Below are 56923 nucleotides of genomic sequence, written 5' to 3'. Positions count from 1 at the left end.
CGCCACGACGGCATCGGTATCGCGTACATCCAGCTGTAGCGCCAGCACTTCGCAGCTGTCGGCCAGTTCGGTAGCCAGTGTTTCCAGTCGTTCCTCGCGACGGCCGCTGATAACCAGACGCCAGCCATCCTCGGCAAAACGGCGCGCACAGGCCAAACCAAAGCCCGAGGTGGCGCCGGTGATGAAAACGGTCTTGGTCATGATGGGTATCCTTGAGGTGTTGACGTTCAGGCAGCCGAGGCATGCTGTGAACAGATTTTTCGTGCCTCGAGCTGATCCGCGATAATCAGGTGAATTGCAGCCGGGTCATGCAGGCGCTTGATAGCCTCAAACAGTAGGGCAGCCTCGGGATAGGTGTTGCGCAGGTAAGCCAGCCATTGCTTGAGGGGGTTGGCTGCATGGCGTTGTTCATAGCTCGCCAGGTTGACCTCGAAAAAACGCTGCAACAAGGGCACGATATCGAGCCACTCCAGCGCCTGCAAGGACTCTCCCGCCACCGCAGCCTTTACCAGGCGCGGCAGATCGGGACGGGAAAGCGCGCCCCTGCCCAGCATGAGGTCGCGGCATCGGCTGGCCTGCTGGCAGTTAAGCGCATCTTGCGGACGCCAGATTTCGCCATTGGCAATAAGGGGGATGGACGTCACTTCGCGGGCTCGTGCGATCTCGTCCCACCACGCTGGAGGGCGGTAGCCATCGTCGCGGGTGCGGGCATGGATGGCGAGTTCGGTGGCGCCGGCCTCGGTGATCGCGACGACATTGTCCAGAAACCGTGAGCGGTCTTCAAAGCCCAGTCGAATCTTGACGGTCACCGGGACAGTGGCGGGCACCGCCTTGCGCACCTGGCTGACAATGTTGCTCACCCGTTGCGGTTCCCGGAGAATGATGGCGCCCCCATCCGAACGGTTAACGGTTTTGGCGGGACAGCCGAAATTGAGATCGATACCGGGTGCGCCAAGTTCGGCACAACGGGCGGCGTTGGCTGCCATTGGAGCGGCTTTGCCACCGAGCAGCTGCACATACACGGGGGTGCCGGCCACGGTCCTGCCGCCGCTGGTGAGCTCCGGACATAACCGGTAAAACACCCGCGGGGGCAATACCTGTTCACCGACCCGCACGAATTCGGTAACACAGCGGTCGATGCCCCCGAGATCGGTGAGCAGCGCGCGCATGGTATGGTCAATTACGCCTTGCATCGGCGCCAGTAGTAGTCGCAAGATCAGCCCCTCATGTTGGGCCCCAGTATACCTGCTACGCTTTAGCGTTGCTGCAATGAAACCGGGGCGGGGCGGCATTACGCAAATTGGCGCCGGCCACCCTTCTTGATTTATCATAGCGACAGGGTTTTTTAGACTGAGGCGTTATATAGCGTGGCGGAACAGGCCGATATTTTCATGCAGGGCGTTGAGCTGATGGTGTTTGGCATCGGCTCGGTGGCGGTATTTCTGTCCCTGCTGGTTGTTGTCACCAGCCTGACGTCGCGGCTGATGACGCGATATTTCCCGGAGGCCGAGCCGTTACCGGTAATGCCTCGCGCGCAGCGCCCCGCCCCTGTTGCCGGCGCTGAAGATGCACAGCTAACGGCCGTTATCGCCGCAGCGATCCACCGCCATCGGGCCGGCAAGCACTGAGCGGGCCGGGCTAATGAGCTACTTATGAGGTTGTCCTCCCATGCACGATAACAAACGCCCCCTGGGTATCACCGATGTCGTTCTTCGCGACGCGCACCAGTCCCTGCTGGCCACTCGCATGCGGCTGGATGACATGCTGCCCATTGCCGCAGAACTCGACAAGGTCGGTTTCTGGTCCCTGGAGTCCTGGGGAGGTGCCACGTTCGATGCCTGTATCCGCTACCTGGGCGAAGACCCGTGGGTGCGTATCCGTGAACTCAAGCAGGCCATGCCCCGGACCCCGCAGCAGATGCTCTTGAGGGGGCAGAATATTCTCGGTTATCGCCATTATGCCGATGACGTCGTGCGCAAGTTCGTTGAACGTGCGGCTCACAACGGCGTTGATGTATTCAGGGTATTTGATGCCATGAATGATATGCGCAATATTGAAGTGGCGCTGCAGGCGGTAAAGGCCGTGGGCAAGCACGCCCAGGGTACCATCTCTTACACCTTAAGCCCGGTACACAGCATTGATACCTGGATTGACCAGGGTAAGCGCATAGAGGATATGGGTGCGGACTCCATTGCCATCAAGGATATGGCGGGCCTGTTGCGACCTTATGAGGGCTTTGAACTGGTAAAACGGCTGAAAGCAAGTTGCGCCATTCCCATCCATATGCAGTGCCACGCCACGACCGGCCTGTCCACCGCGACCATTCTCAAGTGTGTCGAAGCCGGTATCGATAACGTGGATACTTCCATTTCCTCGATGTCCATGACCTATGGTCACTCTCCCACCGAGTCCGTGGTGGCCATACTTGCGGGTACCGAGCGCGACACCGGCCTGGATATCGAACAGCTGGCCTCGATAGCCGCCTATTTCCGCGAAGTGCGAAAAAAGTACCAGCATTTCGAAGGCTCCCTGCGCGGAGTGGATGCCCGTATCCTGGTTGCCCAGGTGCCCGGCGGTATGCTGACCAATATGGAGAGCCAGCTGCGGGAACAGGGTGCCGCCGATAAAATGGATGCCGTGCTGGAGGAAATACCACGGGTCCGCGAAGACCTGGGGTTTATTCCCCTGGTAACGCCTACCTCACAGATTGTGGGTACCCAGGCCGTTATCAATGTGCTTACCGGAGAGCGCTATCAATCCATTTCACGTGAGACCGCGGGTGTACTCAAGGGCGAGTACGGCGCCACCCCGGCACCGGTGAACAAGGCATTGCAGGAACGGGTACTCGAGGGTGCAGAAGTGATTACCTGTCGACCTGCGGATTTGCTGGAACCGGAGATGGATGCGCTGACCTCGGAACTGCATAGCCTGGCGGAGGAAAAGGGCATTGCGCTGGCCAGTGGCGATAACGAAGTGGACGATGTGCTGACCTACGCGCTGTTTCCACAGATTGGGCTGAGGTTTCTCGAACACCGCGGCGACCCCGACGCTTTTGAGCCGGTGCCAACAGCGGCCGCTGATGTCGAGGCCGCGCCGGAAAGCTCGCCAGCGGTTGCCGCTGCAACAACCGAAGCCGCTGTGTACACGGTGAAGGTGAACGGTCAGGCCTACGTGGTGGAAGTGGCTGAAGGTGGCGATATAAGCTCGGTGGCGGCGTCATCGCCGCAACCGCAGCAACTGCCGCAGACCCAGGCCGAGGCGCAGGGCCAGCCGCTGCCCGCGCCCCTGGCGGGCAATATCTTCAAGGTGACAGTGGCACCCGGCGATACCGTGAGTGCCGGCGATATCATCGTCATACTCGAGGCGATGAAGATGGAAACCGAGGTGCGCGCGCCGCGGGATGGCAGGGTCGCGAGTGTTGAAGTCAAGGTCGGCGACACCGTAGTCGTGGGCGACACACTGATTACCCTGGATTAACCCCAATGGATAACCTGTTACGGCTGTGGCACTCCACCGGCCTTGCCCAGTTCGAGCCCGGCCAGGCGTTCATGATCCTGGTGGGCATCGCGCTATTGTTCCTTGCGATTCGCAAGGGATTTGAGCCGCTGCTGCTGGTGCCGATAGGTTTTGGCGGCATCATGGCCAATATCCCCGGTGCCGGGCTGGCCTATTCGGCGGCGGAAAACGCCATTTATGGCGGTGATCCGCAGGTGCTGGCACAAATGGCAACGGCCCTCGGCGCCAATGCCCTGGAGAGTGGCAAGGCACTGCTGGCGGCGCTTTCCCAGGCGGGTGCCGCAGAGCACCTGACGGCAACCCGCGTCGCGGAAGCGGCCGGCTATGCCGACGGCATGCTGCATAGCTTTTATGTGGTGGCTATCGCCAGCGGGGTTGCGCCGCTGGTTATCTTTATGGGCGTCGGAGCAATGACCGATTTCGGGCCCCTGCTGGCGAATCCGAAAACGCTGTTTCTGGGTGCGGCCGCCCAGTTTGGCATCTTTGCCACGGTGCTTGGCGCCGTGGGCCTCACCGCCCTGGGAGTGATGGATTTCAGCCTGGCGGATGCCGCGGCGATCGGCATTATCGGTGGTGCCGACGGGCCTACCGCCATTTACGTATCCAGTGTCCTGGCACCTGACCTGCTCGGTCCCATCGCCGTGGCGGCGTATTCATACATGGCGCTGGTGCCGTTGATCCAGCCGCCAATCATGCGCGCCCTGACCACTGAAGCCGAGCGCAGGATAGTAATGACCCAGCTGCGGGTGGTCTCGCGCCGTGAAAAAATCGTATTCCCGCTGGTACTGTTGATCCTGGTGGCACTGTTGCTGCCGGCAGCTGCGCCGTTACTGGGTATGTTCTGTTTCGGTAACCTGATGAAAGAATGTGGCGTGGTGGGGCGCCTGACCGATACCGCCCAGAATGCGCTGATTAACATCACTACGATTTTCCTGGGGCTGTCGGTAGGCTCCAAACTGGTGGCGGACAAGTTCCTTGATATCAACACTCTGGGCATTCTTGCCCTGGGCATTGTGGCTTTTGCGATTGGCACCGCGTCCGGGGTGTTGATTGCCAAGTTGATGAACCGCTTTGGCAGCACCCCCCTGAACCCGCTGATAGGTTCCGCGGGCGTCTCGGCAGTGCCGATGGCAGCGCGGGTCAGTAACAAGCTCGGCCTGGAAGCAGACCCCCATAATTACCTGTTGATGCATGCCATGGGGCCCAATGTGGCGGGTGTCGTTGGCTCTGCGGTAGCGGCCGGGGTAATGATCAGTCTGGTCGGCGGCTGAAACCCGTCGCCGCAAGATTGGTGCCTGGGCGATTAATTTTGTACACTGGCGTCCTTCGATTCTGTTGAGAAAGAGACTGCATGAACCCCAATTACCTTGATTTTGAACAGCCCATCGCCGAGCTTGAGGTCAAGATCGAAGAGCTGCAGTTGGTGGGGTCCGATGCCGACATCAATATCAGTGAAGAGATTCGTACCCTGCGTGAAAAGAGCGCCAGGCTCACGGAAAAGATCTTTACCAATCTCAGCGCCTGGGACACGGTCAAGGTCGCCCGTCACCCCCAGCGTCCCTACACCCTGGATTATCTGCCACGGGTATTTACTGATTTTGATGAGCTGCACGGTGACCGCCACTTCGGAGACGATCACGCCATTGTAGGCGGTATCGCCCGTTTGCGTGGTCGCCCGGTGATGGTTATCGGCCAGGAAAAGGGGCGCGCGGTCCGGGACAAGGTCATGCGTAATTTCGGGATGCCCAAACCCGAAGGCTATCGCAAGGCCCTGCGCCTAATGCAGATGGCCGAACGCTTCAAGATGCCGGTTATCACCCTGATCGATACCCCCGGGGCGTATCCAGGCATCGATTCCGAGGAACGTGGGATCAGTGAGGCCATCGCCCAGAACCTTGCTGCCATGTCGCGGCTGGCGACACCCGTTGTCTGCGTGGTTATCGGTGAAGGTAGTTCCGGCGGTGCGCTGGGTATCGGTGTTGGCGATCACCTGGTGATGTTGCAGTACGCGACCTATTTCGTGATTTCACCGGAAGGGTGCGCCAATATCATCTGGAAAAGTACGGCCAATGCACCCGATGCCGCCGCAGCCATGGGGGTGACCTCATCGGTGTTGCAGGAGTTGGGTATTATCGATGCCACCATCCCGGAGCCCATGGGTGGCGCTCATCGTGATGTCGACCTGATGGCGGAGCGTATCCAGGCGCATCTCGTCGGCCAGCTGGAACGGCTGGAGCAGATTCCGCTGGAGGAAATGCTTGAACAGCGCTACCAGCGCCTGATGTCCTACGGCAACTGACTCCGTTGCCACCGCCGGGTGGTTGATGCATGAATACTGCTGATGCCCTGGAACTTTCGTCCCTGGCGCCTGCACTGAAGGTTCTGGAGCCGGCGCGACGCTGGTTGCTGGCCTTTAGTGGCGGGCTTGATTCCACAGTCCTGTTGCACCTTCTGAACCGTTATTGCCTTTCCTGTCCGCAACCTCCCGAGCTTGTCGCTGTGCATGTTAACCATGGCTTGCAGGCGCAGGCCCAGGCCTGGGAGCTGCATTGCCGGCAGGTTTGTGCCGGGCTCGAGGTGCCTCTTGTGGTGCGTCGGGTAGAGGTGGCCTGTGCCGGAAAAGGTGTTGAGGCAGCGGCTCGCGATGCGCGCTACCACGCGCTTGCCGAGTTGCTGGAGCCAGGGGATGCAGTGTTTTTCGCCCATCACCAGGACGATCAGCTGGAAACCATTCTGCTGCGTCTTTTGCGCGGCGCCGGCCTCCGCGGCCTGCAGGGTATGCCGTCGAGGCGCCCGTTCGGCAGTCAGGTATTGCACCGGCCCCTGCTGGCTTTTCCCCGCCATGCCCTCGCAGAGTACGCCCGCAGGCATCGATTGGCCTGGGTGGAAGATCCTTCCAATACCGACATCTCCCACGACCGCAATTTCCTGCGGCACGAGATTGTTCCCTTATTGGAGCAGCGCTGGCCGGCGGTCCGCGAGACCGCTACCCGCTCCGCACGCCAGTTGGCGGCTTCGGCAAATGTTCTACAGCAGTTACTGCCGGCGCCCGTAGCGGTCACCAGTATCTTCGGAGATCCCGGCATGGCATTACCCGATCTGCTGGATATGCCGCTCGATATGCGAGTGCTGGTGCTGCGGGACTGGTTGGCCGGGCAGCATCTGCCGATGCCCGCCCAGGCTCCAATGCTCGAATTTCTGCGCCAGCTCGCTGCCGGGGGTAGTCCGGTACTTGATTGTGGTGGCTATCGGCTGCAGCGTTTTGGCGATGGCGTATACCGGCTGCCCGTAATGGAGCCGGGACCATGGAATCATTCCCTGGACCCTGCCGTGAGGCTGGCGCCAGGCGATGTACTGTCCTTGCCGGGGGTGGGGGAGCTTTCCCTGCAGGCGGCCGGCTCCGGCCCTGGTATCCTGCTTGAACCGGGTGAGCACCTTACCCTGGGCTGGCGTCGCGGCGGCGAGCGCTGTCGGCCACTGGGGCGCAACGGCAGCCAGCGCCTGAAGAAGCTGCTGCAGGAGGCCGCCGTGCCGCCCTGGTGGCGCGACAGGGTGCCACTACTGTACCTGGCGGGGGAGCTGGTGGCGGTGGCAGACCTGTGGTTCTGTGTCTCCAGCCGGGTCGTTCCCGGCGGGGACGAGGAAGTCTGGCGACCAGACTGGATACGAAATACTTACACTGCTGCGGATTGAGCTGAACGCCCCTTTCTGCTAATCTGATTTCCCATCTTTTCGCCGGTTTCGCGCTCTCCCGCCAGCACTCCTGTTGTCGTCTTGCGCGTTACCTGAGTGTCCGTAAATACAGCGCATAAAAGGCTTTTCATGACGCGATATGTCTTCGTCACCGGTGGTGTGGTTTCGTCTCTTGGCAAGGGGATTGCGGCTGCATCCCTCGCGGCGGTGCTCGAGGCGCGCGGCATCAAGGTTACCCTGCTCAAACTCGATCCTTATATCAACGTTGACCCGGGTACCATGAGCCCGTTTCAGCACGGCGAAGTGTTCGTAACCGAAGACGGTGCTGAAACCGACCTGGACCTGGGTCATTACGAGCGCTTCACCCGCACCACCATGAAGCGTACCAATAATTTTACCACCGGCCGGGTTTACAACACGGTACTGAAAAAAGAACGCCGCGGCGATTACCTGGGCGGTACCGTACAGGTAATTCCCCACATCACCGATGAAATCAAGCGGCGTATCATCCTCGGTGGCGGTGACGCCGATGTGGCCATTATCGAAATTGGCGGCACCGTGGGCGATATCGAGAGCCTGCCGTTCCTGGAGGCCGCCCGCCAGCTGCGAGTCGAAGTGGGCTCCAGCCGTTCACTGCTGGTGCACCTGACCCTGGTGCCCTACATTGCGACGGCAGGTGAAATCAAGACCAAACCGACCCAGCACTCGGTCAAGGAGCTACGCTCGATTGGCCTGCAACCGGATATTCTGTTGTGCCGGTGCGCGGTGCCTATTGAAGAGAGCGCCTGCAAGAAGATCTCGCTTTTTACCAACGTTGAGGAGCGGGCCGTTATCCCGTTACTGGACGCAGATTCCATCTACCGGATTCCGGGCATGCTTCACGCCTATGGTCTCGACGATTTTGTGGTTGAGCGTTTCAACATGCAGTGTCCAAAAGCCGACCTGTCGGAGTGGGACGATGTGCTGCGCAGGGAGTTCGGCGAGCCTCGCGGTACCGTGCGTATTGCCATGGTAGGCAAGTACATGGATCTGCTGGATGCCTACAAGTCCCTTAACGAAGCACTCAAGCATGCGGGCCTGCAAACCCTCACCAATGTTCAGGTAGATTACATTGACGCCGAGGATATCGAGCGCGACGGTGCCGGAGTGCTGGCACGCGCCGATGCCATTCTGGTACCCGGCGGGTTCGGCGATCGGGGGGTTGAGGGCAAAATCACAGCGGTACGTTACGCCCGGGAAAACAACATCCCCTTCCTCGGGATTTGCCTGGGCATGCACGTGGCGCTCATCGAGTACGCGCGCAATGTATGTGGCCTTGAGGGAGCCGATTCAACCGAGATGGTTCCGGCAACCCCGCATCCGATAGTGGCGCTCATTTCCGAGTGGCAAAACGCGGATGGTTCCACCCAGCTGCGTACCGCGGAATCAGACCTTGGCGGTACCATGCGCCTGGGTGCCCAGACCTGTTACCTTGAGCCTGGCTCGCAGGTGCGCGCCATTTACGGTGCTGACACCGTTCTCGAACGCCACCGGCATCGTTATGAGATCAACAATAATTATGTTGACCAGCTGGTGGCCGCGGGAGTTCGTATCGGCGGCTGGTCCGAGGGTCGGGCTCTGGTGGAAATGATTGAGCTGGCAGAGCATCCGTGGTTCATAGCCTGCCAGTTTCATCCTGAATTTACCTCACGGCCCCGGGGCGGACACCCGCTGTTCACCAGTTACGTCGAGGCCGCGTTAGCGCATGCGCAGGGCTGAATATTTTCCGGCCGCGATTTTACAGCGGTCGATGCCGGAGTAGTCCCTTGACCCAGACTCATGTCACCCTAGGTTCTTTCACCATCGCCAACGAGGCGCCCTTCGTGCTGTTGGGTGGGGTTAACGTGCTGGAAAGCCGGGACTTCGCCGTTGACGTTGCGGCACATTATGTTGAGGTCTGTGGGCGCCTGGGCATTCCCCTGGTCTTCAAGGCCTCTTACGACAAGGCCAACCGTTCCTCCATTCATTCTTTCCGCGGCCCGGGGCTGGAGAAAGGCCTGGCGATACTGGCTGAAATCAGGGATCGCTTCGCAGTGCCGGTTATTACTGATGTGCATACGCCGGAGCAGGCAGCGCCTGCGGCGGACGTGTGCGACATCATCCAGCTGCCCGCATTCCTGGCGCGACAGACGGACCTGGTGGCCGCGATGGCAGCTACCGGTGCCATTATCAATATCAAGAAGCCGCAATTCCTCAGCCCCTCTCAAATGGCCAATGTGGCGGCCAAGTTTCGTGAATGCGGCAACGATCGCATTCTCCTGTGCGAGCGCGGCAGCAATTTTGGTTACGATAACCTGGTAGTGGACATGCTGGGTTTCGGGGTGATGAAAAAAACCTGTGACAACGTACCGCTCATCTTTGATGTGACCCACGCCCTGCAGTGCCGGGACCCGCTGGGTGCCGCCTCTGGCGGACGCCGGAGCCAGGTGCTTGAGCTGGCGCGCGCGGGGATGGCCACAGGTCTTGCCGGACTGTTCCTTGAGGCCCATCCGGAACCGGAAAAAGCACTGTGCGATGGCCCGAGTGCGCTTCCGCTGCATCTGCTGGAACCTTTCCTCGCCCAGCTCAAGGCGGTGGATGATCTGGTCAAGAGCTTGCCTGCGCTCGCTATAGAATAATCGTTTGCCTACTGGAGTTTGAACCAATGACCAAAATTGCCAATGTACAAGCCTTTGAAGTGATGGATTCCCGCGGCAATCCGACGGTGATGGCCGAGGTCAGCCTCGCCAGTGGTGAAACTGGCATAGCCTGTGCGCCCTCCGGTGCATCCACCGGCTCGCGCGAGGCGCTGGAATTGCGCGATGGCGATGAGGCCCGCTACCTGGGCAAGGGTGTGCTCACAGCGGTAGGACACGTCAACAGTACAATTCGCAGCCTGCTGCTGGGCCGCGATGTGACCCAGCAACGCGCGCTGGATACCGCCATGATTGAAGCCGACGGGACTGACAACAAGGCCCGGTTTGGCGCCAACGCAATCCTCGCGGTGTCGCTGGCAGCGGCGAAGGCTGCGGCGCAGGTACGCAATATTCCACTGTACCAGCATATCGGCGAGCTCAATGGCAGCAACACCTTCACCATGCCGGTGCCGATGATGAATATTCTCAATGGCGGTGAGCACGCGGATAACAATGTCGATATCCAGGAGTTCATGATCCAGCCGGTGTCGGCGCCGACGTTTGCCGAGGGCCTGCGTGCAGGCGCGGAGATCTTCCACCACCTAAAAAAAGTGCTGTCGGCCCGTGGTTTGAGTACGGCAGTAGGAGACGAAGGCGGTTTTGCACCCGATTTGCCATCCAATGAGGCGGCACTGGAAGTGATCGCCGAGGCAGTTGCCAAGGCTGGTTACCAACTCGGTCGTGATATTACCCTGGCACTTGATTGCGCGGCATCGGAGTTTTATCGCGATGGCGTCTACCGGCTATCCGGGGAAAACAAGAATTTTAGCAGCGCTGAATTTACCGATTACCTGGCGGCGCTGGCGGCGGCGCATCCTATCATTTCTATTGAGGACGGCCTGGACGAGTCGGACTGGGACGGCTGGAAACTGCTCACCGACAAGATCGGGGACCGTATCCAGCTGGTCGGTGACGACCTGTTCGTGACCAATACCAAAATCCTGCAGCAAGGTATTGATCTGGGTGTGGCCAACTCCATCCTGATCAAGTTCAACCAGATCGGCAGCCTGTCGGAAACGCTGGACGCCATTAACATGGCGAGAAAAGCCGGTTATACCGTGGTTATTTCCCATCGTTCGGGGGAAACCGAGGACACCACGATTGCTGACCTTGCGGTGGCAACGTCGGCCGGCCAGATCAAGACCGGCTCGCTGTGCCGATCTGACCGGGTTGCCAAATACAATCGCCTGCTGCGTATCGAGGCAGAACTGGCGGGCCGCGCGCCTTACCGGGGCCTGGTGGAATTTACCGGCCGGGGCTGATATGCGTAGTGTGCTGCTGGTACTGGCTCTAATACTGGTAATGCTGCAGTACCGGCTCTGGTTTGCCGAGGGAAGCCTGGCTGAGATGCACCGGCTGGAAGTGGAAGTGGCGGAACAGGACGAAATCAACCGCGAGCTGCGCGAGCGCAATGGCAGGCTTGAGCGCGAGGTGCTGGACTTGCAAACCGGAAATGAAGGCCTGGAACAGCGAGCCCGGGAGCAGCTTGGCCTGGTGCGCGAGGGAGAGATATTTTACCAGTTTGCGGTGCCGGCAGACCCGGCTGTGCGACGGTCGGATAGCGATAAGGAATGAGTAAACACGTGCAGTGTTGGGGGGTTGTTCCCGCGGCGGGTGTTGGTGTCCGCATGCTGGCAACGCGTCCCAAGCAGTATCTGGAAGTTGCCGGTGCCAGCCTGCTACGGCACAGCTTGCGGGCATTGCTGGCCTGTGACGATATCCGCGGGATAATGGTCGCAGTAAGCCCTGATGATCCCCGGGCCGCTGAGCTGGCGGGTTTGGCCCGTGTACAGACAACGCCGGGTGGGGCGCAACGGGCGGATTCGGTCCTCGCCGCGCTGCACGCATTACAGCCCCTGGCGGCCGATGACGACTGGGTGTTGGTCCACGACGCCGCGCGGCCCTGTATAGACCCCGCCGACATCAGGCGCCTCATGGTGCAGGTAGAGAGCAGCGGTAGCGGCGCGTTGCTGGCAGAACCGGTGGTGGACACAATCAAGCAGGTCGATAGCGCGGGGCGAGTAGAGAAAACGCTTGATCGTCGCCACTTATGGCGCGCGCAAACCCCGCAGATGTTCCGCCTGGGCGAACTCGCCGGCGCCCTTGCCGGCGCACGTCAGGCAGGTGTCGAGGTGACTGATGAAGCTTCCGCCATGGAGTGGGCCGGCTATCCGGTCATGGTAGTTCCAGGTTCTTCCCGCAATCTCAAGGTCACCACGCCCGGCGACCTCGAGGTGGCGGCATTTTATCTCGGCGGCGACGCTGCCATAGTGGCCCCGGAGGCCTGACGCGTGCGAATTGGACAGGGTTATGATGTGCACCGTTTCGGCGATGGCGATGCCATTGTAATCGGTGGAGCGACGATACCCTATAGCCGTGGCTTGCAGGCACATTCTGATGGTGATGTGTTGATTCATGCGCTGTGCGATGCCTTGCTGGGCGCGATTGGTCGCGGTGATATCGGTCGTCATTTCCCAGACAGTGATCCCGCCCTGGCCGGGGTGGATAGCCGGATCCTGTTGCGCGCGGTGGTGGCACAAGTGACTGAACTGGGCTGGATACTGGAAAACATGGATGCGACTATTGTTGCCCAGGCTCCTCGTATGGCACCGCATATCCCGTTGATGGAAGCCAATCTGGCGGCGGATCTGGAAACCGATGTCGGTCGGGTTAACGTCAAGGCAACGACGACCGAACAGCTCGGCTTCACCGGTCGTGGTGAAGGTGTTGCCGCTTATGCGGTGGTCCTTCTGTCACCCGTATCACAGTGAGTAACAACTGGCCCAGAGTATCGCCAGTATTGCCGGCCCGCGGCGTACTGCGCAGCGTACCGGAAGATTTTGTCGTACGCGAGCAGCTGGGCTTTGAGCCCGAGGGAGAGGGCGAACACGTGTTCCTGCACCTGCAGAAACGCGGTCTCAATACCCAGGACCTGCTGCAACGGGTGTCCGGGGTCAGCGGTATTCATTTGCGTGACATCGGTTATAGCGGCCTCAAGGACCGCAACGCGGTGACCAGCCAGTGGGTCAGTGTGCGTATGGCCGGGAGGGAGGAGCCCGACTGGCAGCGGTTGGCTTCACAGGGCGATATTGACGTGCTCGCCTGTGCCCGCCACACGCGCAAACTCAAGCGTGGAGTGCATCGCAGCAACCATTTTGAGTTGCGCCTGCGCAAGCTGGAGGGTGACCTGGCAGCTCTGGAGCAGAGATTACAATTGCTGCGGCAGCACGGCGTACCCAACTATTTTGGTGAACAGCGCTTCGGTCGCGGCGGTTCCACCCTGGTTCAGGCGCGACAGTGGCAACAGCGGGATGGCGGGGGGCGTAAGCTTTCCCACAACCAGCGCAGCTTGTTGCTGTCGGCTTTGCGCGGGCAATTGTTCAACACCGTACTGGCGCAGCGGGTACGCGAGGGCACCTGGGACCGTATACTGGCAGGGGACGTTTGCATGTTGCAGGGCTCCCGCAGCCTGTTTTCCTGTACGTCCGTGGACGCTGATATCGAGGCCCGCGCAGCGAGTGGCGATATCCACCCCGGTTTGCCCCTGTGGGGGCGGGGCCGGGTATTACAGGCAGAGCCACAGTTGGCGCAACAGGCCATGGCACTGGCTGAAGAAACATCCGTCTGCCGGTTCCTCGAATCGGCTGGCCTGGCACTGGCCTATCGCTCTGCCAGGTTGCTGCCGGATGACTTTAACTGGCAGTTTTGTGATGATGGTAGCCTGCTGATCAGTTTCAGTCTGGCACCGGGTAGTTACGCCACCGCTGTATTGGCAGAATTGATCGAACACAGGGAAGGGTATCAAGCACGTGGTAACGGCAGTGAATAGTGTAAATATCAACGGCATCGGCATGACTTCGCTACGTACCCGCGAACGCCTCGTCGGAAGACTGGTGGAACAGGGTATAACGGATAGCCGGGTGCTCGAGGTTATGCGCACGACTCCCCGCCACCTGTTTCTTGATGAGGCCATGGCGCATCGAGCCTACGAAGACACCTCGTTACCCATCGGTTTTCAGCAGACGCTGTCGCGCCCCTATATTGTCGCCCGTATGACCGAATTACTGCTGGCGGCCGGGCCCTTAAGCCGGGTGCTGGAAGTGGGTTCCGGTTCCGGGTACCAGACCGCGATACTGGCCCAATTGGTAGATCAGGTGTGGAGTGTCGAACGCATCAGGCCGCTACTGACCAAGGCGCGCCAGCGTCTTCGCCAGCTGCGTCTGCGCAATGTAGACCTGCGTCACGCGGACGGCACGATGGGTTGGGAAGGGGCGGGGCCCTTTGACGGCATAATCAGCACTGCGGCACCCGAGCATATTCCTGAGGAACTCTTGCAGCAGCTGGCCCCGGGCGGGCGCCTGGTAATCCCGGTTGGAGGCGACAGCCAGCAGCTGCAAGTGGTTATACGCGGCGACGAGGGCTTCGATGTGCAGGTTATCGAGGCAGTGCATTTTGTGCCGCTGCGCCCTGGTACGGTGAAATAGGATGGTGACCCCGTTTGGTGTCTACCTGCGTGGTATTCTGATGGGTGCAGCAGATATTGTTCCTGGCGTATCCGGCGGGACCATGGCGTTTATTACCGGTATCTATGATCGTCTGCTGGGCAGTATTCGTGCTTTTGATGTCACCTGTCTGCGCCTGCTCTCCAGGGGCCAGGTGAGGGCAGCATGGTTACATGTCGACGGGGCCTTTTTGTTGCTTCTATTACTGGGGATCGCTACCAGTATCCTGTCCCTGGCACGACTGGTGTCCTGGTTACTGAACGCTTACCCGGTGCCTCTGTGGGCCTTTTTCTTCGGTCTTATCCTGGCATCGGCACTGGTTCTCCTGCGCCAGGTGCCACGGTGGACGCCGGCTTTGTGGGCCTGCCTCGTCGCGGGGGCGCTTACCGCCGGTTTTATCGCGCTGTCGCCGGTGGTGGCCATGACACCGGGTTTGCCCGGGTTCTTTATCGCCGGCTTTATCGCAATTTGTGCAATGATTCTGCCTGGTATTTCAGGCAGTTTTATCCTCATCCTGCTGGGTATGTACGGGCCGGTACTAACTGCGCTGAAAAACCTTGAGCTGGAAGTGATACTGGTTTTCGGTTTGGGTGCAGGTCTGGGCTTGATGTGCTTTTCACGATTGTTACACTGGTTGTTGCAACGTTTTCATGCCGCCACCATGGCCCTGCTGACAGGGTTTTTGTTCGGTTCGCTACTGGTGGTCTGGCCCTGGAAACATGCCCTTGACTGGGTGCTGGGACGCGATGGGGAGTTGCGGCCGGCGCAGCAGGTGCCGGTCTGGCCCTGGGAGTTCGCCGCCGATCCCATGCTACAGGTATGCCTGCCGCTGGCGGTGGGCGGTTTTGCCCTTGTCTGGTTCATTGACCGGCTATGGGGCAGTGACTGATATCGTGTACTGCCAGTTCCGTTTTCTGACTCCGGTGGCTTGCCTGGTGGCCTGCCTGCTCATGCTGTTGCTGCAAGGCTGTGCCGGCGGTACCCGTGCCCCTATCGAGGATCGTCACAATAGCAGTTCAACCACGTCCAGTAGCTACACCGTGCGTCGTGGTGACACACTCTACGCCATTGCCTTCCGCTTCGGTCAGGATTACCGGGCGCTGGCTATGGCGAATAGCATAGAGCCACCCTATACCATTTATCCCGGTCAGCGCATTCGCGTGGCGGGCGTCGACACCGCCGGCTATACGTTAGTACCGCGTGTCACCAGGCCCGCCACCCGTACCGGATCCGAATCCGCCGCACCGACACCCGCCCCGGTGTCCCCGCCAGCTGTAGCCCAGCCTACCAGACCGCCGCTCAAGTCCGCGCGGGTACCAGCGCCGCCGCCGGTAGCGGTAGCGCCGGCAATGCCGGCCAGGCCCGCAAACGCTGCCCTGACGCCAGTATCAGCCTGGCGCTGGCCCTCTCCCGGACCGGTTGTCAGGGGATATTCCGCAACTGTACACAAGGGCATAGATATTGGTGGCCAGCGTGGGGACCCGGTTGTGGCTGTGGCCTCGGGGCAGGTCGTGTATGCGGGTACCGGCATTATCGGATTTGGTGAACTGCTGATTGTTAAGCACGACGATGTGTATCTCAGCGCCTATGGGCATAATGACCGATTGTTGGCGGCGGAAGGTGACAGGGTCACTGCCGGCCAGAAAATTGCGGAAAAAGGTAGCACGGGAACCGATTCGGTAAAGCTTCATTTTGAAATACGTCGCGAGGGAAAGCCTGTGGACCCATTGGGGCTGCTGCCGCGAAAATAAGCTTTTTAACAACCTGTTGTTGGTTTCCACCATACCCGCCTGTTAGGATATTGTGGTAATGACGATCCCCACGGGAGTACATAAGGTCATGTTTGAACGCAACAAGAACAAACCATCGGCTGAGCCGGTGGCGCCAGAACGCACCGCATCCCCGGCGATGCCGGCCCCAGCACCATCCACCCCTGCGACATCGAGGAGTTTTGCCATGATCGGCACCAGTATTTATATCAAGGGTACCGTAACCGGTGAAGAGGATCTCGTTATCCAGGGCAAGGTCGACGGCACCATCGATCTCGGGGATTTTGAAGTCTCGGTAGGTGAATCGGGCAAGGTCACCGCGGATATAACGGCCAGGGTTGTGCGTATTGATGGTGAAGTTGCCGGGGATGTCACCGGTAGCGAAAAGGTGGTAATCGCCAAATCCGGCCGGGTCCGCGGTAATATTATCGCTCCCCGGGTCACTCTCGAGGACGGTGCGATCTTCAAGGGCAGCATCGACATGGATCCGGGTGATACGCGACAGGGACTGGCGCCGGTCAGGACAGAAAAGGCGGGTGCAACTCCGGCCTCCAACCCCGCGAAGAATCCCGAGATGGACCTCAAAAGCGGTTGAAAAGCGTGAGTGAGGGACTTGATGCTGTCCCGCTTCCGGCACTATCGTGAGCTCTGTTACCCAACCATCCCAGCTGCTGTCATCCATATTACAGCCGCTGGACCCGGAAGAACGCGTTACGATACTGGATCTGGGCGCGGCTTTGCCGGAAACCCTGGCGTTTTATTCCGAATTTCGCGTAAAACTGTACTTTGCCGACCTGTTTGTGGATTTGCCGCTGACGGTGGCGGAGGAGGGTCCCGGCTACCGGGAGCAATTTGCCGCTCTGCTACAGCTGCCGGCAGATGTCCGCTTTGATGTTTGCCTGTTCTGGGATCTCTTCAACTTTCTCGACGATGCCGCAATCAGAGCCCTGCTTGAGGTGTTACAACCGCATTTGCATCCGGGCACACGGGTGCATGCTTTTGGTGCCCGTAATCGCAAGCTGCGGGCCGGTGGGGAACGCTATGGTATTTGTGCCAGGGACACCTTGAGTGTCAGGTATCGCACGCAGGCTTTGCCGGGTTATCGGCCCCTGCCGCAGAGCACATTGCAGGATTTAATGACGGATTTCCAGTTTGACCGCAGCGTATTACTGGCGGATGGGCGACTGGAATTACTGATGCACTTCAGGGGGTAAAAGCCATGCGCCGCAGGATTGCGGCACACGGCTAATGGAGCTTGCGGGCTACCGCTTTCGTGACGAATGCGGTAGCCGGATGCCTCACTAGACAGCGACTTCCGTGATCTCCACCGCTGCAATACGCTTGCCTTCCTCGGCACTCTTCTGGAACTCAATAATCTGGTCAAAGTTCATGTAACGGTAAATCTCCGCTGACATGGCGTCCAGGCTACTGGCATAGGAAAGGTATTCCTCGGGTGTTGGCAGTTTGCCCAGCACCGCGCCCACCGCCGCCAGTTCGGCTGAAGTGAGGTACACATTGGCACCATCGCCCAGACGGTTGGGGAAGTTGCGGGTGGAAGTGGACAACACTGTGGAATTGGGTGCAACCCGTGCCTGGTTGCCCATGCACAGAGAGCAGCCGGGCATTTCGGTGCGCGCACCGGCACGACCGAAGATGTTGTAGTAGCCTTCTTCCATCAGCAGGTGCTGGTCCATGCGCGTCGGCGGCGAGATCCACAGGCGGGTCGAGAGTTCACCCTTGTGCTGGTCCAGCAGCTTGCCCGCGGCGCGGAAGTGGCCGATGTTGGTCATGCAGCTGCCGATGAATACTTCGTCGACCTTGTCGCCGGCGACAGAGGATAGCAGGCGGGCATCATCGGGATCATTGGGAGCACAGACGATGGGTTCTTTCACCTCTGCGAGATCGATTTCGATGACCGCCGTGTACTCGGCATCGGCGTCGGCTTTCATCAGGCTCGGGTTGGCCAGCCATTCTTCCATACGTGCAGCCCGGCGCTCGAGAGTACGCGGGTCGCCATAACCCTCTGCTACCATGGAGCGCAACAGCACCACGTTGGAGCGCAGATACTCGGCGATGGTGTCTTCGTCCAGGGCTATTGTACAGCCTGCGGCGGATCGCTCCGCCGAGGCATCGGAAAGCTCAAAGGCCTGCTCAACCGTCAGGTTCTTGAGGCCTTCAATTTCCAGAATGCGTCCGGAGAAAATGTTCTTCTTACCCTTTTTGTCGACGGTGAGCAGGCCTTCCTGAATGGCGTAATAGGGAATGGCGTGAACCAGGTCGCGCAGGGTAATACCGGGCTGCAAATCTCCCTTGAAGCGCACCAGTACGGACTCCGGCATATCCAGCGGCATCACCCCGGTGGCAGCGGCAAAGGCCACCAGGCCGGAGCCGGCGGGAAAAGAAATGCCCATGGGGAAACGGGTGTGACTGTCGCCACCGGTGCCGACGGTATCGGGCAGCAGCATGCGGTTGAGCCAGGAGTGGATGATGCCGTCACCCGGGCGCAGGGAGACGCCGCCACGGGTCATGATAAAGTCGGGCAGGCTGTGTTGGGTGTCAATATCGACTGGCTTGGGATATGCCGCCGTGTGGCAGAAAGATTGCATCACCAGGTCCGTCGAGAAGCCGAGACAGGCGAGGTCCTTGAGTTCATCCCGGGTCATCGGACCGGTGGTATCCTGGGACCCGACAGTCGTCATGCGTGGTTCACAGTAGGTGCCGGGACGGATGCCCTCAACGCCACAGGCCTTGCCGACCATTTTCTGGCCGAGGGTGAAGCCCTTGTCGCTGTGCGCAGGGACTTCGGGCAGGCGGAACAAATCGGGCACGCCGAGCCCCAGCTCCTCGCGAGCGCGGGTGGTCAAGCCGCGGCCGATAATCAGGTTGATGCGACCACCGGCACGTACCTCGTCCAGCAACACGTCTGACTTGAGTGCGAATTCGGACAGCACCGCTCCGGATTCTGACAGGATCTTGCCTTCATAGGGCCTGATTTCAATCACGTCGCCCATGGTGAGGTCATCGACCGGCGCTTCAAATACCAGCGCGCCGGCGTCCTCCATGGTGTTGTAGAAGATCGGGGCGACCTTGTTGCCAATGCAGATCCCGCCGCCTTTCTTGTTGGGTACGCCGGGCATGTCATCGCCAAAGAACCACAGTACGGAGTTCGTGGCGGACTTGCGCGAAGAACCGGTGCCCACCACATCGCCGACAAAGGCAACCGGGAGGCCCTTCGCACGAATGGCTTCAATTTGCGACATGGGGCCGGTAACACCATGTTCTTCCGGTTCCAGGCCGTCGCGGGTCATTTTGTACATGGCCAGGGCGTGTAGTGGCACGTCGGGGCGGGACCAGGCATCGGGAGCGGGCGACAAATCGTCGGTATTGGTTTCTCCGGTTACCTTGAAAACCGTTACCTTGATGGATTCCGGAACCGCGTCGCGAGAGGTGAACCACTCGCCGTTGGCCCAGGATTCAAGCACGCTCTGGGCGTTGGCATTGCCGTTTTTGGCGAACTCCGCAACATCGTGAAAGGCATCGAAAACCAGCAGCGTGTGCTTCAGTTCGGTAGCAGCCAGCGGACCCAGCTCAGCGTCGGGCAGCAGGCCTACCAGGGTCTCAATATTGTAGCCCCCGTGCATTTGCCCAAGCAGTTCTACGGCCGCTTTGCGGTCGATCAGCGGGCTACTGGTTTCACCCTTGGCAACGGCGGACAGAAAACCGGCTTTAACATAGGCGGCTTCATCGACGCCGGGTGGCACCCGGGTGGAAATCAGGTCCAGCAGAAAGTCGTTTTCGCCTGCAGGCGGATTTTTCAACAGATCTACCAGTGCCGCAACCTGTTCGGTATTGAGCGGTTTGGGGGGAATATTCTGGGCGGCTCTGGCGGCGACATGTTCGCGATAGGCTTCTAACACGGTGGAACTCCTTTTACTAAGACTGGCGGCATCTGCACAGACACTGGCTGCACATCCGTTGCAGGGAATAGCGGTGCGCAATTGTACTCCAGTGGATTTTTAAGATAAATAAATCAATCGCTTATACCGTGCATTCACGGTATTGATGGCTTAAAATCCCACGCGTCAGTTCACTATCGCGTTGCTATCTGCCGTTATGCCCGAAGCCATCGTCAAAACGCCCTGCATCGGTGTTTGCTCCACCGGTATCGGTGATGCCGTGTGCCGCGGTTGCAAGCGGTTTGCCCATGAGGTGATTGCCTGGAACAGTTACTCCAATGAGCAAAAACGCGCCGTTGACGGACGCCTCGCCGGGTTTCTCTCCCAGTGCGTGCGCAACAAGTTGTCGGTGGTCGACAGGGCCCTGCTCGAGTGGCAGCTTCAGGTCCAGCAACTGCGGTATAACCCTGCTCACGATGAATATTGCTGGGCCTTCACCCTGCTCAAGGCGGGCGCCGGCCAGATTATCGAGCCCCTTGGTTACGGCCTGGAGATTCATCCGGAGTACCGCGACATTACCCTCCTTGAGCTGCGAGCCATGATTGACGACGAGTATTACACCCTCTCGGATGCACACTACGAACGCTACATGCGAACCGCCGACCTGTTCACCCCGGCGAGCAGCCAGTGAGCGCTGTCGACCTCTCCGCCATAAACGGGTTTCTACCTTGTGTTACTCCACAGGCCTGGGTCGCCTGGGCGCTGGATAACCCGCAACTGTTACTGGTCGACCATGCCAATTGCGAGAAAAAAGCGGCCTCTACCGCTCTCAACCTGATGTACCGGTATGTCGAGCACCCGCGACTGCTGCACAAATTATCGCGGCTGGCACGGGAGGAGCTGCGGCATTTCGAGCAGGTTCTCGGGTTGCTGCAAAAGCGCAATATCGACTATCCCCAGCTGTCTGCTTCGCGCTATGCCGGCGAACTGCGCAAACAGGTGCGGGGTAATGAACCCGGCCGCCTGGTGGATACCCTGTTGGTAGGGGCGTTGATTGAAGCACGTTCCTGTGAGCGTTTTGCAGCCCTCATTCCGGTGCTGGATGATGAGCTGGCAGCCTTCTACGGATCCCTGTTGAAGTCCGAAGCACGTCATTTCCAGGACTACCTGGCACTGGCCTCCGCATTGGCTCCCGAGACGGAAGTGACAGCCCGGCTGGCGGTACTGCGCGCCCGTGAGGCAGAATTGATCTGTGGCCATGACACTGAGTTCCGCTTTCACAGCGGAGTGCCACACACCTAATGTAATTTGTTTGAATTAAGATCTAACTTATTGATTGTATATCAAAATCCAGAAGGTCTATATTGTTCGGTGTGGCCCTGATCATCCATCCCTTGCTATTCCAGTCGCCAAGTACCCAGCGCACACCAGCGGTATGCACATGACGCGCAGGGCGGTGGGTGTGGCCGTGAATCATTTGCCTGACTTCGTGGTCCAGCAACGCCGACTCTACTGCCTCGGGATTGACATCCATAATATCCTCGGCCTTGTTGCTATTGGCCTCGCGGCTCATGGTGCGTAGCTCCCGCGCCAGTGTGCGCCGCTCGTCCAGGGACCGTGCCAGTAACTCAGCCTGCCAGGATGCCGTTCGTGTGGTTTTCCGGAATGCCTGGTATTCCGCGTCCTGGGTACACAGGCTATCGCCATGGGTCAGCAGCGTCGGTGTGCCATACAGGTTGATCACACTGGGGTCGCGCAGCAGCCGCGCACCGACCTCCCTGCAGAAGCGTTTGCCGAGCAGAAAGTCGCGGTTGCCCTGCATCAGGTAAAGGGCCGGTCCGGCTGCGGTGAAGCGCTGCAGCATCTCGGTCACCTCAGCCACCAGCGGTGTGTCGTCGTCGTCACCTATCCACAGCTCGAACAGGTCTCCAAGAATATACAGGGCATCGCAATCGCGGTGCTCGAGCAGGAACCGCCTCAGTGCACGCACGGTGTCGGGTCGTGTCGCCTCGAGGTGGAGATCCGAAATGAAGTAGGTGACGGGCATGGGGCTACCGATACAGGCTACTCTTCAACGATTTCGACAGTTTCAATAATGACCGTGTCTACCGGCACGTCCTGGTGCCCGGCGCGACTGGTAGTAGGCAGTACGCGGATCTTGTTCAGCACTTCCTCGCCCGCGGTGACCTTGCCGAAAACCGCGTAGCCCCAGCCCTGGGGGTTTTTGCCACTGTGATTCAGGAAGTCATTATCCTTGACGTTGATGAAAAACTGGGCGGTGGCCGAATGCGGGTCCTGGGTGCGAGCCATGGCGATGGTGCCAAAGTCGTTGGTCAGGCCATTGTCGGCTTCATTTTCGATGGGCTCGCCAGCAGGCTTCTGCCGCATATCGGTATCAAAACCGCCGCCCTGGAGCATGAAGTTGTTGATGACACGATGAAAAATGGTGCCGTCGTAGTAGCCCGCACGTGCATATTCAAGAAAGTTGGCGACTGTTTTAGGGGCTTTCTCAGCATCGAGGGTAAGTGTGATGTCGCCGAAAGTCGTTTTAATGATAACCATGAGTAATTCCGCCGGATGGATGGTCGTTAAATGAGCGCGTAATGATACGGATTTTTGGTGGCCAGTAAAACATCGTGTGCGCGATATGGTGCCGTGCTGCAGATATCCGCAGGCTTCGGCCTCTAAAGGCTATAAGCAGAAACCATCTGGGGCTATAATGCGCCGTTTTTGGAGTTGAATCTACCCGCGTATGGAAACCAGGCCCGGCAACAACTTTCTCTACTCCCTGATCGCCGACGATCTGGCCAAAGGTCGCGTCCAGCAGGTTGTCACGCGCTTTCCGCCGGAGCCCAATGGCTACCTGCATGTGGGCCACGCCAAATCCATTTGCCTGAATTTCGGCCTGGCGGAGAGCTTTGGCGGCCGTTGCAACCTGCGTTTTGACGATACCAACCCGGAAAAGGAAAGCCAGGAATTCATCGAGTCCATCAAGGAGGATGTGCGTTGGCTGGGATATCAGTGGGCGGGGGAGGCGCGGTTTGCATCCTCCTACTTCGGCCAGTTGTACGAGTGGGCATGTGAGCTGGTGCGTGAAGGTGCCGCCTATGTGTGTGACCTGGACGCGCAACAGGCCAGGGAATACCGCGGCACTCTTACCGAACCGGGCCGTAACAGCCCTTTCCGTGACCGCAGTGTGGCTGAAAACCTCGATTTGCTGGCACGGATGAAAGACGGTGAGTTTGACGAGGGCTCCCGGGTGTTGCGCGCCAAGATCGACATGGCCTCGCCGAATATGAACCTGCGCGATCCCATTCTGTACCGGATCCGCAAGGTGCCGCATCACCAGACCGGTGAGGAGTGGGTTATCTACCCCACCTACGACTTCGCCCACGGCCAGGAAGATGCCATCGAAGGCGTGACCCACTCCATCTGTACCCTGGAATTTGAAGACCACCGGCCACTGTATGACTGGCTGCTGGCGCACCTGCCAGTGCCGGGCCGTCCGCGGCAGTATGAATTTGGCCGTCTCAACCTCAATTACACGGTAACCAGCAAGCGCAAACTGAGGCAGCTTGTGGATGACGCGGTGGTGGAGGGCTGGGATGACCCGCGTATGCCCACCATTGCCGGCATGCGCCGGCGCGGTTTCACACCGGCCTCCATCCGCTGCTTTTGCGACATGATCGGTGTCACCCGCAGCGACGGGGTGGTTGATGTGGCCATGCTCGAGCACGCCATTCGCGACGACCTCAATGAGAATGCGCCCCGCGGCATGTGTGTACTGAACCCACTGCGCCTGGTATTGACCAATGTACCTGCGGACCATCGCGAACAACTGGTTGCGCCGCGCCACCCCAGCCGCGAGGAACTGGGTAACCGCGAGCTGACCTTTACCCGGGAACTGGTGATTGATGCCGATGACTTCCGTGAAGAGGCCAACAAGAAATACAAGCGCCTGGTACTGGGCAAGCGGGTGCGGCTGCGCAATGCCTACGTGATTGAAGCGCACGACGTAGTAAAGGACGCCACCGGCAAGATCATCGAGGTACAGGCTCGTATTATCCCGGATACCGTGGGCGAAGATCCCGCAGACGGCATCAAACCCAAAGGCGTTATCCAGTGGGTATCGGTGGCCACCGGCAAACGCGCGACAGTGCGGCTGTACAATCGCCTGTTCAACCACGAAGCCCCGGACCGCGGCGACAACGCTTTCATGGATTTCCTCAACCCCGAGTCCCTGCAGGTGGTCGAGGATGCCTGGATAGAAGCCGCGCTGGCTGAGGCCGTGCCGGAACAGGGATTCCAGTTCGAGCGTGAGGGCTATTTTGTCGCGGATCGCTACCAGCACACTCCCGAGCGCCCGGTCTTCAATCGCACTATCGGCCTGCGCGACACGTCGGGCGCCTGAGACAAGGTACCAGTATTATGAGCTTGATGATCTACAACACCCTGGGCGGCCGCAAGGACGTGTTCCAGCCACTGGAGCCGAACAAGGTCACGATGTATGTTTGTGGCCCCACGGTGTACAACCTGGCTCACATCGGCAACGCCCGTCCGGTGGTGGTGTTTGATGTCCTCTTTCGTTTGCTCCAGACCCAATACGACACAGTGATCTATGCGCGTAACATCACTGATGTCGATGACAAGATCATCGCCGCCGCGCGGGAGAGCCAGCGCTCCATTGAGGCGGTGACCGAAGAGTTCACCGCCAAATATCGCGAGGATATGGCCCGGCTGAATGCGCTGCCACCAACCCTGGAACCCCACGCAACACATAATATTGCCGCCATGATCGAGCTTACCGAGACACTCATTGCCAAGGGGCACGCTTACGAATCCCAGGGTCATGTGCTGTTTGCGGTAGAGTCGATGCCGGATTACGGCAAGCTCTCCGGTCGTGTGCTGGACGATATGCTGGCGGGAGCCCGGGTGGAGGTGGCTGACTACAAGCGCCATCCCGGCGATTTCGTGTTGTGGAAACCCGCCAAAGCAGAGGAACCTGGTTGGGACAGCCCCTGGGGGCGAGGGCGCCCGGGCTGGCACCTGGAGTGCTCGGCGATGATTCGGGCCCACCTGGGCGAGACCATTGATATCCACGGTGGCGGGCGCGACCTGATCTTTCCCCATCACGAGAACGAGATTGCCCAGAGCCGTTGCGCCCACGGTGGCGACTACGTGCGCTACTGGATGCATAACGCCTATCTGGATATCGACGGCGAGAAGATGTCCAAGTCACTGGGTAACTTCCATACCGTGCGCGACCTGCTGCAGCATTACCGGGGAGAGGTGCTGCGCTTTGCGCTGTTATCCGCACACTACCGCTCACCACTGAACTTCTCGTTTGAATTACTGCAGCAGGCCGAGGCTGCGCTGGGTAGCTTTTATAGTACTTTGCGCGACGTGCAGGACATCGAGCTCGATGTGGAAGTGCAGCTTGAGGACGAGCCGTTTTACCGGGCGCTAAATGATGACCTCAACACGCCGCTGGCGATTGCCGAGCTGCATGCTCTTGCCAAGCAGATGCACAAGGCCGCGGCTGCCGAGAAGCCCATGCTCAAGGCGCGGATGCTCGCCGCCGGCAATTTGCTGGGGATTCTGGCGCAGGACCCCGAGGCCTGGCTGCAGGGCGGTGTCGAGGCTGGGGAATTATCCGCGGAAGAAATCGAGGAGCGTATTAACGCGCGGCAACAGGCCAAACTGAACCGTGACTACGCCGGCGCCGATGCCATTCGCGAGGAATTGCTGGCCAAGGGCGTGGTGCTGGAGGACTCCCGCGACGGCACCAAGTGGCGTCGCGGCTGATCCTGAGCGGCCCCTGAACGCTAGCCCAGGGACTTTTCCGCCGATTCAACACTTTGCATGATGAGCGTGTTGATCGTCATCGGGCCCACACCGCCGGGAACCGGCGTATAGGCGCTGGCCTTGTCAACCAGGGGTGCCAGTTCAATGTCGCCGACGCCACCGGGGTGGTAGCCCGCGTCCACGATCACCGCGCCGGGCTTGACCCAATCCGCCTTGATGAACTCCGGCCGGCCAACAGCACCTACCAGAATGTCGGCCTGTGCGATCAGCTCCGGCAGGTTTTGGGTTCTGGAATGACAGATGGTGACGGTGGCGTTTTTCTGTAACAGCATCATCGCCATCGGCTTGCCGAGAATAGGGCTGCGGCCCACGACGACGGCATGTTTGCCCTCGATCTCTATCCCGTAATGGTCGAGCATGCGCATGATGCCCTGTGGGGTTGCGCAGCCGTAGGCCGGTTCGCCCATGGCCATGCGCCCGAAGCCCAGGCAGGTTACCCCGTCCACATCCTTTTCCAGGGCGATGGCGTCAAAGCAGGCGCGTTCGTCAATCTGCGCGGGTACCGGGTGCTGCAACAGGATGCCGTGGACATCCGGATTGCCGTTAAGCTCGGCGATCCTGGCCAGTAGTTCCGCGGTGGTGGTGCTGGCTGGCATCTCTACCGCCAGAGACTCCATGCCCACGCGGCGGCAGGCGTTCCCCTTCATTTTCACGTAGGTGGCGGAGGCCGGGTCATCTCCCACCAGAATAGTGGCCAGAATAGGCGTTTTGCCGCCGGACGCTACCTTCAGTCGCTCGACCCGTTCCAGCAGTTCCGCTTCGGTTTGTGCTGCCAGGGCCTTGCCGTCCAGAATCAGTGCTGACATTGATGCTATTCCTGTGATCGCCGAATAAGCGCGCATTGTCCCACGCAGTGCGCCGGATTGGGAGAGCCCCGTTCGCTGAAACCTCGCTATAATCACTATTTACCGTTGACGCACCCGCGTCGTCTGAGTAAGATTGCGCTCCTGAAAACGGGTAGCCGCGGCTAGCCGCAGGATTATCGGGGTATAGCGCAGTCTGGTAGCGCGCCTGCTTTGGGAGCAGGATGTCGGGAGTTCGAATCTCTCTACCCCGACCAACTTTCATGCCTGATCCGGCCAGTTGGTGTGCGGAGTTTTCAGACCACTCAGTGGTGGCCGTAGCTCATCAGGTTAGAGCACCGGATTGTGACTCCGGAGGTGGAGGGTTCGAGACCCTTCGGCCACCCCATCCTTGCATATCGTGTGATCAAGTATCTCCCCACTCAGAAATCGATAGTGTCTGCCAGCTGTGGAATAGTGGCGGTCCAGCCGTGATCGGCAAGAAACTGCTGAAAGGTGGCTTTGGTTTCCGCTTCACCATGAATCAGGTACAGGCGTGGCCGTGGCTCGTTGAAGTGGTTTATCCAGTCGAGCAGCTGTGACTGGCTGGCATGCGCTGAAAACCCGCCGAGGGTATGGATGCTGGCAGCCACCGCAATGCTGTCACCGCCGATTTTAAAGGATTCGGCACCATCGACCAGTGACCTGCCCGGCGTACCGATAGCCTGATAACCGACGATGACCACATGCGCATTGCGCCGCCACAGATTATGTTTGAAATGATGGCGGATGCGACCGCCGGTGCACATGCCGCTGCCTGCGATAATGATGGCGCCGGCTTCGATCTTGTTCAATGCCATCGACTCCTCGGTGGAGGACGAGTAGCGTAATATCGGCAGAAAGGTATGCAGGCTGCCGGTTTCCCCCTGGCGCAACGTGTTCGCATCCTCTCTGTTGTAGGCATCCTGATAGCGGTGATAAACCTCGGTCACTGCAATTGCCATCGGGCTGTCGAGATACACGGCCTGCTGCCTGAGTAGTCCTTTCTGGTATAACTGCCCGAGACGAAAGATGATTTCCTGGGTACGGCCCACGGCAAAAGAAGGGATCAGGATATTGCCGCCGTTTTTCGAAGCATCGACGATGATGTCTTCAAACTCCTGCAGGGTTTCGTCCATAGGCCGGTGGTTACGGTTTCCGTAGGTGGATTCCAGCAGCAGGACATCGGCCGCTTTTACTATTTCGGGGTCCCGCAGCAGCGCCGCGTAGCTATTACCGAGGTCGCCGGAAAATACCAGCTTTTTTTCAACACCCGCTTCAGTGACAAACAGCTCAACGATAGACGAACCCAGGATATGACCGGCGTCGCGAAAACACACTTCGACACCGTCGGCGATCTGCCGGCGCTGGCCATAGACAAAACCCTGGCACAGCTCCAGCGCGGCTTCGACATCCTCCAGGGTGTAGAGCGGCTCAATCTCTTGTTTGCCCGCGCGCCGCCTGCGCTTGTTCTCCCATTCCGTATCCCGTTGTTGTAGCGACGCGGCATCCTTCAGCATCACCTCCAGCAGTTCGCTGGTGGCTTCGGTCATATACAGGGGGCCCTGGTAACCGTCTGCGACCAGCTTCGGCAGGCGGCCTGAATGATCCAGATGGGCATGCGACAGAACGACGGCATCAAGTCCCTGGATGTCAAAAGGCAATGGTTCGTCATTGCCTTTCTCCTCCTCACGGCTGCCCTGAAACAGGCCGCAGTCGAGTAGAATCGTTGCGGCCCCGGTCTGCAGCAGGTAGGCTGAACCTGTGACCCCTTCGGTAGCGCCATAAAATGTCAGTGTTGCCATAACATCCTCGTTGCTCTTATTTGCCGTCTATTTGCGCTGCCAGGCTGAAGCGGGGCGCGTGTCCAGGAGGATAAAGCGGCGCTTTTCCTCCAGTGCCCGAACCACTTCCGCAGCGGGCACATAGCGCCCCTCACGCAAGGTGAATGCCGGCTCTTCGCCGTCGGGGTTGAGCAGGTACTCCCCGGCAAAGGCAACCATGGCCGTGTCATCCCGGCCATTGGCGACCGCATAGCGCAGGAAAGCGTCAGAGGCATTTGCCAGCAGGGCGGGATCGCCAAGGGCCGGGCCGGTGTCGCCCTGGCCCTCGGCACCGTGGCAGCTCGCGCACTGTGCCGCATAAATGACGGCGCCCCTCGCGGTATCACCGTGTACTGGCGTATCGGGTAACTTGACAGGCTCTACTCCCTCTACGGCGAGTAGCCAGCGAGTCAGTAACCGCAAGTCGTCGCGATCCAGCGGGCCACCCATTTCATCGCTGTAGCCGTCCATCGCTGTGCCGGCACGGCCATAACCTATGGCAGTGAACAGAAAGCCGGGATAAGCCGTCAACAGCAGCGAGTGGCTGCGCAACGATGGTGCGTGATCGGCACGGTAACCGCTTCGATCCTCGCCGTGACACAGTGAACAGTATTGCTGGTAGAGGGCTTCCGCATGGGCCATCTCTGTGACGTCCAGCTCCAGTGACCAGTCTGGCCTTGCCATACTGAAGGTCGACACCGAGAGCGCCACCAGCATAAACAGGATGTTACGCATACAAATTTCACCTCGGAATCAGAGTTGGGGCAAGGATACCTCAAGATCAAAGATCGCAGTTGAAAAATAAGCAAATCTGGTGGGAGATACCCTGTTCCGCGATCCCTGTCACGAAGGGTAGTCGCCAGTGCTTACTGGTCATTCTTTAACAGCTTAAACAGAAACGGGGGAGACAAGCGGGCGCGGGTCACTTATTCTGATCAGGTGCTGGCTCAAGTAAAACCCGTTCGATCCAATGTCCCGACCAGGAGAGGTTATGCACACATCAACTCGCGAAGGTTCCAACCGGAAATTCTACGCTCTTGATACCAATGTCCTGATCCACGATCCCAACGCCGTTTTCAATTTCGAAGAACATCGGGTGCTGGTGCCTATGGTGGTGCTGGAAGAGCTCGACAAACTGAAGGTCGGAAGCACCGCGCTAGCCGCGGATGCTCGCCAGTCGGTGCGCACCATTGATGCTATTCTAGGCAGCGCCACGCCGCAGCAAATCATGGAAGGCGTTGATATCGAGCGTGCGCACACACAGCAACGCATGGGCACGCTGGGCATCATGATGCCGCGGGAGCCGTCAACCGCTATTCTGCCCCTCCATAGTAACGACAACCGGATCATTAACGATCTGCTGGCCCTGCAGACCCTGCATCTGGATGCCGATGTAGTTCTGGTTACCAAGGATATTAATATGCGCCTCAAGGCGCGGGGCAGCGGTCTGCAGGCGGAGGATTACCACAATGATCAGCTAATCTCCGATATTGACAACCTGACTACCGGGTATCATGCCCTGGTCGGCAGTTTCTGGGATCAGGTTGAAGCCATCGCGCCTCAGGACATCCGGGGAGAACACTACCATACGATGGAAAGAACGGTTCTGGAAACCGTACTGCGTGAACCGTTTTACCCCAATCAGTTCTTTTACGACCAGAAGGAGTTTGTCGGCCGTATTTATCGCGTCGAAGACACGCAGGTTGTCATTGAAATGCTCAATACCGGTGTACTGATGCGTCAAAAAGCCTGGGGTATGGTTCCGCGAGATCTGTTTCAGGCTATGGCCATGTACCTTCTGTTTGACCCGGAAATGGATCTGGTGACCCTGAATGGTGCCGCGGGCAGTGGTAAAACCATGCTGGCTTTAGCCTGTGCGCTGGAGCAAACCTTGGAAAATAAGCAATACCAACGGATCATTGCCACCCGCAGTACGCGTGGGCTCGACGAAGATATCGGCTTTTTACCTGGGACAGAAACCGAGAAAATGCAACCCTGGCTTGGTGCCTTTACTGATAATCTCGAAGCCTTGCACGCCGAGGACTTTGATCCGGGCAGCAGCCAGGAGTTTGTGGGTGCCAAAGTCCCCATTCAGTTCAAGAGCCTCAATTTCGTCCGTGGCCGCAGTTTTCAGCAGAGTTTCATGATTGTCGATGAAGCCCAGAACCTGACTCCGCACCAGATTAAAACCATAGTTACTCGCGCAGGCCAAGGTACCAAAGTCGTGTGTCTGGGTAACCTGGCCCAGATTGATACCCCCTATCTCGGGGCTACCAGCTCGGGGTTGGCCTACATGAGCGAGCGATTCAAAGGTTTCGAGCACGGTGGCTCCATAACCCTGGAAGGCGTTGCGCGAAGCCGGCTCGCAGCCTATGCGGAATCGCACTTGTAATCGTGCGTACCCGCAGGTGGCCTACTCCAGTGCTGCCGACGAGCAGCAATATTACGGTCGACCTCGTGCGGTACAATATGAGCCACTGAAAATACGATTTTCTTTGCGCTAGCCCTATTTAAAATGAGACAGGAAGTAATTGAACGAGTTGTTGAGTGCCTTGCGCGTGTGCTCGGCCTCATCTTTTACTTGTTGCCACTTCTCCTCACCTGCTGTCTGCACATCCTTGAGCCGTTTTTCTCCGTCCCGGCGGAGCTCGGCCAGTTCATGCAGTCGCTTGTCGTATTCCTTACGCGCATCGCCACTGAGTTCCTCGCGCTTTTTGTCCAGGTCATCCATACGTGCATCCAGCTCATCGAGCTGTTCTTTCATGTTGGAGATGAAGTCCTTGCGGGCATTGTCTGTCATGGCGGCATCCTGTGATGGGTGATTGTGAGACTCGGCCGATTCCCCGCGCGTGGGGAATCGGCCCGGTACTCCGTCTAAGTATAGGCCTGGTTAGCCTGTTCGTCTAACTTCGGGCCAAGCCCTGCCGAGCGGGCATCGGGCAAAAATCCGGTTACGGTCTATAGTCATACAGGTGAGTATTCAATACCGGATTGCCAGGAGCGCTGCAAGGACGCAAGAAGTCATGCGGCACCGGACGCAAGCCGGTGGACTTTCGCAAAAGGAGATTTGACATGGTAAACGCATCCGATAATGAGTGGTCCGCCACTGGCCGGTCCTCGTGGGGAGCCATTTTTGCTGGTGTTGTGATTGCAATCGTGGTCAGTCTTGTACTGGGCATGCTTGGGCTGGCCATAGGCATGGCCATTATTGAACCCACCGATAAAGATACGCCGGTCATGGCAATCAGTATCGGCTCCGGAATTTATGCGGCTATCAGCGGGATAATCGCACTGTTTGCCGGTGGTTATGTCACCGGGGCTCTGTCGGCGGACCAGCACAAGCAGGCGCCTGTTTTGCACGGCCTGACTACCTGGGGAGTGGTGACGCTACTCAACTTCGCGCTGATTACAGGCATCACCGGCGGTCTCGTCAGTGGTGCCGGCAAAGTCGTTGCTACGGGGCTGGAGACCATGGCAGGGGCCAGCGGCGCTCTTGCGAGACCGGTTGTGGAGGAGGTCAGCGAACGTCTCCAGGAAGCGGATATGGATCTGGACCTCGCAGAACTGCGGCGGGAAGCTCGTGAGATCCTTCGTCAAATGGATCCGAGTTTGCAGCCCGAACAGCTTGAGGAAGATGTGGAAGAGTTAGCCCAGCGCGCAGAAGAGGCCGTCAGGCAGGTTGCCCGTGATCCGCAGTCCGCCAATGAGGCGGTGCAGGACGTTTTCGATCGGATCCAGGCAAAAATGCAGGACAAAATCAGCGCCACCGACCGTGAGGCCCTGGTGAATATTCTGGTTACCCGTACGGAAATGAGTGAAGCGGAAGCTCAACAGGCGATAAACGAGTGGCAACAGATTTATCAGCAGGCTTATGAGGATGCGCGAACTGAACTGGCCGAAATGCGTGAACAGGCAGAGCAAAGAGCGCGCGAGTATAGTGATGCAGTGGCGGATGCGGTCTCGGCGGCGGCCTGGTGGGCCTTTTTCATGTTGATCCTGGATGCCATTGCCGCGGTCATTGGCGCTCGCTCAGGTGCTCGTCGAATCAGCTAGGAAGATGCTGCGCCCGAACCGCCTCAGTCAGAGAGGTCGCCACTCACGATGGCCTCTCTGGGATCCAGATCCGCCAAGCTTTGCTTGTGCAGCGTGTCGAATGGAAGCCTGTACAAAGTTATCGCTGGCGGTTCGCCAGCGGTTTTGATCAGGCGCAGACTCATGCCTCCATGATGGTGGCCGTAAGGATCTATCCAGTTACCACCTATCCCGGGGTTGTGGTCGGCAACCACTACAAACACTGACCCGTCTTCGTGATATGTTGCGCGGGCCTTGGTAATGTAGCCTTGGCCTTCCTCATAACAGTCCAGGTTTTCCTGCCAGATATTACATAACTGGAATATCCAGTACTCACATGGCGAGGGCTTGAAGTGCAGTACCAGCGCTTCGTCGGGCGCCTTTTCCCAGGTGCCGAATCCGTGATGCCGGTCCGGCACACCACCATTGCTCAGGTAAACCTCACGGCTGAAGCGAATACGATTCGGCCTGCGAGCCAGATTTTCCTGCCACCAGCTGCGCACCAGCTCGGTATAGCCCAGCACCATCTGGCCGGCCTTGGCGAGTCCGGCGCTGACTTCGTCGGCGCTTAACGGGCGCGGAACTGGCTGATCCACACGCACTATGCGCATGCTGGGTGGGACCGTATTGGCTCGGTCGTGATACAAAGTGCGTACCAGCAGACCTACGCAATCGTCAGTAATTGGCAGCCAGTCCGTGTCGTCCACGGGTTTGTTCTGGCTGACCAAAACCTCGAAGTTTCCTGCGTCATCGAAGCGTATGGCATCGCTGGCGAGAAAACCGGTGGTCTGCAATGCTGCGGGATTGAACTCCCCCAGGCCTGCTACGCCCTGTCCGGACCAGTCGCGCGCTGCGAGATCCTCGGGCTGCCTGGCATTCCAGGCAGCTATAACAAAGTAGGGCAGGGTGCCGCGATTGCCGCTGATGCGGTAGCTATGCCGGCCATCGGGGAATTCCGCCAGCAGGTGATCCTGATCAGGGGACTGGAAGTTGATCCCCTGTCGCCAGGGGGCGTCGCGCAATCGCGGGCGCTCTGCTTCACAATTCTCCATAAAACGCTCAAAGCCATTACGCAGCAGGCGAGTCAGGAAGCGGTACCACTCGCTTCGATCCAGCTCGTTGACGTCATCCCCGAACTCTTCGATCATGTGGCCCGCGCCGCGCACGGTTTCGCAAAAATCATCCCAGGCTTCACCAGAGACCAGGCGCTCCCTGGCCCGTTGCTTTATCGGTGTGCTCATACGATCTCCTGTTGAACCGGGAAGCGATCATAGTAAAAACCGAAGCGTTCGCGCAGGGCGGGGATGTCGACTCCAAAGTCGTTCTCCAGGTCATAGATGACCCTGCCGTGCCTGCCGCGTGGGTTTGCGCTGAGGTGGAGATCTATATGTCTCTCGGCGTCTTTTGTCATTGGCATATCCGCCATTGCATAGATGCGCCTGATCACGGATTTCTGATCCGCCATGTATTCATGAAACAAAACGTCGATGGTTTGGGCTTTGGGCATGCTGTCCCTGTCGCGGACGCAGGCGCGCAGCAGGCCCTCTATGCGTTCTATCCAGTAGTCTGCGAGCTCCTTGAGATCAATACGCTGGCGCCGTATGCGGTCGCCATACGCGATCATGGTGATCGCAGACTGTAATACGGCCAGCGGGTCGCGATGGGTAATGACAAAGGTGGCATCAGGATAGGTCGCGCGGAGCGGTAGCAGATTCTCCATATGGGGCGGTGATTTCATCAACCACCGATTGGGGCCCTGCAGCCAGGTTAATGCCTGCAGGACTTTCTTTCCGTAGGCGTAATGGGGGGTCTGGTCATGCGTATGGTAGTACTCGCGCCATCGATAGGGTCGTGCCAGCCACTCGGGCAGGTAAGTGGAAAAATCCAGCGCCTGCAGTTCGATATCTTCATGGACATGGTCGGGTGCCATCTCGTGCATGGCGGGCATCAGCGGGAGGATCTGTTCGAATTGTCCCCAGGCTTCGCGTGTACGCGTATAACGCGGGTCTTCACCAGGGACAATAACTTTATCGTCTGCTGCGGGAACAGGCTCCATTGACTCCCATAGCGTCATGGAGCGTAGCCTTCGGTCCGCCGCCAGAATATTGACCAGGTATGTCGTACCCGAACGGGGCAGGCCCGCAATAATAATGGGACGATCAATGGGTTCGTCGATGATTTCCGGGTGGCGTTTGAGTAAATCCTCCAGGCGCAGGCGGTTGCCGGCGTAGCGTACCGCATCACCGAACAGGCTCGCGCGCCCCAGCGGACCGAGGTCGTGATCCTCATCAAAACTTTGCAACCAGATGCGCAGCCGCTCGCGAAAATCTTCCGCCCCGAAATCGCTGAGCCCCGTGGCATTGCGAGCCTCATTTAATACCGCCGTTTCATCCATCGTCACTTCGGGTGCATTTGCGATGGCCTGACGTTGCAGCTCGCTCAATGTGGGGTTGCCCAGGTCATTGATACGAATGGTTTTGGCGCTCATTGCCATGATCCTTTCACTGTTGGGTATTGGGTCTTGTTGGCCTGTTGCCCGCCGGTCAGGGGAGTCGGGCCATGGATGCGCCGCTGCCGACGCGGCTCAACCGCTGATACTGAAGCCACCGTCCACGGCGAGGGTTTGCCCCGTGACCCAGCCGGCGGCGGCACTGCTGAGGAATAACACCGGGCCCGCGATGTCGTTGGGGTCACCAAGGCGGCCCGCGGGGGTGCGCGCCAGTGTGGGAGCCGACCACTCGGGGCTGGCGACGGTTGCAGCGGTCATGCGGCTCGCAGTCAGGCCGGCGGCAACCGCATTGACCCGAATATTACGTTTGCCCCATGCCACCGCAAGGGCCCGGGTCATGCCCAGCAGGCCGGTCTTCGCTGCACCATAGCCGGGTACAATCTCGATGCCGAAGAAAGAACTCATGGAGGCGATGCTGATGATGGAGGCGCCTCCGGGCAACTGGCTCCGTGCCAGGGTGTCGCTGCAGCGTCGCGCCATACGGTACGCGCCCACCAGGTGCATCTGTATCGCGCGCTCGAAAATCTCCGGTTCGTACTCATCCAGGCCCAGGCTGGGCACTGCGAGGCCGCCGTTGTTGATCAAAATGTCCAGCCGGGGCAGTGCCGCCGCGACACTGTCGATGTTCTCCGGGTTTTCCAGGTCCAGTTGCAGGTAGTGGTAATTCGAGAGGTCCTCGTCATAGTCTTCACTGCCAGCCCGAGTGCCGGTGATTGTCACATCGGCGCCGGCGTTATGGTAAGCATTGGCGATAGCCGCGCCGATACCACTGGTACCACCCGTAACCAATACAGCGGCCCCGGCGAAGTTGTACTGGATATTGGCTGATGGATTACCGGTCGTCATAAGGTGTCTCTCGTTGGAGTGCGGTAGCGTAATGCTGGTAGCCCGTTTCACGGCATCTGCAGCAGTTCCAGCAGCGTCGGATCGCCATCTCGCTGCAGATAGCAGAACACTGTATCCGCCGACCAGCGCTTGGACCAGACCGGATCGTAACCCAGTTCTTTCAGCTTCGGCAGCCACGCGTCTACGTCCTCCACACGGAAGCGCAGGTGATGCATACCCTCGCCGCCGGCGTCGATGAATTCGCGATGCGGACCTTCGCCGGAGACGCATTCGATCAACTCGATTTCCAGATTGCCGCTGCGACCGAACGCGATTTTCAGCTCACAGTCGGCTTTACGCCCCCGGTACGTGGCGCCTTCAATCGGCGTCTCCATGCGCGAAAACGGCCCGAACAAGGGCTCGTATTGGGCGATGGCCGCGTCAATATCGCGCACGACGAAACCGACCTGGTCAATGGGGGGCAAGCCGATGGCTTGTAGTGGCTGCTGACTCATGATGTCACCATTCCTTTTATTGTATTGGCAGGATAATCCTGGCCCATGGGCCGAATGATGCTCTCGGCAAAATCCTCCATGACCCGCTTCTTGTCATCCAGCGAGGAATAGCGGCCAAGACTGAAAGCGAAAGGAGCACTGACTCCCGCGGTCATGCCACTCTCCCGCAACGGTTTGAGTGTATCGATATCCATGTCCTGCGTCAGCCCGACCACTGTCTCGAAGGGCAGGTGATCGCGACCCGCTTCCCGCCGCAGGCGTTTCAGCTCTGCCATGATGCCGGGCACCTCGTCGGGAGAGTTGCCGGCCCCGATCCAGCCGTCGGCCCTTTTCGCCGCGCGTTTCAGCGCCGCCTTGCTGGCGCCGCCGGTAAAAACCGGTACCGGCCGGGTTGGCGCGGGCACCACCTGACAGCGCTGGAAATCGAAAAACCGGCCGTGATGCTCCACCATCTCCCCGGACCAGATCTTTTCCAGGACATCGAGACATTCGTCCATGCGCTTGCCGCGGGTATGGAAGTCGATGCCGTAGCAGTCAAACTCCTCTTTCATCCAGCCGATACCCGCGCCCAGAATCAACCGATTATCGCTCATGAGCGCCAGTGTCCCGGTCATTTTGGCGACTTCGATGGGATGGCGCAGCGGCAGCACATAGACCGAAGTGGAAAATTTCAGCCGTGTGGTTGCGGCCGCTATCATCGCGAGGCTAATCCAGCAATCGGGGTAGGGCCAATCGCCGGTCATGGGTGGGTTGCCGTCGGCAGCATAAGGATAGGGGGTGTTCACTACTTCCGGGTAGACACCGTGGTCGCCGTTCATTACCCCCTCAAAGCCCAGCTCCTCGGCGAAGCGGGCAACCTCTATCAACTGGTCGGTCTCGATCCAGTGGAGCATTTGCCAGAATTTCATTGTTATCCTCCTGGTCGCAGGTGCTGTCCCTAAACTTCATCGGGCACCTTGAAGTAGTGCTGGTAGCGGTGGTAAAGCGAGCGCTTGTGAGCAGTTTCATGCTGCTCGCCGATGCGGTACTGGTGGTTGCCGAACTTGCCCTGGGGCTTGTGCTCCAGATAATCCCGCATGGCTTTTTGGGTCTGGGCTGTCAGGTCGGCTCCCATGTCACGGTAGAGCGCCTGCAGGGCGTGTAGCGGTTGCCTGATCAGGTCAGCGTACAGAAGGTTGTGCACCTGGTTGCCCGGCACCTCCGAGGCTTCCAGCAAATCCACAATACCATTGAGCCGGGTTGCCCCGGCCTCGGGAGTCATCAGGTTCTCGAAAGCACGGGTATCGAAGGGCGCGCTACTGCGCATCCAGTACAGGGTGCCCAGCAGATTGGTTACCGAGGCCTGGGCCACCACCGGATCGCGGTGGCTGATGACTACCCGCGCGTCCGGGAAGGTATCGAAAAGCACCGGCAGGTTACCCAGGTGCGAGGGGGCCTTGAGCAGCCAGTGACGCCGCGGATTCTTCCACTGCAACAGTTTCAGCATGCGCTTGTAGTAGGTGTAGGCGTAGCCCAGGTCCTGTTGGTAGTACCAGGCGTTGTAGCTCGGTATCTGGTATTGGCCGGGCAGGTTCTCTGTCATGAACGTGCAGCTCATGGCGACGATGCATTCGTTCGGGATTTCGGCGCCCATCTCATGCATGGCGGCATAGGTGGGTACCACGCGACTCCATTGCGTAACCAGGTGTTCACAGCGCTCGATACGCGGGTCGCTGTGACAGGTTGCCGCTTCCGGCGGCGGGCAGGGGAACATGATCTCCCAGTTGCGCGGTGAACCGAACCGCGCATCCTGGGCCAACAGCTCGAAGACAATGGAGGTGCCGGAGCGGGGCAGGCCGGTCACGATTACCGGTTGGTCGATGACCTCGTCTTCGATCTCCGGGTGCTGGGCGTAGACGGCTTCGATATGCAGGCGGGCCTCCAGCCAGCGCAGGATGTCCGAGCGGGTCATCAGACGGCCCCACAGGTGCAGGTCGGCTTCTTCATCCAGGGCCCTGAGGAACACGTGAAAGCCCTGCAACCATTCGTTGCTGCCGAAATCGTCATAACCGGTGTTGCGGCATGCCGTGGCCATCAGCTCCTCGGCTTCCAGGGACACCAGGCTGCTGATATCCATGTGCCGACCTTCGTCGATGACCTGCTGTACCCACTCCGGGCGAGGTGGGGGTGTCCAGTGGCTCATGGATTGATTCTCCAGGTTCTGCCGGGATGTTGGTTATCGACTGAGACCTGGTGCAGGTTCATCCGGTGCATTATACCCCGAAGCGCTGAATTACCCCGCGGCGGCGGGCGGCGATCTGTTCGGCACGCTCTGCGGCGGTGACTTTTTTCATAGTGGCGGGCAGGTGCTCGTCCAATTCTCCCAGACTGATCTGGGTGGCGCGGGGTAAGGGGTAGTGGTCCGCCTGCATCCAGCGCACCGTGACATAGCCCTCATTGAAGCCCGCCGGATCCAGCCAGTTGTGGTGGCCTGTATCTACATGGGCGATTACCAGAATCAGTTCGCCGTCCTCTTCCAGCTGGGCGTAATGGCAGTTGGTGTTACTGAGGATGCCGCGGTAATCCATGGAACACCACCAGTAGTTGCCGAATTCCACTGCCCAGTAACAGGCCTGTGGCGGTGTTACGCGGATTATGATGGCCTCGTCGGCCGGCAGCTGCCAGTAGGCGATCAGGGGTTCGCCGCCGGGGGTGGCGTCAATGGCGTTGTCATCCAGCTGGCGGTAGGAGAAAAAGGTGTTGGGCCGCACCTTCCAGCGCTCTATCATATCCGCCCAGTAGGTCAGGGAGTCGCCCACCCAGCGGGATACCGCATTGAGCCCCCTGGATAGTCGCTCGGGATCCATTTTCGGACTGGGCGCCGGTTGCCCACCGATGCGCTCGATGCCGGCATGCATGGGGCGTTCATTTTCCCAGTCGGCAAAGAACTGGCGGAAGGTCACCCGGAAAGTGTTCGGTGAGGTCTTCAGCCAGTTACCGGGATGGGGATCGGGGCTGCAGATCAGCTCGAAACTGCCGTCGGGCTCAATGTGGAGATCCTGCCCGAACAGGGAACTGACGACACCGCCACCCCAGGGCGTGTTGCCTCGTTCCACCACAGTGACCGCAAAATAGCGGGCGCTGCCGCGGTCGCCGCGAATGCGGTAGGTGTCCGTGCCGTTGATCGGCCCGCCGACATAGACGGCATCGGGATTGTCGCCCCCCTGTTTGCGAATGGGATCGAAGTAGTGGAGCAGCTCGGGGCGCAGAGGGTCATCGTTTTCCAGGAAAAACTGCATGCCGAGACCGATATTCTGGGCCAGGCAGCGGAAGCCGGCACTGCGATTAAGATCCCCCACCGGTACACCTTCGCGAAAAGGAATGCGACCGGCAGCCTTGAGCTGATCGCAGAACTGTTCCCAAGCCTGCGTCAGTACATGGTCATCAATATCGGTTTCTGGGGCAGTCATTTTTACGGCTCGCGGGTCAGGGCCTGGTTCGCTCTGAGTCTGCACCGTACAGGTCTTTTTGCAAGCCAATTGGCTTATAAAGCGGCGTAGTTTAATAAGCTGAGCCGGACATGCAGCGCTCTTCCTGGTGTACGTCAGCCGTATGGGTGAACCCATAACTCGGGGGTGCCCCTGAGCACACCGCCACTGAAGCGGACAGGCCTGTCCGGGCACAGGCGCAGTTTCGGAAAGCGGGCAAAAAGCCGTTCGATGGCGGTTTCGAGCTCGCAGCGCGCCAGGTGCGATCCCAGGCAGAAATGTTCCCCATGTCCAAAGGCAAGATTCTTTTCGGTGCGCGAAGGATTAAAGTGGTGCGGGTCTTCGAATACCTCCGGGTCGCGGTGAGCGGCGGAGATACCGAACAGTATCCAGTCTCCCTGCTTGATGGGAATGCCCGCCAGTTCCGTGTCTTTGCTGCAACAGCGTGGCAGCAGGGCCGTAGGTGGCTGCCAGCGTAGTGCTTCCTGGACTATCGCTTCCCGGGCCGAGTCACTCTCTGTTGCCTGGGCTCGCACTGTCGGGTCGGAAAGTATCGCGTAGAAAAGGCTGCCGGCTACTTTGTAGGTGGTGTCCGAGCCCGCGGGAAACAGTAATCTCAGAAAAGAATAGATCTCTTCGTCACCAAGGCGCTGGCCCTCGAATTCAGCCGTTGCCAGCAGCGATATCACATCGTCACCCGGTCGTACCCTGCGTTCCTCTACAATAGGCTGCATGTAATCGGCAAATTCGCTGCGGGCCCGGAGCGCGCCTTGTGGATCCCAGGGGTAGTCGATCAGCTTCAACGCCCACTCCAGTAACTTGTCTTCGTCATTGACGGGAATGCCGAGCATGCGGGTAATCACGGTGAACGGATAGGGCCGGGTAAAGGCCTCCACCAGGTCGACTTCCTCCCGGTCACTGAGGCGATTGAGTAGTTCATCCGCAATCGGGGCGATGAGTGATTCCACAGCGTGGCGAACCTGCTTCGGGAAGAAGGGTTTGGAAACCAGCATACGGTTGATCCGGTGCTGCTGTCCCGACATGGTCTGCAGGGTCTTGCCCATGGATGGTTCGGAGTGCACGGTATACGCCGCTTTCGAGGCAAAATGTTCCTCGTCCGAGAAGGCCTGTTTCAGTTCCCGGTAGCGCGTGATCAGCCACACCGTTTCGCCGTGATAAGTGACCGGAACGACCGGGCCGATCGCGCGTAGCTCATCGAGCCGCTCGTGCAGATCGGGCAGTTCATCGTAAGCAAAATCAATGCCGGGCATCAGAGGGGATACGGTGAGCATGGTGTTTACCTCGCTTGCTGCGGTCCTACAGTTTCAACTTAACCACCCGAGCAGCAGTAACAGGGCAATGATCCAGGCACTGGTGGTGACGGCGCCAGTGTGCCACAAATGGTTCCACTGGCGCTCATAATAGCGCCAGCGAGCGCGCTCCAGTTCGGGGGTCATGGAGGGTACGGGGGCGCGTTGCAGGACACGTTTGACGCGCAGCGACCAGGCCCTGGCCGGATTTGGCAGTGTTCTCAGTGGTTTCGGGATGCGCCAGCCGATCCGGTGCATTGCAAGCGCCAGGGCAGCCGCAAGCAACAGCGGCCAGAGGCCCGACCAGATGACTTTTATCGGCAGGCTGGCAAACAGGGCCGTGCGCAATTCCGGCCAAAGCCACGGCAGCAGGGCCGGGAACAGGCAGAGTATCCCCCAGGGCAACAACTGGCCGATCGGTGGTGCCGGACGTGGACCTGCCGGCTGACTGCGCCACATGAGCCACAGGGCGCGCAGCAGCAACAGCGCGGTCGCTGCGGAACCCGCCGTCAGCAGTGCGAGCCATTGACTGACATCACTGCTGTAGAGTGTATCCTTGAGTAACACCTTGACTGCTGCGCCACTGGTCAGGGGAAGTCCCGCCAGCGCCATGGCCGGCAGGCCCATCAACAGCCAGTGTGCGGTACTGAGCCGGTGGTTTGCGGCCAGCCCCGCCCCCATAAACAATGCCCCTTTGGCGAGGCCGTGGTGCACGCCATAGAGTGCCAATAGCGTTGCCATAGCTGCACCGGAGCCCGGGTGCATCCAGGCCAGCGAGAGTATAATCAGCAAATAACCGATCTGGCTGATTGATGAATAGGCCAGCGCGGCTTTTGACTTGTCCTGCAGTAATCCCAGTAACACGCCGTAGAAAGCGCTGATTGCGCCGACTGCCAACAGGATTGTCGCCGCGCCCTGCAACAGCGGGTCTTCCACCGGCAGGAACCGCCATAAGCCAAGTATGCCCGCCTTGATCATCGCCCCGGACAGCACTGCACTGGCCCCCGCCGGTGCCGCAGGGTGAGCCAGTGGCAACCACACGTGCAATGGCCAGAACCCGGCCTTGAGGCCGAAACCCAGGAGCAATATCACGGCGGTCACAGGCTCCACAGGTACCTGCTGCCATGCCGCCAGCTCCAGGCTGCCCCCTGCCTCGTGAATGCGCAGCAACAGTCCGGCAAAAATCAGCATCTCACTGAGCAGGGTCAACTGCAGGTAGATTCGACCGGCCTGGCGCGGTGCAGGCCCTGGAAGGTGTACGATCAACCCATAGGCCGCCAGCCCCATCAGACTGAAACCAACATAAAAGCTGCCGGCATCCTGGGCGATGACCAGTAACAGGTTGCCGCTCAGCGACAACAGCCAGCAGACCCAGAAGCGGAGCCGGTGCCGGCTATTAACCAGATCGTCCAGTGCGAAACGGCTGGCGCAGGCCCAGAGCAGGGCACTGAATGCCAGCCAGGCACGCCCGATCAAATCGTTTGCGCCCCAGGCGGCACCCGGCCAGAACACTCCGGGCTCCAGGGTCTGGCCCGGCGGCCATAAACTGAGCAGCAGGGCAGGCACACAGCTGAGCCAGAGCCACGGCCCCACCACTTTTGGCCAACGCCACAGCAGGCCCACTGCCAGCAGCGGTGCACCGGGGACAAGTAACCACAGCAGCGCGCTCACAAGCCAAACTGCCGGTTAATAATGAGCTGACTCCAGGCCAGCGGACTGACTTCGCTGCCCGCCAGGAGGCCCGCCAGCAGCGCCAGGACGGTAGTGAACAACACCGGCGCCAGCAGCATCCAGTGTGTTTCACCGGCTCCCGGTAGTCCGCTGCCCAGCGAGCGTTCGTCCGGCCATTGTCGCGGGGGGCCACAAAACCAGCCGCGGTAGATCAGCGGCAGAAAATAGGCGGCGTTGAGCAGGCCCGAAACCACCAGTATCAGCAGTATCCAGTCCTGGCCTACCTCCAGCGCTCCCAGCCCAAGATACCATTTGCTGATAAAGCCGGCGGTGGGGGGAATGCCGATCATGCCGAGAGCACCGAGGGTGAACGCGGCCATGGTCAGGGGCATGCGCCTGCCAACGCCGTTCATCTCTTGTATATGGTGGATGCCCAGGGTTTCGGCAAAATTGCCCGCACAATAGAACAGGGTGACTTTCATCAGTCCCTGGTGGACCAGATGCGCCAGGGCCGCTACGCCTGCAATCGGCCCGACCAGCGCAACACCAAGGGTAATGTAGGACACCTGGCTGACGGTGGAGTAGGCCAGGCGTTTTTTCAGCTCCTGTTGCTGCAGGGCTTTCAGGGAACCATAAATGATGGTCGCCGCCGCCACTGCCAGCAGTGGCATCGCCAGCCCCAGTGCCTGCACCTGGTCAACACCATAGACATCGTATACCACCCGGATAATGCCAAAGGCGCCCGCCTTGACCACAGCCACCGCATGCAACAGGGCGCTGACGGGTGCCGGCGCCACCATCGCCTCTGGTAGCCAGCCGTGAAGTGGTATCAGGGCGGCTTTGACGCCAAGGCCGGCAATCATCAGGGCGAAAGCAACCATCAGGCTGGGCTGGTGGGCATCGGCCAGCAGTTCGACATAACCGCCGGCCTGGAATTCCGGGCTGCCGGTGAGGCTGTGCAGCAGGGCTACCCCCATGAGCAACAGCGCGCCACCCCCGAGCGTGTGGGCAAGATAGATACGCCCGGCTTTCAAGGCTTTTTTAGTGCCGCGATGAACCAGTAGCGGGAAGGTTGCCAGGGTCAACAACTCATAGAAAAGCAGGAATGTCACCAGGTTTCCGGCCAGAGCCAGCCCGACGGTGGCACTGACACACAGGCTGAAATAACCGAAAAATCGTGACTGTAGTGGTGAATCCTGCAGATAGCCGATGGCATAAACGGTGGTTGCCAGCCACAGCACCGCCGACAGGCTGACAAATTGCAGCGAGGTCGCATCGCCGTGCAAAACCAGGTCGCCTCCCGGGAGAAAGGGTAGCGCGAACCGGAACTCCAGGCCCTGGCCGACGCCCCTTAGCATCAAGCCGACCAGGCCCAGTTTGAGGATAACGGCGAACAGGTTTAAGCCGATACGTAGTCGGGTCTGGTCCTCTCGCAGGCTGAATATCAGCAGTCCGGGCAGCAGCGAGCTGAGAACAATTGCGGGCGGCAGTAGTGTTGTCCAGGTAGTGATCATAATCCTACTTCCTGGAACCAGAGAATCAGCGGTTCGCTCAGCAATGCCATCGCCCAGACGATCAGCGCCGGCAGCATTGCCAGCCACTGGGCCGCAGTGTCGGGGTCGTGGCCCGGGGAGGAGGGATCAGCCCTGTTGAAGGCGATCGTTACCACGCGGAACACATAACCTGCGCTGGCCAGGGTCCCCAATAGCACCCCCAGAGCCCAGGGCCAGTGCGATGGTTCCACCAGCAGAGGCTGCAATAACACCCACTTGGCAATGAAGCCGCCGCTGGGGGGCAATCCTATGAGACTGCCACCCGCTACCGCAAAGGCGAACATCGCCAGGGGCATTGTCTGGCTGGCCCCTTTGAGTGCGCTAACCCGGCGACTGCCCAGAGTCGCCTGCATTTCACCGGCGCCGAGAAACATGGATACCTTGGCCAGGCCATGGGCCAGGACGAAAAGCCAGAGCGCTATCGACATCTCGGGGTCCTGCCAGTACAACAGCAGGCCCAGTGCCAGCAGCGCATAACCCAGTTGAGCGACCGTCGAATAGGCGACCAGTACCTTCAGCCAGGGGGTGCGAAGAGCGGCCCAGCCACCGCTGACCAACGCGGCAATACCCGCAAACGCAAACAGGACACCGGCCTGGCGGGCAAAGCCGGGTTCCGCCAGGGTGCTCCATACCATCCACAGAATAAACAGTGGCCCTTTGACTACCAGTGCCGACAGCAGCGCGCTGACGGCGGTGGGCGCTGCGGCATGGGCCGCCGGCAGCCACTGGTGCAGCGGCCACAGGGCCGCCTTGAGCATCAGTCCCAGCGTTAGCAACAGCATTGCCAGCCGGGTGCCGGGGTCGTCCACAACAACCTCTGCCAGCATCCGGATATCGAGTACCCCATAGCGGCCATAGAGAAACGCAACGCCCAGCAGGTAGCAGAGCGAGGCCGCCAGTGACAATAGTAAGTAACGCAAGGCGGGAAGGTGAGATCGGGGTCCGGAAATGATGATCATTGCCACCGCCGTCAATCCAAGCAGTTCGAGCGTGATATACCAGTTAAACAGGTCGCGGGAGAGCCAGAGCGCGGCCAGGCTGGCATGCAGCAAGCACGATAGTGGCCAAAAGTCGGTATCCCGGGTTTTGCTGTGCCGACTGGCCTGGGCATAAATCGTGACCAGCAGATGTATCAGTGCGGTAAACACCAGCAACACAGCGGTGAGTGGCCCCAGTTCGAAGCGTATGCCCAGTGGCGCATCCCAGTTGCCCAGGCTCAATTGCTCCCTGGCGCCCGTCATAACGGCATCCAGCGCCAGCATGGCGGCAACCAGGCTGGCCGTATTGGCTACGATAACCACAGTGCCGGCGCGAGTGCGAAACAATAACAGGAGCATTGCAGTGGCCAGCGGTATCGTCAGGCTCAGAAGGGCCGCGCTCATTCACGCTCCCGGTCGACATCTGCAACAGGTGACTCAGTTGTTGCCAGGCGTAACGCAAAGGCTGTCGCGCTGGCGGCAACTACCAGCCCGGTCACCACCAGGGCTTGCAGGACAGGGTCGATTGGTGTCATCCGGGCGGCCAACGCGACCATCACCATGAAGGTACCACTTCCCATCACGTTTACCGCCATGATTCGTCGCAGTGCATTGCGCTGTGTCATCAGTGCATGCAAGCCCAGTACCCATAGCGCAACGCCGCCAAGCAGATAGAGAGAGATATGGCTCACGGAGTTATTTCCCGGGTATCGCCCACTACCAATAACGACAGGCTGACAGCAATTGATACAGTTGCCGCAATCTCAATCAGTGTGATGAGCGTCTTGCCCAAGCCTGGAGGATAGTCCAGCCAGCCGCTACCCAGCCAATATCCCGCTGCGGCGATAGTCATGAACAGAGCCACACCACCCAGCACGCAGGCACGCATGGGCCACCAATTCCAGCGCAGGGGAGGTAGCAGGCCAGCCAGGCGCAAGACGATGGCGCCTGCCGCAAGCACCGCCCCGGCCTGAAATGCGCCACCCGGTGCATGGCTGCCACGCCACAGCAGATAGCCGCCGATCACAATGCTCAGCGGTGCAAGCAAGCGACTCCACGCCTGCAGCAACGGCCAGGCCGCGGGCAGATTCATATTCGGACTGTGCAATTGGCGTACGCCCAGCAGTGCAAGCAATAGCACCACCAGTTCCAACAGGGTGTCCCAGGCACGAAAGTTGAGTAGTACTGCGGTGACCGGATGGCTGACACCACTGGCGGCCAGGTGTGAATTGACCAGCTCGGGTACTGGGGCAGAGTTGTTGGCCAGAGGCCAGACCCCTTGGGCGAACAATACCAGCAGCAACGAACAGAGCAGAACACTGGCTGCCAGCACCGCCGGTGGCGCACGGGTAGCGGCTTCGGGGCCACTGCGCCCAAAAGCCGCGAGTAGCATCACTCCGATCAGTCCGGCACCTATCGCCGCTTCAGCCAGAGCCAGGTCCACCGCACCCAGGCGCGCCCAGGTCAGGGCGAGCATCAGCCCGAAAACGATGAACAGTACTATGGCTGTATAGAGCTTTCGTGTGTGGAGCGTGGCAGCAGCAAGGGCCAGCAACAGCAGAATCAGCGCAGCGTCGAACAGCAGTTCAGCGTTCATTGTGAAACGGCTCCGCGCGCGGCCGTGAAACCGCTGAGTCTGTATCCGATTCGCGCTGATAGCGCGCCAGCAATTGGCACGCAGTGGCTCCGGAAGCCATTACCAGCAGCCAGACCAACAGCATCTGTGCAACTGCCTGCCAGCTTTCACTGCGCAGGCAAAGTCCCAGCACCAGCAGCCCAAGCCCCAGGGTATCGGCCTTCGTTACCGCATGCAGGCGGCTGTAGGCATCGGGGAAACGCAGTAAACCGATGGTGCCGGCCAGGAAGAAGAATACGCCGCCGAGCAAAAATGGCCAGCTTGACCAGTATAGCCACACCGCTGGCTCACTCATACTCTCTCCGGCGCAATAGCTGGACGAGTCCGGCACTCACTACGGCAGCCAGCAACGCCATCACCAGTGCGGCCTCAATCAGTGCCGGCTGACCCTGGCCATGAGCCAGCAGCAGCAGAATCGCGGTTCCGGTGGTACTGAACAGCTGTACAGCCAGCAAGCGGTCGGCGCGAGTCGGGCCATGCAGAACGCGCCACAGCCCGACAGCAATACTAAGCAGGAGAAGGCTGGCCAGCAGGATCATGGTTGTGATTCTCCCAGCAGCCGCGACAGTAAATTTTCCAGACGGGCGACGGTGCTCTGCCAATCACGATGCTGATCCAGCGTATGGACATACAGCTCACTGCCTTTATGGTGGGAAGCCAGCGTACCAGGTAGCAGGCCCACCAATGCCGACAGCATCAGGCAGACGCGTGGGTCGCGGCTGGTGAGTGTGAATATCTGCCATGCTGGAGCGATCGGAAGGCGCGCATGCAGGGCACGGCGCGCCACATCGACACCCCCCGAGAACAGTTCGCGGAGAAAAAAAACCAGAAAGGTGGGAAGCGCCTGTGGCCGCACCGGGCCGCTCCGCAGTCCGAGCCGGTATCCGGCCAGGGTCGCCAATGCTGCCACCGGGATGCCGAATACCCAGCCGCTGTTCTGGCTCAACAGGGCCCATAGTGCAGTCCATATGAAAAAACCCAGAATAATGCTGAGCCCCTCCCCGGTCCGGCGAGGGGAGTATTCACGGCTGGTTCGCCGTGCTGATGTGCCGGAGGGGAAGGCCACAATGACTCCAGAGCGTCGCTGAAACCTTAATGATAGGAGATAGCGGCGCCGGGCTCAAACCAGACTGGATAGCCCTATGCTGACATAAGGCGCTGTTTCGGCTGGTTACTCGCGCGTAACCTGGGAATGCTCAAGATAACGGAAGAAATCCGAGTCCGCCCTGAGCATGAGAGTGCTGTTCTCGCCCAGTGCGCGATAGCTTTCCAGGGTACGGAAGAAGGAGTAGAACTCCGGGTCGGCACCGAACGCCTCGCCATAGATTCGCGTTGCTTCGGCATCGGCGCCACCGCGGATTTTTTCCGCGTCGCGTGCGGCTTCCGAGCGGATGCGCCGCAGGTCGCGCTCCATGTTACCGAGAATCTCCTGGCTGCGACCCCGACCTTCCGAACGGAAGCGCTCGGCGATCGACTGGCGTTCGGCAATCATGCGGCTTTCCACCTGACGGCGCACCGATTCAATATAGTTGACCCGCTTGATCCGCACATCGTCCAGCTCAATCCCGAGTGCGGGCATGGAGTCCCTGGCCCGTTTCAGAATGCCGGCTTCCAGCAACTCGCGGCCCAGTTTAGGCTGCATTTCCAGGTTGACGTCACTGCGTTCAGCCAGCGCGGGATCGTCAAGTTCGTCGATGTTCACTTCCCAGTCCCGTGAACGAACAATCTCTTCCAGTTCGGTGGAGGACACCATGTCACGTACCACCGAGTCCACAATATCGTCGAGGCGTGTGCGCGCGCCGGCTTCGTCCCGCACGCTGGTCAAAAACAGCAACGGGTCGGTTATCCGCCAGCGTGCGGTGGTATCTACCAGAATGAATTCACGGCCCAGGGTGGGAATCTGGGTGACATCGCCGTCCCAGACCAACAGACGTTTGTCAAACCGACGCACGTTTTGCCAGGGCAATTTGAACTTGAGCCCCGGTTCGTTAATGACATCACCTATGGGTTCACCGAACTGAACCACGATGGCCTGCTCGGCCTCGTCCACGGTGTAGAGAGTGACCTTGCCAATACCCAGAACAATAATGGCCATGATCGCGATCGCTACAGTTTTCATCGGTCACCTCCTTTGGCGCGCGTACTTTCGCGGTTGAGATCGAGCAGTGGCAGCGGCCCGGTCTGCTCGTCCTGCACCACCAGTATCTGTCCGATTGCGGGCAGTACTTCATTGAGGGTTTCCAGATACAGGCGCGAACGGGTAACTTCCGGTGCCTGCTGGTATTCGTGTAGTACAGCGCTGAACCGTATGCTTTCGCCATCGGCCCGGTTTACGCGTTCCGTGGCATAGCCCTCCGCCTTGGCGACCGTACCCAGGGCGGCACCCTTGGCGTTGGGGATCTCCTGGTTAACCTGCTTTTGCGCCTCGTTGATCATCCGTTCCCGTTCCTGGCGTGCTTCATTAACCTCATTGAACGCCGGTTGCACGGCCGGTGGTGGCACCACATCCTGCATTTCCACGGTACTGATGCGAATGCCGGCGTCGTAGCCATCGATGATATCCTGGATTTCCTCGCCGGCTTTTTGCTGGATTTCGACCCGGCCAATGGTCAGTACTTCCGAGCCGAGCATGTTGCCGACGATACGGCGCATCACCGACTCCGAGATGTCGCGCAGGGTGCGGGTGGGTTCACGCATCCGGTAGAGAAACTTGATCGGGTCTTCAATACGATACTGAACCACCCACTCCACGTCGATCATGTTGAGATCGCCGGTGAGCATCAGGGATTCACCCTCGAAATTGCCTTCATCATAGGCAGTCCGCCCGCGGTCCCTGGTACCCTGGGTACGGAAGCCGAACTCCTGTTTGAGAACGCGTTCGGTAGCGACCAGCTGTACCTGGTCGATACCGAAGGGCAGCTTGAAATGCAGACCGGGGTCGGTAATACCCTTGACCGAACCGAATCGCTTTACCACAGCACGTTCCTCGGGCTGTACGGTGTAAAACGAAGTCAGCGCCGCCCAGCCAAGAAAAATCAGCACGACGATGCCGATAACTCCCCCAAGCTGAGGGCCAGACGCACCTCCACCGCTGAATTTTTTCATTAACTCTGTCAGGTCGGGTGGGCCTGCGGGCCCGCGATTACCGTTTCCGGATGTACTCATTATCAAGCTCCATTGAATATGAGCATGCAGTCTACGCGGATGAAGCCGGATTTGACATGGCCAGACCGGTGCAGCGTATCCTTGGCAGATTCTGCTAACCTTCAAGCTGGATATTCCCGGACTTTTGTGCAGCTCACCGCATCGAATGGTACGGAGACAATTTGCTGAGAGAGGGCCTGGCTATGGACAAGCGCACGGTTGACGTTGCCATTATCGGTGCTGGCACTGCGGGGCTCACCGCCTATAACGCTGCTCGTAAACACACTGACAAACTCCTGCTGATCGAAGCGGGACCTTTTGGCACCACCTGTGCCCGGGTTGGCTGCATGCCTAGCAAGTTGCTGATCGCTGCAGCCGACAACGCTCACGGAATGGTTCACAGTCATCTTTTCGGTATCGAGGTTAAAGAGTGGCAGGTCAACGGTCGCCGGGTGATGGAGCGCTTGCGCCGGGAGCGGGATCGCTTTGTCTCGTCGGTGCTCGACTCAATCCGGGATCTCCCTGAACATCACAAAATACAAGGCTCAGCACGATTCATCGCACCGGGCAGGCTCGCCGTTGGTGATGACATCGAAGTCGATGCGGCACGCATCGTTATCGCAACCGGCTCCAGTCCGGATATTCCCGAATTGATGCGGGCGGCGGGCCAGCGCTTGTTGTTGAACGACAGCCTGTTCGAGCTGCCTTCACTGCCGGAATCGATTGCGGTTTTCGGCCCTGGTGTAGTAGGCCTTGAACTGGGGCAGGCGCTGAGTCGGCTTGGAGTGGATGTGCGAATGTTCGGCAAGGGCGGCGAGCTTGCCGGGATCGCTGATGATGATATTCGCGACTACGCCGACCGATGTTTCAATGAGGAGTTCTATCTGGATACGGATGCCGCGGTTGATGATATCCAGGGCTCCGATCATGGGGTGTCGATCACCTATGAACATCGCCAGAAAGGTTTAATCACCGAACATTTCGATTATCTGCTGGCGGCCACGGGTCGTTCCCCCAACCTCGCGGGTTTGGATCTGGAGAACAGCGGGTTGACCATTGAAGAGGATATTCCGGTAACCGACCCTTGGACATTACGATGCGGCGACAGCGCGGTTTTCCTGGTCGGCGACGCCAACCAGCTTGCTCCCGTACTGCATGAAGCCGCATTCGAAGGACGGCTGGCTGGTGACAATGCGGGTCGATATCCCGACGTCCGGCAGCGCGAGAGGCTGGTGCCGTTTTCCGTGGTGTTCACCAGTCCGCAGATTGCGCGGATCGGTATTCTGGTTCCCGAACTGCAGCCATCGGAGCAAGCGCGTTATCGCACGGGCACTTTCTCCTTTGAGAACCAGGGGCGCAGCCGGGTGATGGACCGGAATCGCGGCATGGTGAAACTATACGGGGAGCGAGGCAGTTGCATCTTTGCCGGCGCCGAGCTTTTCGGTCCCGCCGCCGAGCATCTTGCGCATTTGCTGGCGTGGGCTGCGCAGACACGCATGACCGTGACGGCGATGCTGTCAATGCCCTTCTATCACCCGGTAATAGAAGAGGGCCTGCGAACCGCGTTGCGGGACCTCAACTATCATTTGAACAAGGCGCCGCCGCTGGTTGACGATTGCCTGGAGTGTGGCCCCGGCGGTTAACGCCCGAATATCGCCAGGCCATCCTCATTGAAAGCAGGTGTTCCACTAATATGGAATGTGAGTGCGTCAATCCTGGTATCGTCATCGAACACCAGCAGGACTTGCGCCGAAAAATACGGTGCCAGTGCCTCTAATAATCGGTGAACCGTTTCACGGTGAGCCCGCGCGGCGCGCATTACAATGGGGGCAGACCTGTTTTTTACAGTCGTATCCGGCACAACTCCGGAAGCTTTGCTGCCCAGGCCGTATTGGGACAGCGCCTGCGCGATTGTTTCCGCAAGCTGCCCCCGTTCGCTTGAGCCGGGCCGGAAGCTGACGGACATTGAGGGAGCGAGTTGTTTGTAGTCAGCCCTGAACTGGCTGAGTCGTTGTAGTACCTGGTCCCGTCGTTCGGCGGTTGGCGGTACGAAGCCCTGGGTCGAATTGGCCTGTTCCCGGGTGGGGTTGACTGACAGCATTTCGGCGTCCGGCCAGGTTTCGACTACAGTGACCTGGGCGGTTGCGTCATTGGCGGGTTGTCGCAGCAGGATCAGTGCGCCGACAACAAGAGCGAGCGGTATTAGTGCCCACGCCAGTCTGCTGGCAGAGTGTCCTTCCCGGTAAACCGAACGTATTGACACGGTAATAATTCCCTCCTTGCGAAAAACCGGTTGTTGTCGCTTTCTACATAGTAGTTAAAGATCGGGGTTTGAATCGTATTTTTCAAGTCACCCTCTTGTAATCCTTGTGGCTTAATCATAGCGGGTTTGTAATCGGTGCGGGGAATGCAGAAAATACAGTCGATGCTAAAATGGGGCAACCACGATTCTATACGGTGTAGGCAGGCATGGGCGAAAACAACGGGACCGGGCATCGCCGGCAAATGCAATCTCCTCTCTGGGTGATCGTAGCAAGTGTGGTATTTGTTACTATTCTTTTGGGTATCCTGCTGTATTTTGGCGTTCATGAATGGCTACTTGAGGTGCTGGCCTGGGTTGAAGCCCAGGGGGCTTGGGCGGCGGTGCTGTTTGTATTGATTATGGCCGCTGCGGTGGTTTTAACCTTGCCAGGGATCTTCCTGACCACTGGCGCGGGCTTCGTATTTGGTGTGGTGCAAGGGTCGCTGCTGGTTGTTGTAGGGACCACATTAGGCGCGGCAATCGCGTTCCTGATTGCGCGCCACCTGCTGGGCAGTCGTGCCACTCGTTTCATTCTCGAACACGAACAGCTGCGGTTGATCAACGCGGAAATGGCACGACATGGCTGGAAAGTCGTTCTGCTCACCCGCATGATTCCCTTTTTTCCCAGCAAGGTGGCCAATTATTTTTATGGTCTCACGACCTTCCGTTTTCGCGGTTACCTGCTCGGTTCATTCCTTGGGTTTATTCCTTTTTCGGTTCACAACGTATACCTGGGTTCGATTGTCGGCGACCTTGCAGCGATAACAGAGCGCGATCTGGGGCGCACACCAGTGGAGTGGACGCTATATGGCCTGGGTTTCGTAGTCACGATAATCGCAGTGATATACTTCAACAGGCTGGCGCGGAGAGCGCTCGCGGGATATGCGGAAGAGGACGCTGAAATCAAAGATAAAGAAACCGATTAGTTCAGCAATAGCGGGGTTGGGGTTGATGACCTGGTTCGCAAGCTATTTGAAAACGAAAGTAAATCATTGGGCATTTCTCACCACATTCGATATAACAAAATATTCTTTAAATAATTTAAAGTAATTTAAGGCTTTAAATAAAGGTGTTTTTCTGCTCAAACTACAAAAATAGAGTTTCTCCCGGTTTTTATGTATCAGTTTAAACGTGTACATTGGAGCCTCGTTATCAAACAGGGAGAATGTAGCGATGAGTAAGAGCGACGCGCAAAATTACAATCCCGAAAAGGGATATGTGGCTTTATTGGGCTGGAGTCTGAACGCGGTTGAAGCGGCGGACCGCTTTGATCGACGTTATGTTGTGGTGGCGCCGGATTGGGCTCAACCTTATTGTGACGAACATGATATTCCCTATGTTCCCTGGAATTTCGAGCGTCTGAATGATCGCTCGCTGGAAATTGCACAGACCCTGAAAGAGATGGGTGTCGACATCTCCATCCCGTTGTTTGAAGAAACCGTTGAATGGGCGGGCGCAATTAACTCGGTATTACTTGATAACCCGCGTTTGTTTGGCCAGGCAATGCTCCTGCGGGACAAGGCCTTGATGAAACGGCGTGCCCAACTGGGTGGTATTCGCGTCGGTATTTTTGAAGAAGCTCACGACAAGGAAGACGTTGTTCGTTTTCTGAAGCGCGTGAACCAGACATTACTAAAGCTGGATGGCGACCCAAACGACCCGATACACCTGAAGGCTTTCGACAAGGCTGGTTGTCTTGGGCACAGGGTGATTCGTACTCCCGATGAAGTTGACACCATTCCCGATGAAGAATTTCCGGTATTAATGGAATCCCATCTGGACGGCTGGGAGTTCGCTGTCGAAGCCTGGATTCACAACGGCAAGATCAAGTTCCTGAATATCTCAGAGTATGTCACGCTGGGTTATTCGGTATTCGTCCCGGCCACTCCCGAGCTGGAAAAATACCGGCCCGAGATTACCCGGCAGATTGAAAAACTGATCAAGACTTTCGATATTGAATTCGGCTTTATTCACCCCGAATACTTTGTGACCAGTGACGGCGAAATGTACTTCGGAGAAGTGGCTTATCGGCCGCCCGGTTTCAAGGTATTTGAACTGCTTGAACAGGCTTATGGTTTCAATGCCTACCATGGCATGATTCTGGCGTTTGACCCAAAAACCACCGAACAGGAAATTGACGCGTTCTTTCCCAAGGAAGTAGTCGATGCCAAGGGACATGCGGGCTGTTTTGGTGTATATCCGCGCCGGCGGGTTGTCAGTCACCTGCAAATTCCTGCCGAAACGGAAGACCATGAATATTTTGAATCCCATGAACTGGCGGCACCTGTGGAGGAGACTGTTACCAAACGTACCGCTTTTGGTACCCATTGGGGGTTGGTCTACTTCTTCGGTAAAGATCCCCATATTCTCAGAGATTTGCTGAAACATCAGGAAGACCTCGATTTCTATGTATAATCGTCGCAACATTGGATATATGCTCCGGCGGTCAAGTTTAAGCCGCCGCAGATGATTATTGAGGAAGCCCTTGAGCCAGCCCGAGGAATATAATTTGATGGAGGCTAGCAAACTTCAGAGCCTTACCGAAAAACTCGATCGAGCCATCGACTCGCTGTCACAGACGCGTAATTTCGCCAAGGTAGCCAAAATACAACCCTTGTTCGATATTGTACGTCGTGTGCTGCAGCAGGAAGGTGGCTGTGCCGTGGTAGAAGAGCGTGCCCAGAGGCTCGAGGAAGCCGGAATATTCGCGGGTTCCGACTGGGCCCAACCCCATATCCTCATTCCCACGCTCAGTACTTTCTCACTGAAGAGCCCCGAGCCCAACACGGTCGTCATAGAAGCGCTGAGTGAATTGCGGTTGCTGGCGGTCGCGATGGGTGATTACATTCACCCGACGATGTCCCGGGAGCAGGCGCATCATTTCCTGACCCAGGTGCTCGCCATAAATCTGGAGTTGCTGTTCGGGGTGGCAGGCGAAGCCGAACGCGAACAGCAGGGCAAGTTGGCCGGTATACCGAGGGCGTTGTTTCGGCACCTGGCCGAGCGCATCGGTTACGAACACGTTATCGATCAATTGATAGAGGAAATCTGGCGCATATTACAGCAGCGGCCAATCCAGGTTGACAGCGTCAAGCAAATGATCACCCAGATCGCGATTTGCCAGAGCAATCCGGACATCGACCTGGGGGCCAGTGGCCAGGGCGCAGACAGACTGATCAGCAGTCTCTACGGGCCCACCCAGGCTTGCCGGGAGGACCCCGGTGTGGCGGTCTATCTCGAGAGACTCGAGGGTATGGATTCCGGGGCTTTGCAGTACGAAGCCACGGGCTTTGCCCGGGCCATGCACGATACTGGCCTGGTCTCTCCCTATCATGCCGTTTTGCTGCGTTATCTGCTGAACCACGGTGATCATCTCCTGGCAGAAGGCATGGGCTTGTCCAGCACCGGGCGCGATTGTCTGTTGTGCTATGCGGATCTGGTGCGGGCATTGATCGACGAAGCCATCCATCCCGAAACGGCACAGGGAATTTTTGGTCTGGCGCAGTTGCTCGAGCGGGGTATTCTGTATCAGCCGCCTCTCGCCCCGGCGCTCTGGCGCCAGCTGGCGTTGCCGTTGTCCGCCTATTCCAATGAGCGCCTCGCGCTGGCCTTTGGCCCGTCCCCCTCTGCGCGCGCCTGGTTATTGCAGGGTGTACTTTGCATGCTGGGCCAGCCTCTTGGTGTAGGGCAGGGCAATAATCCTACCTGCCAGTCGGCCCGGGCTTTATCGATGTGGGCTTACAACGACCCCGACTACCTGCTGCAGATGGTGGTATGGGCCGCTCGCGATGATGAAATCATCATTCACTTTGAAGGCCAGCCGATTTCTTCCCGCGACAGCTTGTCTGGTGTGGCTACTGAAATTCCGCTGGATCTCGACCCTGTATCCATGTTGGTGGTACCGCATCTGGACCGGATTTATGCGGAGATGGGGCGCCGCTGTATTGGTCGACCGGGAGACCCACACCGCTGGGTAAACCCTGAGTTCCACGGCTGGTGGTCGGGGCGGGGGTTCCGTATCAATGTCGATGTGGAAACCGGCAAGCTAGACCAGCTCGATGACTTCTTGCGCCATTTCTATGCCAGTTACCATCCTTACTACAATGGCAACCAGCCTCTTATACATCCCCAGCCTGCCGGGATTGCGGTTACCGACAGCGCGGCACGCTTTATTGGCTGGCACGCCATTACCATATTGCGGGTATCACTGGACCCGCGAGAGGTCATGCGCGTGTATTTTTTCAATCCCAATAATGATAGCGGCCAGAATTGGGGGGATGGAATCACCGTTAGCACAGCGGGAGAGGGCGAGCGTTTCGGCGAGTCTTCACTGCCTTTTGAGCA

Annotated in this window: 56 protein-coding genes and 2 tRNA genes (2 of these 58 cut by a window edge); 29 read left to right on the top strand and 29 right to left on the bottom strand. The window is 58.9% G+C overall.

Translation table 11 applies throughout. The features are described 5' to 3' along the window. Together CWI75_RS11105 and CWI75_RS11100 are read right to left on the bottom strand one after the other, a co-directional pair. Positions 1-201 carry the 5' portion of an SDR family NAD(P)-dependent oxidoreductase gene (locus CWI75_RS11105; RefSeq protein WP_101521564.1) on the bottom strand. Its footprint begins 567 nt before the window's first position, so only the first 201 of its 768 coding nucleotides appear in the window; its start codon is at positions 199-201; its stop codon lies beyond the left edge, outside the window. A 26-nt stretch (positions 202-227) separates the two neighbouring features. Continuing rightward, entirely contained in the window at positions 228-1214 is a 987-nt protein-coding gene (locus CWI75_RS11100) for a tRNA dihydrouridine synthase (protein WP_206604703.1), read from the bottom strand. Positions 1215-1367: 153 nt separating this feature from the next. Here CWI75_RS11100 and CWI75_RS11095 point away from each other — a divergent pair, with 153 nt between their 5' ends. The 15 genes from CWI75_RS11095 (at position 1368) to CWI75_RS11025 (ending at position 16176) form a co-directional block, all read left to right on the top strand. Continuing rightward, entirely contained in the window at positions 1368-1628 is a 261-nt protein-coding gene (locus CWI75_RS11095; protein ID WP_241521180.1) for an OadG family protein, read from the top strand. 40 nt (positions 1629-1668) lie between these two features. Next, complete coding sequence (oadA, locus tag CWI75_RS11090) at positions 1669-3477, top strand: sodium-extruding oxaloacetate decarboxylase subunit alpha (protein ID WP_101521562.1); 1809 nt, start codon at positions 1669-1671, stop codon at positions 3475-3477. 5 nt (positions 3478-3482) lie between these two features. Further along, entirely contained in the window at positions 3483-4787 is a 1305-nt protein-coding gene (locus CWI75_RS11085; RefSeq protein WP_101521561.1) for a sodium ion-translocating decarboxylase subunit beta, read from the top strand. An 80-nt stretch (positions 4788-4867) separates the two neighbouring features. Further along, positions 4868-5815, top strand: coding sequence for an acetyl-CoA carboxylase carboxyl transferase subunit alpha (accA, locus tag CWI75_RS11080; protein ID WP_101521560.1), 948 nt, complete (start codon positions 4868-4870; stop codon positions 5813-5815). Between the two features lie 29 nt (positions 5816-5844). Further along, a complete protein-coding gene (gene tilS / locus CWI75_RS11075) occupies positions 5845-7209 on the top strand; it encodes a tRNA lysidine(34) synthetase TilS (protein ID WP_101521559.1) in 1365 nt (454 codons plus the stop codon). Positions 7210-7338: 129 nt separating this feature from the next. After that, positions 7339-8967 carry a CTP synthase gene (locus CWI75_RS11070; RefSeq protein WP_101521558.1) on the top strand — a complete coding sequence of 543 codons (1629 nt, stop codon included), beginning with the start codon at positions 7339-7341 and terminating at the stop codon, positions 8965-8967. A 47-nt stretch (positions 8968-9014) separates the two neighbouring features. Further along, a complete protein-coding gene (gene kdsA, locus CWI75_RS11065) occupies positions 9015-9866 on the top strand; it encodes a 3-deoxy-8-phosphooctulonate synthase (RefSeq protein ID WP_101521557.1) in 852 nt (283 codons plus the stop codon). Between the two features lie 26 nt (positions 9867-9892). Next, positions 9893-11185 carry a phosphopyruvate hydratase gene (gene eno / locus CWI75_RS11060; protein ID WP_101521556.1) on the top strand — a complete coding sequence of 431 codons (1293 nt, stop codon included), beginning with the start codon at positions 9893-9895 and terminating at the stop codon, positions 11183-11185. A 1-nt stretch (position 11186) separates the two neighbouring features. Then, positions 11187-11498, top strand: a complete 312-nt coding sequence (ftsB, locus tag CWI75_RS11055) for a cell division protein FtsB (RefSeq protein ID WP_101521555.1) — start codon at positions 11187-11189, stop codon at positions 11496-11498. Then, positions 11495-12211, top strand: a complete 717-nt coding sequence (gene ispD / locus CWI75_RS11050; RefSeq protein WP_101521554.1) for a 2-C-methyl-D-erythritol 4-phosphate cytidylyltransferase — start codon at positions 11495-11497, stop codon at positions 12209-12211. Before ftsB ends, ispD begins: the two co-directional genes overlap by 4 nt. Positions 12212-12214: 3 nt before the next feature. Next, complete coding sequence (ispF, locus tag CWI75_RS11045; RefSeq protein WP_101521553.1) at positions 12215-12694, top strand: 2-C-methyl-D-erythritol 2,4-cyclodiphosphate synthase; 480 nt, start codon at positions 12215-12217, stop codon at positions 12692-12694. After that, complete coding sequence (gene truD / locus CWI75_RS11040; protein WP_101521552.1) at positions 12691-13752, top strand: tRNA pseudouridine(13) synthase TruD; 1062 nt, start codon at positions 12691-12693, stop codon at positions 13750-13752. The genes ispF and truD overlap by 4 nt, the downstream gene beginning before the upstream one ends. After that, positions 13745-14407, top strand: coding sequence for a protein-L-isoaspartate(D-aspartate) O-methyltransferase (locus CWI75_RS11035; protein WP_420913255.1), 663 nt, complete (start codon positions 13745-13747; stop codon positions 14405-14407). The genes truD and CWI75_RS11035 overlap by 8 nt, the downstream gene beginning before the upstream one ends. Before the next feature lies 1 nt (position 14408). Then, complete coding sequence (locus CWI75_RS11030) at positions 14409-15314, top strand: DUF368 domain-containing protein (RefSeq protein ID WP_241521179.1); 906 nt, start codon at positions 14409-14411, stop codon at positions 15312-15314. Then, the gene (locus tag CWI75_RS11025; protein ID WP_241521178.1) at positions 15307-16176 is read left to right on the top strand and encodes a peptidoglycan DD-metalloendopeptidase family protein; all 870 of its coding nucleotides are present in this window, start codon (positions 15307-15309) and stop codon (positions 16174-16176) included. Before CWI75_RS11030 ends, CWI75_RS11025 begins: the two co-directional genes overlap by 8 nt. A 42-nt stretch (positions 16177-16218) precedes the next feature. On the opposite strand, the gene CWI75_RS18335 is transcribed toward CWI75_RS11025, so the two are convergent. Next, positions 16219-16383 (bottom strand): hypothetical protein, encoded by a 165-nt coding sequence (locus CWI75_RS18335; protein WP_155523011.1) that lies wholly within the window; start codon positions 16381-16383, stop codon positions 16219-16221. On the opposite strand from CWI75_RS18335, the gene CWI75_RS11020 reads away from it, so the two are divergent. Then, positions 16382-16789 carry a bactofilin family protein gene (locus CWI75_RS11020; RefSeq protein WP_101521551.1) on the top strand — a complete coding sequence of 136 codons (408 nt, stop codon included), beginning with the start codon at positions 16382-16384 and terminating at the stop codon, positions 16787-16789. The genes CWI75_RS18335 and CWI75_RS11020 overlap by 2 nt on opposite strands. Before the next feature lie 46 nt (positions 16790-16835). After that, the gene (locus CWI75_RS11015; RefSeq protein WP_101521550.1) at positions 16836-17408 is read left to right on the top strand and encodes a hypothetical protein; all 573 of its coding nucleotides are present in this window, start codon (positions 16836-16838) and stop codon (positions 17406-17408) included. An 87-nt stretch (positions 17409-17495) separates the two neighbouring features. Here CWI75_RS11015 and acnB read toward each other — a convergent pair whose 3' ends face one another. Then, positions 17496-20111 carry a bifunctional aconitate hydratase 2/2-methylisocitrate dehydratase gene (gene acnB, locus CWI75_RS11010; RefSeq protein ID WP_101521549.1) on the bottom strand — a complete coding sequence of 872 codons (2616 nt, stop codon included), beginning with the start codon at positions 20109-20111 and terminating at the stop codon, positions 17496-17498. Positions 20112-20307: 196 nt separating this feature from the next. On the opposite strand from acnB, the gene CWI75_RS11005 reads away from it, so the two are divergent. Both CWI75_RS11005 and CWI75_RS11000 read left to right on the top strand, forming a co-directional pair. Continuing rightward, on the top strand, positions 20308-20781 hold the full coding sequence (locus tag CWI75_RS11005) for a DUF1289 domain-containing protein (protein WP_101521548.1): 474 nt from the start codon (positions 20308-20310) through the stop codon (positions 20779-20781). Continuing rightward, positions 20778-21392: a MiaE family protein gene (locus tag CWI75_RS11000; RefSeq protein ID WP_101521547.1), complete on the top strand. Its 615-nt coding sequence runs from the start codon at positions 20778-20780 to the stop codon at positions 21390-21392. Before CWI75_RS11005 ends, CWI75_RS11000 begins: the two co-directional genes overlap by 4 nt. Positions 21393-21414: 22 nt before the next feature. Here CWI75_RS11000 and CWI75_RS10995 read toward each other — a convergent pair whose 3' ends face one another. Further along, positions 21415-22137 carry a UDP-2,3-diacylglucosamine diphosphatase gene (locus tag CWI75_RS10995; protein ID WP_101521546.1) on the bottom strand — a complete coding sequence of 241 codons (723 nt, stop codon included), beginning with the start codon at positions 22135-22137 and terminating at the stop codon, positions 21415-21417. A 17-nt stretch (positions 22138-22154) separates the two neighbouring features. After that, positions 22155-22652 (bottom strand): peptidylprolyl isomerase, encoded by a 498-nt coding sequence (locus tag CWI75_RS10990; RefSeq protein ID WP_101521545.1) that lies wholly within the window; start codon positions 22650-22652, stop codon positions 22155-22157. A gap of 190 nt (positions 22653-22842) precedes the next feature. On the opposite strand from CWI75_RS10990, the gene CWI75_RS10985 reads away from it, so the two are divergent. Both CWI75_RS10985 and cysS read left to right on the top strand, forming a co-directional pair. Further along, positions 22843-24501, top strand: a complete 1659-nt coding sequence (locus CWI75_RS10985; protein ID WP_101521544.1) for a glutamine--tRNA ligase/YqeY domain fusion protein — start codon at positions 22843-22845, stop codon at positions 24499-24501. 17 nt (positions 24502-24518) lie between these two features. Continuing rightward, entirely contained in the window at positions 24519-25895 is a 1377-nt protein-coding gene (gene cysS / locus CWI75_RS10980) for a cysteine--tRNA ligase (RefSeq protein WP_101521543.1), read from the top strand. A 20-nt stretch (positions 25896-25915) separates the two neighbouring features. Here the strand turns inward: cysS and folD are convergent, their stop codons facing one another. Continuing rightward, positions 25916-26761, bottom strand: a complete 846-nt coding sequence (folD, locus tag CWI75_RS10975; RefSeq protein WP_101521542.1) for a bifunctional methylenetetrahydrofolate dehydrogenase/methenyltetrahydrofolate cyclohydrolase FolD — start codon at positions 26759-26761, stop codon at positions 25916-25918. A gap of 177 nt (positions 26762-26938) precedes the next feature. Here folD and CWI75_RS10970 point away from each other — a divergent pair. Then, a tRNA-Pro gene (locus CWI75_RS10970) sits at positions 26939-27015 on the top strand. A gap of 54 nt (positions 27016-27069) precedes the next feature. Beyond that, a tRNA-His gene (locus CWI75_RS10965) sits at positions 27070-27146 on the top strand. A gap of 34 nt (positions 27147-27180) precedes the next feature. Here the strand turns inward: CWI75_RS10965 and CWI75_RS10960 are convergent. Then, on the bottom strand, positions 27181-28581 hold the full coding sequence (locus CWI75_RS10960; protein WP_101521541.1) for an MBL fold metallo-hydrolase RNA specificity domain-containing protein: 1401 nt from the start codon (positions 28579-28581) through the stop codon (positions 27181-27183). Between the two features lie 27 nt (positions 28582-28608). Beyond that, on the bottom strand, positions 28609-29334 hold the full coding sequence (locus CWI75_RS10955; protein ID WP_101521540.1) for a c-type cytochrome: 726 nt from the start codon (positions 29332-29334) through the stop codon (positions 28609-28611). Positions 29335-29590: 256 nt separating this feature from the next. Between CWI75_RS10955 and CWI75_RS10950 the strand changes: the two genes are divergently transcribed. Continuing rightward, entirely contained in the window at positions 29591-30991 is a 1401-nt protein-coding gene (locus CWI75_RS10950) for a PhoH family protein (protein WP_101521539.1), read from the top strand. Between the two features lie 114 nt (positions 30992-31105). On the opposite strand, the gene CWI75_RS10945 is transcribed toward CWI75_RS10950, so the two are convergent. Then, positions 31106-31399, bottom strand: a complete 294-nt coding sequence (locus CWI75_RS10945; protein WP_101521538.1) for a sll1863 family stress response protein — start codon at positions 31397-31399, stop codon at positions 31106-31108. 272 nt (positions 31400-31671) lie between these two features. Between CWI75_RS10945 and CWI75_RS10940 the strand changes: the two genes are divergently transcribed. Next, complete coding sequence (locus CWI75_RS10940; RefSeq protein WP_101521537.1) at positions 31672-32652, top strand: hypothetical protein; 981 nt, start codon at positions 31672-31674, stop codon at positions 32650-32652. Positions 32653-32675: 23 nt separating this feature from the next. Here the strand turns inward: CWI75_RS10940 and CWI75_RS10935 are convergent, their stop codons facing one another. From CWI75_RS10935 to hflK, 18 genes are all read right to left on the bottom strand, one after another. Continuing rightward, complete coding sequence (locus CWI75_RS10935; protein WP_101521536.1) at positions 32676-33911, bottom strand: hypothetical protein; 1236 nt, start codon at positions 33909-33911, stop codon at positions 32676-32678. Beyond that, positions 33908-35158, bottom strand: coding sequence for a sulfotransferase family protein (locus tag CWI75_RS10930; RefSeq protein WP_101521535.1), 1251 nt, complete (start codon positions 35156-35158; stop codon positions 33908-33910). The genes CWI75_RS10935 and CWI75_RS10930 overlap by 4 nt, the downstream gene beginning before the upstream one ends. 96 nt (positions 35159-35254) lie before the next feature. Continuing rightward, a complete protein-coding gene (locus CWI75_RS10925; protein ID WP_101521534.1) occupies positions 35255-36025 on the bottom strand; it encodes an SDR family NAD(P)-dependent oxidoreductase in 771 nt (256 codons plus the stop codon). 47 nt (positions 36026-36072) lie between these two features. Continuing rightward, entirely contained in the window at positions 36073-36519 is a 447-nt protein-coding gene (locus CWI75_RS10920; RefSeq protein ID WP_101521533.1) for a VOC family protein, read from the bottom strand. Then, a complete protein-coding gene (locus CWI75_RS10915) occupies positions 36516-37427 on the bottom strand; it encodes a TIGR03619 family F420-dependent LLM class oxidoreductase (protein ID WP_101521532.1) in 912 nt (303 codons plus the stop codon). Before CWI75_RS10915 ends, CWI75_RS10920 begins: the two co-directional genes overlap by 4 nt. A 29-nt stretch (positions 37428-37456) precedes the next feature. Further along, positions 37457-38701, bottom strand: a complete 1245-nt coding sequence (locus CWI75_RS10910; protein ID WP_101521531.1) for a sulfotransferase family protein — start codon at positions 38699-38701, stop codon at positions 37457-37459. A 70-nt stretch (positions 38702-38771) separates the two neighbouring features. Continuing rightward, positions 38772-39968: a DUF1214 domain-containing protein gene (locus tag CWI75_RS10905; RefSeq protein ID WP_101521530.1), complete on the bottom strand. Its 1197-nt coding sequence runs from the start codon at positions 39966-39968 to the stop codon at positions 38772-38774. A 134-nt stretch (positions 39969-40102) separates the two neighbouring features. Next, on the bottom strand, positions 40103-41278 hold the full coding sequence (locus CWI75_RS10900) for a cytochrome P450 (protein WP_101521529.1): 1176 nt from the start codon (positions 41276-41278) through the stop codon (positions 40103-40105). 33 nt (positions 41279-41311) lie between these two features. Next, the gene (locus CWI75_RS10895) at positions 41312-42967 is read right to left on the bottom strand and encodes a complex I subunit 5 family protein (protein WP_101521528.1); all 1656 of its coding nucleotides are present in this window, start codon (positions 42965-42967) and stop codon (positions 41312-41314) included. Further along, positions 42964-44481 (bottom strand): complex I subunit 5 family protein, encoded by a 1518-nt coding sequence (locus CWI75_RS10890; RefSeq protein ID WP_101521527.1) that lies wholly within the window; start codon positions 44479-44481, stop codon positions 42964-42966. The genes CWI75_RS10895 and CWI75_RS10890 overlap by 4 nt, the downstream gene beginning before the upstream one ends. Beyond that, on the bottom strand, positions 44478-45902 hold the full coding sequence (locus CWI75_RS10885) for a complex I subunit 5 family protein (protein ID WP_101521526.1): 1425 nt from the start codon (positions 45900-45902) through the stop codon (positions 44478-44480). Before CWI75_RS10885 ends, CWI75_RS10890 begins: the two co-directional genes overlap by 4 nt. Beyond that, a complete protein-coding gene (locus CWI75_RS10880; protein ID WP_101521525.1) occupies positions 45899-46189 on the bottom strand; it encodes an NADH-quinone oxidoreductase subunit K in 291 nt (96 codons plus the stop codon). Before CWI75_RS10880 ends, CWI75_RS10885 begins: the two co-directional genes overlap by 4 nt. Beyond that, a complete protein-coding gene (locus CWI75_RS10875) occupies positions 46186-47094 on the bottom strand; it encodes a hydrogenase subunit MbhD domain-containing protein (RefSeq protein WP_101521524.1) in 909 nt (302 codons plus the stop codon). Before CWI75_RS10875 ends, CWI75_RS10880 begins: the two co-directional genes overlap by 4 nt. Beyond that, positions 47084-47428 (bottom strand): monovalent cation/H(+) antiporter subunit G, encoded by a 345-nt coding sequence (mnhG, locus tag CWI75_RS10870; protein WP_101521523.1) that lies wholly within the window; start codon positions 47426-47428, stop codon positions 47084-47086. Before mnhG ends, CWI75_RS10875 begins: the two co-directional genes overlap by 11 nt. Beyond that, positions 47421-47672, bottom strand: a complete 252-nt coding sequence (locus CWI75_RS10865; protein WP_101521522.1) for an MrpF/PhaF family protein — start codon at positions 47670-47672, stop codon at positions 47421-47423. Before CWI75_RS10865 ends, mnhG begins: the two co-directional genes overlap by 8 nt. After that, positions 47669-48199, bottom strand: a complete 531-nt coding sequence (locus CWI75_RS10860; protein WP_206604702.1) for a Na+/H+ antiporter subunit E — start codon at positions 48197-48199, stop codon at positions 47669-47671. The genes CWI75_RS10865 and CWI75_RS10860 overlap by 4 nt, the downstream gene beginning before the upstream one ends. 105 nt (positions 48200-48304) lie before the next feature. Next, positions 48305-49252, bottom strand: a complete 948-nt coding sequence (hflC, locus tag CWI75_RS10855) for a protease modulator HflC (RefSeq protein ID WP_101521521.1) — start codon at positions 49250-49252, stop codon at positions 48305-48307. Then, entirely contained in the window at positions 49249-50298 is a 1050-nt protein-coding gene (gene hflK, locus CWI75_RS10850; RefSeq protein WP_101521520.1) for an FtsH protease activity modulator HflK, read from the bottom strand. The genes hflC and hflK overlap by 4 nt, the downstream gene beginning before the upstream one ends. Before the next feature lie 161 nt (positions 50299-50459). Between hflK and CWI75_RS10845 the strand changes: the two genes are divergently transcribed. After that, entirely contained in the window at positions 50460-51920 is a 1461-nt protein-coding gene (locus tag CWI75_RS10845; protein ID WP_241521177.1) for a dihydrolipoyl dehydrogenase, read from the top strand. On the opposite strand, the gene CWI75_RS10840 is transcribed toward CWI75_RS10845, so the two are convergent. Continuing rightward, positions 51917-52540, bottom strand: a complete 624-nt coding sequence (locus CWI75_RS10840) for a hypothetical protein (RefSeq protein WP_101521518.1) — start codon at positions 52538-52540, stop codon at positions 51917-51919. The genes CWI75_RS10845 and CWI75_RS10840 overlap by 4 nt on opposite strands. A 206-nt stretch (positions 52541-52746) precedes the next feature. Between CWI75_RS10840 and CWI75_RS10835 the strand changes: the two genes are divergently transcribed. The 3 genes from CWI75_RS10835 to CWI75_RS10825 form a co-directional block, all read left to right on the top strand. Beyond that, on the top strand, positions 52747-53505 hold the full coding sequence (locus CWI75_RS10835; RefSeq protein WP_175580212.1) for a TVP38/TMEM64 family protein: 759 nt from the start codon (positions 52747-52749) through the stop codon (positions 53503-53505). Positions 53506-53752: 247 nt separating this feature from the next. Next, positions 53753-54994, top strand: a complete 1242-nt coding sequence (locus tag CWI75_RS10830) for an ATP-grasp domain-containing protein (RefSeq protein ID WP_101521517.1) — start codon at positions 53753-53755, stop codon at positions 54992-54994. 97 nt (positions 54995-55091) lie between these two features. Further along, positions 55092-56923, top strand: the 5' portion of a protein-coding gene (locus tag CWI75_RS10825; RefSeq protein ID WP_101521516.1) for a hypothetical protein. 166 nt of this gene lie beyond the right edge of the window; the window shows 1832 of its 1998 coding nt (coding positions 1-1832); the start codon lies at positions 55092-55094; its stop codon lies off the right edge, out of view.

Origin of the sequence: Kineobactrum sediminis (assembly GCF_002868715.1) — a bacterium.
Lineage (GTDB): Bacteria > Pseudomonadota > Gammaproteobacteria > Pseudomonadales > Halieaceae > Kineobactrum > Kineobactrum sediminis.
The sequence above is the reverse complement of the archived record's forward strand: the minus strand, read 5'-3'. Positions and strand labels throughout refer to the sequence as shown.

What these genes read in the sequence shown, in the direction of transcription:
- oadA (WP_101521562.1), top strand. Translation starts at nt 1,669, where the DNA reads ATGCACGATAACAAACGCCCCCTGGGTATCACCGATGTCGTTCTTCGC.
- CWI75_RS11085 (WP_101521561.1), top strand. Translation starts at nt 3,483, where the DNA reads ATGGATAACCTGTTACGGCTGTGGCACTCCACCGGCCTTGCCCAGTTC.
- accA (WP_101521560.1), top strand. Translation starts at nt 4,868, where the DNA reads ATGAACCCCAATTACCTTGATTTTGAACAGCCCATCGCCGAGCTTGAG.
- tilS (WP_101521559.1), top strand. Translation starts at nt 5,845, where the DNA reads ATGAATACTGCTGATGCCCTGGAACTTTCGTCCCTGGCGCCTGCACTG.
- CWI75_RS11070 (WP_101521558.1), top strand. Translation starts at nt 7,339, where the DNA reads ATGACGCGATATGTCTTCGTCACCGGTGGTGTGGTTTCGTCTCTTGGC.
- eno (WP_101521556.1), top strand. Translation starts at nt 9,893, where the DNA reads ATGACCAAAATTGCCAATGTACAAGCCTTTGAAGTGATGGATTCCCGC.
- ftsB (WP_101521555.1), top strand. Translation starts at nt 11,187, where the DNA reads ATGCGTAGTGTGCTGCTGGTACTGGCTCTAATACTGGTAATGCTGCAG.
- ispD (WP_101521554.1), top strand. Translation starts at nt 11,495, where the DNA reads ATGAGTAAACACGTGCAGTGTTGGGGGGTTGTTCCCGCGGCGGGTGTT.
- CWI75_RS11030 (WP_241521179.1), top strand. Translation starts at nt 14,409, where the DNA reads ATGGTGACCCCGTTTGGTGTCTACCTGCGTGGTATTCTGATGGGTGCA.
- CWI75_RS11020 (WP_101521551.1), top strand. Translation starts at nt 16,382, where the DNA reads ATGATCGGCACCAGTATTTATATCAAGGGTACCGTAACCGGTGAAGAG.
- CWI75_RS18335 (WP_155523011.1), bottom strand. Translation starts at nt 16,383, where the DNA reads ATGGCAAAACTCCTCGATGTCGCAGGGGTGGATGGTGCTGGGGCCGGC.
- CWI75_RS11005 (WP_101521548.1), top strand. Translation starts at nt 20,308, where the DNA reads ATGCCCGAAGCCATCGTCAAAACGCCCTGCATCGGTGTTTGCTCCACC.
- CWI75_RS10995 (WP_101521546.1), bottom strand. Translation starts at nt 22,137, where the DNA reads ATGCCCGTCACCTACTTCATTTCGGATCTCCACCTCGAGGCGACACGA.
- CWI75_RS10990 (WP_101521545.1), bottom strand. Translation starts at nt 22,652, where the DNA reads ATGGTTATCATTAAAACGACTTTCGGCGACATCACACTTACCCTCGAT.
- CWI75_RS10985 (WP_101521544.1), top strand. Translation starts at nt 22,843, where the DNA reads ATGGAAACCAGGCCCGGCAACAACTTTCTCTACTCCCTGATCGCCGAC.
- cysS (WP_101521543.1), top strand. Translation starts at nt 24,519, where the DNA reads ATGAGCTTGATGATCTACAACACCCTGGGCGGCCGCAAGGACGTGTTC.
- folD (WP_101521542.1), bottom strand. Translation starts at nt 26,761, where the DNA reads ATGTCAGCACTGATTCTGGACGGCAAGGCCCTGGCAGCACAAACCGAA.
- CWI75_RS10960 (WP_101521541.1), bottom strand. Translation starts at nt 28,581, where the DNA reads ATGGCAACACTGACATTTTATGGCGCTACCGAAGGGGTCACAGGTTCA.
- CWI75_RS10955 (WP_101521540.1), bottom strand. Translation starts at nt 29,334, where the DNA reads ATGCGTAACATCCTGTTTATGCTGGTGGCGCTCTCGGTGTCGACCTTC.
- CWI75_RS10950 (WP_101521539.1), top strand. Translation starts at nt 29,591, where the DNA reads ATGCACACATCAACTCGCGAAGGTTCCAACCGGAAATTCTACGCTCTT.
- CWI75_RS10945 (WP_101521538.1), bottom strand. Translation starts at nt 31,399, where the DNA reads ATGACAGACAATGCCCGCAAGGACTTCATCTCCAACATGAAAGAACAG.
- CWI75_RS10940 (WP_101521537.1), top strand. Translation starts at nt 31,672, where the DNA reads ATGGTAAACGCATCCGATAATGAGTGGTCCGCCACTGGCCGGTCCTCG.
- CWI75_RS10935 (WP_101521536.1), bottom strand. Translation starts at nt 33,911, where the DNA reads ATGAGCACACCGATAAAGCAACGGGCCAGGGAGCGCCTGGTCTCTGGT.
- CWI75_RS10930 (WP_101521535.1), bottom strand. Translation starts at nt 35,158, where the DNA reads ATGAGCGCCAAAACCATTCGTATCAATGACCTGGGCAACCCCACATTG.
- CWI75_RS10925 (WP_101521534.1), bottom strand. Translation starts at nt 36,025, where the DNA reads ATGACGACCGGTAATCCATCAGCCAATATCCAGTACAACTTCGCCGGG.
- CWI75_RS10920 (WP_101521533.1), bottom strand. Translation starts at nt 36,519, where the DNA reads ATGAGTCAGCAGCCACTACAAGCCATCGGCTTGCCCCCCATTGACCAG.
- CWI75_RS10915 (WP_101521532.1), bottom strand. Translation starts at nt 37,427, where the DNA reads ATGAAATTCTGGCAAATGCTCCACTGGATCGAGACCGACCAGTTGATA.
- CWI75_RS10910 (WP_101521531.1), bottom strand. Translation starts at nt 38,701, where the DNA reads ATGAGCCACTGGACACCCCCACCTCGCCCGGAGTGGGTACAGCAGGTC.
- CWI75_RS10905 (WP_101521530.1), bottom strand. Translation starts at nt 39,968, where the DNA reads ATGACTGCCCCAGAAACCGATATTGATGACCATGTACTGACGCAGGCT.
- CWI75_RS10900 (WP_101521529.1), bottom strand. Translation starts at nt 41,278, where the DNA reads ATGCTCACCGTATCCCCTCTGATGCCCGGCATTGATTTTGCTTACGAT.
- CWI75_RS10890 (WP_101521527.1), bottom strand. Translation starts at nt 44,481, where the DNA reads ATGATCACTACCTGGACAACACTACTGCCGCCCGCAATTGTTCTCAGC.
- CWI75_RS10885 (WP_101521526.1), bottom strand. Translation starts at nt 45,902, where the DNA reads ATGAGCGCGGCCCTTCTGAGCCTGACGATACCGCTGGCCACTGCAATG.
- CWI75_RS10875 (WP_101521524.1), bottom strand. Translation starts at nt 47,094, where the DNA reads ATGAACGCTGAACTGCTGTTCGACGCTGCGCTGATTCTGCTGTTGCTG.
- mnhG (WP_101521523.1), bottom strand. Translation starts at nt 47,428, where the DNA reads ATGAGTGAGCCAGCGGTGTGGCTATACTGGTCAAGCTGGCCATTTTTG.
- CWI75_RS10865 (WP_101521522.1), bottom strand. Translation starts at nt 47,672, where the DNA reads ATGATCCTGCTGGCCAGCCTTCTCCTGCTTAGTATTGCTGTCGGGCTG.
- hflC (WP_101521521.1), bottom strand. Translation starts at nt 49,252, where the DNA reads ATGAAAACTGTAGCGATCGCGATCATGGCCATTATTGTTCTGGGTATT.
- hflK (WP_101521520.1), bottom strand. Translation starts at nt 50,298, where the DNA reads ATGAGTACATCCGGAAACGGTAATCGCGGGCCCGCAGGCCCACCCGAC.
- CWI75_RS10835 (WP_175580212.1), top strand. Translation starts at nt 52,747, where the DNA reads ATGGGCGAAAACAACGGGACCGGGCATCGCCGGCAAATGCAATCTCCT.
- CWI75_RS10830 (WP_101521517.1), top strand. Translation starts at nt 53,753, where the DNA reads ATGAGTAAGAGCGACGCGCAAAATTACAATCCCGAAAAGGGATATGTG.